The 57,671-nt window shown below is 56.6% G+C and carries 50 protein-coding genes, 1 tRNA gene and 1 other RNA gene (2 of these 52 only partly in view); 21 read left to right on the forward strand and 31 right to left on the reverse strand.

Annotated elements, in window-relative coordinates; translation table 11 throughout:
* A protein-coding gene (locus tag DSCA_RS06840) for a DUF2786 domain-containing protein (RefSeq protein WP_155315714.1) crosses the window boundary here: on the forward strand, window positions 1–637 show its 3' portion. 542 nt of this gene lie to the left of the window's left edge; the window shows 637 of its 1,179 coding nt (coding positions 543–1,179); its start codon lies beyond the left edge, outside the window; the stop codon is at window positions 635–637.
* A 34-nt stretch (window positions 638–671) separates the two neighbouring features.
* Entirely contained in the window at window positions 672–1,670 is a 999-nt protein-coding gene (locus tag DSCA_RS06845) for a gluconeogenesis factor YvcK family protein (protein WP_155315715.1), read from the forward strand.
* Between the two features lie 169 nt (window positions 1,671–1,839).
* Here DSCA_RS06845 and ispD read toward each other — a convergent pair whose 3' ends face one another.
* The 10 genes from ispD to DSCA_RS06895 form a co-directional block, all read right to left on the reverse strand.
* Complete coding sequence (ispD, locus tag DSCA_RS06850) at window positions 1,840–2,538, reverse strand: 2-C-methyl-D-erythritol 4-phosphate cytidylyltransferase (RefSeq protein ID WP_155315716.1); 699 nt, start codon at window positions 2,536–2,538, stop codon at window positions 1,840–1,842.
* Entirely contained in the window at window positions 2,535–3,839 is a 1,305-nt protein-coding gene (locus tag DSCA_RS06855) for an HPr family phosphocarrier protein (RefSeq protein WP_155315717.1), read from the reverse strand. The genes ispD and DSCA_RS06855 overlap by 4 nt, the downstream gene beginning before the upstream one ends.
* A 169-nt stretch (window positions 3,840–4,008) precedes the next feature.
* Window positions 4,009–4,385: RNase P RNA component class A (rnpB, locus tag DSCA_RS06860), an RNA gene on the reverse strand.
* Between the two features lie 5 nt (window positions 4,386–4,390).
* Complete coding sequence (locus DSCA_RS06865) at window positions 4,391–5,116, reverse strand: zinc ribbon domain-containing protein (protein WP_155315718.1); 726 nt, start codon at window positions 5,114–5,116, stop codon at window positions 4,391–4,393.
* 24 nt (window positions 5,117–5,140) lie between these two features.
* Window positions 5,141–6,259: a Nif3-like dinuclear metal center hexameric protein gene (locus tag DSCA_RS06870; RefSeq protein ID WP_155315719.1), complete on the reverse strand. Its 1,119-nt coding sequence runs from the start codon at window positions 6,257–6,259 to the stop codon at window positions 5,141–5,143.
* A 162-nt stretch (window positions 6,260–6,421) separates the two neighbouring features.
* Window positions 6,422–6,494: transfer RNA gene (locus tag DSCA_RS06875), tRNA-Ile, on the reverse strand.
* Window positions 6,495–6,572: 78 nt separating this feature from the next.
* Window positions 6,573–8,447 carry an RNA polymerase sigma factor RpoD gene (rpoD, locus tag DSCA_RS06880; RefSeq protein WP_155315720.1) on the reverse strand — a complete coding sequence of 625 codons (1,875 nt, stop codon included), beginning with the start codon at window positions 8,445–8,447 and terminating at the stop codon, window positions 6,573–6,575.
* Between the two features lie 130 nt (window positions 8,448–8,577).
* Window positions 8,578–10,392, reverse strand: a complete 1,815-nt coding sequence (dnaG, locus tag DSCA_RS06885) for a DNA primase (protein ID WP_167527645.1) — start codon at window positions 10,390–10,392, stop codon at window positions 8,578–8,580.
* Window positions 10,393–10,727: 335 nt separating this feature from the next.
* A complete protein-coding gene (hisB, locus tag DSCA_RS06890; protein ID WP_155315722.1) occupies window positions 10,728–11,315 on the reverse strand; it encodes an imidazoleglycerol-phosphate dehydratase HisB in 588 nt (195 codons plus the stop codon).
* A 105-nt stretch (window positions 11,316–11,420) separates the two neighbouring features.
* Complete coding sequence (locus tag DSCA_RS06895; protein WP_155315723.1) at window positions 11,421–11,711, reverse strand: hypothetical protein; 291 nt, start codon at window positions 11,709–11,711, stop codon at window positions 11,421–11,423.
* Between the two features lie 619 nt (window positions 11,712–12,330).
* Here DSCA_RS06895 and DSCA_RS06900 point away from each other — a divergent pair.
* The 3 genes from DSCA_RS06900 to DSCA_RS06910 all read left to right on the forward strand — a co-directional run bounded on the left by DSCA_RS06900 (window position 12,331) and on the right by DSCA_RS06910 (window position 16,898).
* Window positions 12,331–14,070: a YcaO-like family protein gene (locus tag DSCA_RS06900; RefSeq protein ID WP_155315724.1), complete on the forward strand. Its 1,740-nt coding sequence runs from the start codon at window positions 12,331–12,333 to the stop codon at window positions 14,068–14,070.
* A gap of 171 nt (window positions 14,071–14,241) precedes the next feature.
* Window positions 14,242–14,448 (forward strand): heavy-metal-associated domain-containing protein, encoded by a 207-nt coding sequence (locus DSCA_RS06905; protein WP_155315725.1) that lies wholly within the window; start codon window positions 14,242–14,244, stop codon window positions 14,446–14,448.
* Window positions 14,445–16,898 (forward strand): heavy metal translocating P-type ATPase, encoded by a 2,454-nt coding sequence (locus DSCA_RS06910; protein WP_155315726.1) that lies wholly within the window; start codon window positions 14,445–14,447, stop codon window positions 16,896–16,898. The genes DSCA_RS06905 and DSCA_RS06910 overlap by 4 nt, the downstream gene beginning before the upstream one ends.
* 51 nt (window positions 16,899–16,949) lie before the next feature.
* Here the strand turns inward: DSCA_RS06910 and DSCA_RS06915 are convergent, their stop codons facing one another.
* Window positions 16,950–17,738 (reverse strand): ParA family protein, encoded by a 789-nt coding sequence (locus DSCA_RS06915; protein ID WP_155315727.1) that lies wholly within the window; start codon window positions 17,736–17,738, stop codon window positions 16,950–16,952.
* 218 nt (window positions 17,739–17,956) lie between these two features.
* Window positions 17,957–20,239, reverse strand: coding sequence for a dynamin family protein (locus DSCA_RS06920; protein ID WP_155315728.1), 2,283 nt, complete (start codon window positions 20,237–20,239; stop codon window positions 17,957–17,959).
* Between the two features lie 242 nt (window positions 20,240–20,481).
* Between DSCA_RS06920 and DSCA_RS31940 the strand changes: the two genes are divergently transcribed.
* Window positions 20,482–20,649, forward strand: coding sequence for a hypothetical protein (locus DSCA_RS31940; RefSeq protein ID WP_167527646.1), 168 nt, complete (start codon window positions 20,482–20,484; stop codon window positions 20,647–20,649).
* A gap of 140 nt (window positions 20,650–20,789) precedes the next feature.
* Here the strand turns inward: DSCA_RS31940 and DSCA_RS06925 are convergent, their stop codons facing one another.
* On the reverse strand, window positions 20,790–21,356 hold the full coding sequence (locus DSCA_RS06925) for a YqgE/AlgH family protein (RefSeq protein ID WP_155315729.1): 567 nt from the start codon (window positions 21,354–21,356) through the stop codon (window positions 20,790–20,792).
* A gap of 503 nt (window positions 21,357–21,859) precedes the next feature.
* On the opposite strand from DSCA_RS06925, the gene ilvD reads away from it, so the two are divergent.
* The 6 genes from ilvD to DSCA_RS06955 all read left to right on the forward strand — a co-directional run bounded on the left by ilvD (window position 21,860) and on the right by DSCA_RS06955 (window position 30,493).
* Window positions 21,860–23,527: a dihydroxy-acid dehydratase gene (gene ilvD / locus DSCA_RS06930; RefSeq protein ID WP_155315730.1), complete on the forward strand. Its 1,668-nt coding sequence runs from the start codon at window positions 21,860–21,862 to the stop codon at window positions 23,525–23,527.
* A gap of 86 nt (window positions 23,528–23,613) precedes the next feature.
* On the forward strand, window positions 23,614–25,299 hold the full coding sequence (gene ilvB / locus DSCA_RS06935; RefSeq protein ID WP_155315731.1) for a biosynthetic-type acetolactate synthase large subunit: 1,686 nt from the start codon (window positions 23,614–23,616) through the stop codon (window positions 25,297–25,299).
* Window positions 25,300–25,315: 16 nt separating this feature from the next.
* Window positions 25,316–25,804 (forward strand): acetolactate synthase small subunit, encoded by a 489-nt coding sequence (gene ilvN / locus DSCA_RS06940; RefSeq protein ID WP_155315732.1) that lies wholly within the window; start codon window positions 25,316–25,318, stop codon window positions 25,802–25,804.
* Between the two features lie 108 nt (window positions 25,805–25,912).
* Window positions 25,913–26,965 (forward strand): ketol-acid reductoisomerase, encoded by a 1,053-nt coding sequence (ilvC, locus tag DSCA_RS06945; RefSeq protein WP_155315733.1) that lies wholly within the window; start codon window positions 25,913–25,915, stop codon window positions 26,963–26,965.
* A 66-nt stretch (window positions 26,966–27,031) separates the two neighbouring features.
* Window positions 27,032–28,699 (forward strand): citramalate synthase, encoded by a 1,668-nt coding sequence (cimA, locus tag DSCA_RS06950; RefSeq protein WP_155315734.1) that lies wholly within the window; start codon window positions 27,032–27,034, stop codon window positions 28,697–28,699.
* Window positions 28,700–28,954: 255 nt separating this feature from the next.
* Window positions 28,955–30,493, forward strand: a complete 1,539-nt coding sequence (locus tag DSCA_RS06955; RefSeq protein ID WP_155315735.1) for a 2-isopropylmalate synthase — start codon at window positions 28,955–28,957, stop codon at window positions 30,491–30,493.
* Between the two features lie 473 nt (window positions 30,494–30,966).
* Here DSCA_RS06955 and DSCA_RS06960 read toward each other — a convergent pair whose 3' ends face one another.
* The 4 genes from DSCA_RS06960 to DSCA_RS06975 form a co-directional block, all read right to left on the reverse strand.
* Window positions 30,967–31,578, reverse strand: a complete 612-nt coding sequence (locus DSCA_RS06960) for a PEP-CTERM sorting domain-containing protein (RefSeq protein WP_155315736.1) — start codon at window positions 31,576–31,578, stop codon at window positions 30,967–30,969.
* Between the two features lie 696 nt (window positions 31,579–32,274).
* Complete coding sequence (locus DSCA_RS06965) at window positions 32,275–32,856, reverse strand: chalcone isomerase family protein (RefSeq protein WP_155315737.1); 582 nt, start codon at window positions 32,854–32,856, stop codon at window positions 32,275–32,277.
* 247 nt (window positions 32,857–33,103) lie between these two features.
* The gene (locus DSCA_RS06970) at window positions 33,104–34,027 is read right to left on the reverse strand and encodes a dihydroorotate dehydrogenase (protein ID WP_155315738.1); all 924 of its coding nucleotides are present in this window, start codon (window positions 34,025–34,027) and stop codon (window positions 33,104–33,106) included.
* Entirely contained in the window at window positions 34,024–34,968 is a 945-nt protein-coding gene (locus DSCA_RS06975) for an MBL fold metallo-hydrolase (protein ID WP_167527647.1), read from the reverse strand. Before DSCA_RS06975 ends, DSCA_RS06970 begins: the two co-directional genes overlap by 4 nt.
* Before the next feature lie 368 nt (window positions 34,969–35,336).
* On the opposite strand from DSCA_RS06975, the gene DSCA_RS06980 reads away from it, so the two are divergent.
* From DSCA_RS06980 to DSCA_RS07020, 9 genes are all read left to right on the forward strand, one after another.
* Window positions 35,337–35,789 (forward strand): NfeD family protein, encoded by a 453-nt coding sequence (locus tag DSCA_RS06980; RefSeq protein ID WP_155315740.1) that lies wholly within the window; start codon window positions 35,337–35,339, stop codon window positions 35,787–35,789.
* A 79-nt stretch (window positions 35,790–35,868) separates the two neighbouring features.
* Entirely contained in the window at window positions 35,869–36,720 is an 852-nt protein-coding gene (locus DSCA_RS06985) for an SPFH domain-containing protein (protein WP_155315741.1), read from the forward strand.
* 152 nt (window positions 36,721–36,872) lie between these two features.
* Window positions 36,873–37,967, forward strand: a complete 1,095-nt coding sequence (locus DSCA_RS06990; RefSeq protein ID WP_155315742.1) for a GGDEF domain-containing protein — start codon at window positions 36,873–36,875, stop codon at window positions 37,965–37,967.
* A gap of 363 nt (window positions 37,968–38,330) precedes the next feature.
* Window positions 38,331–38,543, forward strand: a complete 213-nt coding sequence (locus DSCA_RS06995) for a hypothetical protein (protein WP_155315743.1) — start codon at window positions 38,331–38,333, stop codon at window positions 38,541–38,543.
* Window positions 38,544–38,562: 19 nt separating this feature from the next.
* A complete protein-coding gene (locus tag DSCA_RS07000; protein ID WP_155315744.1) occupies window positions 38,563–38,946 on the forward strand; it encodes a hypothetical protein in 384 nt (127 codons plus the stop codon).
* Between the two features lie 156 nt (window positions 38,947–39,102).
* Complete coding sequence (locus DSCA_RS07005) at window positions 39,103–40,572, forward strand: dynamin family protein (protein WP_155315745.1); 1,470 nt, start codon at window positions 39,103–39,105, stop codon at window positions 40,570–40,572.
* Between the two features lie 257 nt (window positions 40,573–40,829).
* Window positions 40,830–42,056, forward strand: a complete 1,227-nt coding sequence (locus tag DSCA_RS07010; protein WP_155315746.1) for an aminotransferase class I/II-fold pyridoxal phosphate-dependent enzyme — start codon at window positions 40,830–40,832, stop codon at window positions 42,054–42,056.
* Window positions 42,057–42,075: 19 nt separating this feature from the next.
* Window positions 42,076–42,606 (forward strand): pyridoxamine 5'-phosphate oxidase family protein, encoded by a 531-nt coding sequence (locus DSCA_RS07015; RefSeq protein WP_155315747.1) that lies wholly within the window; start codon window positions 42,076–42,078, stop codon window positions 42,604–42,606.
* 415 nt (window positions 42,607–43,021) lie between these two features.
* Entirely contained in the window at window positions 43,022–43,372 is a 351-nt protein-coding gene (locus DSCA_RS07020) for a DsrE family protein (RefSeq protein WP_155315748.1), read from the forward strand.
* 124 nt (window positions 43,373–43,496) lie between these two features.
* Here DSCA_RS07020 and DSCA_RS07025 read toward each other — a convergent pair whose 3' ends face one another.
* The 14 genes from DSCA_RS07025 to DSCA_RS07085 form a co-directional block, all read right to left on the reverse strand.
* The gene (locus DSCA_RS07025) at window positions 43,497–44,030 is read right to left on the reverse strand and encodes a DUF4124 domain-containing protein (RefSeq protein WP_155315749.1); all 534 of its coding nucleotides are present in this window, start codon (window positions 44,028–44,030) and stop codon (window positions 43,497–43,499) included.
* 14 nt (window positions 44,031–44,044) lie between these two features.
* Window positions 44,045–44,404 carry a hypothetical protein gene (locus tag DSCA_RS07030; protein WP_155315750.1) on the reverse strand — a complete coding sequence of 120 codons (360 nt, stop codon included), beginning with the start codon at window positions 44,402–44,404 and terminating at the stop codon, window positions 44,045–44,047.
* Between the two features lie 46 nt (window positions 44,405–44,450).
* Window positions 44,451–48,380, reverse strand: coding sequence for a PilC/PilY family type IV pilus protein (locus DSCA_RS07035; RefSeq protein ID WP_167527648.1), 3,930 nt, complete (start codon window positions 48,378–48,380; stop codon window positions 44,451–44,453).
* A gap of 83 nt (window positions 48,381–48,463) precedes the next feature.
* Window positions 48,464–49,072 carry a hypothetical protein gene (locus DSCA_RS07040; protein WP_155315752.1) on the reverse strand — a complete coding sequence of 203 codons (609 nt, stop codon included), beginning with the start codon at window positions 49,070–49,072 and terminating at the stop codon, window positions 48,464–48,466.
* Window positions 49,073–49,177: 105 nt separating this feature from the next.
* Window positions 49,178–49,660, reverse strand: coding sequence for a type IV pilus modification PilV family protein (locus DSCA_RS07045; RefSeq protein WP_155315753.1), 483 nt, complete (start codon window positions 49,658–49,660; stop codon window positions 49,178–49,180).
* Between the two features lie 28 nt (window positions 49,661–49,688).
* Window positions 49,689–50,375 (reverse strand): prepilin-type N-terminal cleavage/methylation domain-containing protein, encoded by a 687-nt coding sequence (locus DSCA_RS07050; protein WP_167527649.1) that lies wholly within the window; start codon window positions 50,373–50,375, stop codon window positions 49,689–49,691.
* A 29-nt stretch (window positions 50,376–50,404) separates the two neighbouring features.
* On the reverse strand, window positions 50,405–50,929 hold the full coding sequence (locus DSCA_RS07055; RefSeq protein WP_155315755.1) for a pilus assembly FimT family protein: 525 nt from the start codon (window positions 50,927–50,929) through the stop codon (window positions 50,405–50,407).
* Window positions 50,930–51,152: 223 nt separating this feature from the next.
* The gene (gene lpxK, locus DSCA_RS07060) at window positions 51,153–52,286 is read right to left on the reverse strand and encodes a tetraacyldisaccharide 4'-kinase (RefSeq protein ID WP_167527651.1); all 1,134 of its coding nucleotides are present in this window, start codon (window positions 52,284–52,286) and stop codon (window positions 51,153–51,155) included.
* Between the two features lie 28 nt (window positions 52,287–52,314).
* The gene (locus DSCA_RS07065; protein ID WP_155315757.1) at window positions 52,315–53,610 is read right to left on the reverse strand and encodes a 3-deoxy-D-manno-octulosonic acid transferase; all 1,296 of its coding nucleotides are present in this window, start codon (window positions 53,608–53,610) and stop codon (window positions 52,315–52,317) included.
* Between the two features lie 47 nt (window positions 53,611–53,657).
* A complete protein-coding gene (gene lptG / locus DSCA_RS07070) occupies window positions 53,658–54,734 on the reverse strand; it encodes an LPS export ABC transporter permease LptG (protein WP_155315758.1) in 1,077 nt (358 codons plus the stop codon).
* Window positions 54,731–55,912 (reverse strand): LPS export ABC transporter permease LptF, encoded by a 1,182-nt coding sequence (lptF, locus tag DSCA_RS07075; protein WP_231716405.1) that lies wholly within the window; start codon window positions 55,910–55,912, stop codon window positions 54,731–54,733. Before lptF ends, lptG begins: the two co-directional genes overlap by 4 nt.
* Window positions 55,913–55,954: 42 nt before the next feature.
* A complete protein-coding gene (locus DSCA_RS32910) occupies window positions 55,955–56,089 on the reverse strand; it encodes a hypothetical protein (protein WP_269434652.1) in 135 nt (44 codons plus the stop codon).
* A 14-nt stretch (window positions 56,090–56,103) separates the two neighbouring features.
* Window positions 56,104–56,241, reverse strand: coding sequence for a hypothetical protein (locus DSCA_RS07080; protein WP_155315759.1), 138 nt, complete (start codon window positions 56,239–56,241; stop codon window positions 56,104–56,106).
* Between the two features lie 26 nt (window positions 56,242–56,267).
* Window positions 56,268–57,671: the 3' portion of a helicase HerA-like domain-containing protein gene (locus tag DSCA_RS07085; RefSeq protein ID WP_155315760.1), read on the reverse strand. Its footprint extends 87 nt past the window's final position; only the last 1,404 of its 1,491 coding nucleotides appear in the window; its start codon lies beyond the right edge, outside the window; it ends in the stop codon at window positions 56,268–56,270.

Here is a 57,671-nt window from a genome sequence, read left to right on the forward strand (position 1 = left end):
CATGCGCAAGGCCCACGAACTGATTTCACGCCACAACGTACGCCTGATCGGTCAAAAGGGCCCTCAGGAATACCACAGCATGTTCCTGGGTGCGCCCCGTCTGCGCCATTTTCGGGAGTCCTATCACCTGGCCCACCTGATCCAGAATTTCTACTTCGTCCAGTGCATGTGGATCCAGGCCTGGGTGGTGGAAAAGGAAAAAATGGGACGGGTGCTGGAAATCAGCGGGACCCGCAAAAACATCACCATCGCCGAATACGTCCACGATGCCCTCTGCCGCTATATCGACTCGGCCTGGGAGGCGTATCGACGGGGCAAAAGCCTGAACCGATACCGCAAAACCGATTTTGCCGTCGGCATCATCGAAGGGTTTTCGACCACGTTGCAGCAGGCATCCCCATCGGCCCCCCGCAGGGACGGCGGCGACCTGCCCGTCTGCATCGAGGACGGCGCCCTGACCCGATACGTCGCCCGGCGGTATCCCCACGTACGGTCCTGCAGAAAAAAAGGAACCGGGCACGACCCCCGGGTGCTGGCGGACGGAACTGAAAAAGGGAAGCAGTTGGTGATCGCCAGGGGCATCACCCAAAACGACGGATTCAAGGACCGCAGACTGGAATACCACCGGCAGGAGTAGGCCTGCCGATTCGCGGCATCGGAGGAAATATGTGATGGAGACGCTGGCCCCGAAGGAGGAAAAACCCGTTCATGTGGTCACCATCGGCGGCGGCAGCGGCCAGTATGCCCTGTTGTCCGGCCTGAGAAACCTGGCGGGAATCCGCATCAGTGCCGTCGTCTCCATGATGGACAGCGGCGGCAGCACCGGTCGGCTCCGCGACGAATTGGGGACCCTGCCTCCCGGCGATATCCTCAAGTGCATCCTGGCCCTGTCCCCCCACCAGGAAACCGCCCGTGCCATCTTCCAGAAACGATTCAAGAAGGACCGGCGCCTCAAGGGACACAATGCCGGGAACATGCTCCTGACCATGCTCTCCCGTTACACCGGCAGTTTTCCGGCCGGCGTGCAGGCACTGGCCGAGATCCTGGATGTCAGGGGAGAAATCCTGCCGGTCACCATCGACCGGGCCACGCTGGTCGCCGAACTGACCGACGGCAGCCGCATTTTCGGTGAAAGCGCCATCGACACCCCCCGCGGCCACCAGCGTGAAACCATACGCGATGTCTACCTGGTCCCTCACCACAGCGACGCCATCACCGTTTTCCCGCCGGTGCTGGATGCCATCGCCGATGCGGACTATATCATCCTGGGACCGGGAGACCTGTTTACCAGCATCATCCCCAACCTCATCGTTCCCGGACTCAAGGAAAAACTGAAAACCGTGTCGGCGCCCATTTATCACGTGGTCAACATCATGACCAAATTCGGTGAGACGAACCATTTCCAGGCCTGCGATTTCATTGCGACGCTGGAGGGGTTTACCGGGCGGAAGATATCCGGCGCCATCGTCAACAACCGCCGGCCCGATGACCGTCTGCTGGCACTGTATCGACGCCAGAAATCCGATTTTGTCGATATCGGCCTGCCAACCCCCGGGTGCCCGCTGATCATGGAAGATCTCCTGGAAACCTCCGGTGACGTCATCCGCCACGACCCCCAGAAACTGGCCGGCCTGATCGCCGGCATCATTTCCGGCGCACACCGCCCATAGCGGTCTTCGGACCTTGCGTCTTGAAGCACGCCCTTCACCACGCGATGGTATATGCGATTCACTGACGGCCCGCTGTCAGACGTGGTGATCCACGACCGGAATCCATGAAGGGCAAGGGCTGCAGGAATCGAAGAAGCCAACGCGGGCAGGGAGGTTGCTCAACGGGCGGTTATTGGAGGGAGGCGGCCCGCCTGTTGAATATTGCCCGGGCGAGGGTCAGATCGTCCGGTGTCGTGATTTTGATATTCTCCCGGTCGCCGGGCACCACGGTCACCGCTTCCCCTGCAAATTCAACCACCGAGGCGTCATCGGTGGCGGCAAAGCCGTTCTGGAGAGCCAATTGGTGGGCCCGCCGGATCAAGCCGATGGAAAAGGTCTGGGGGGTCTGGGCCAGCCAGATCTGCCGACGGTCCAGGGTCTCGCGAATCACGCCGCTTTCATCCACCCGCTTCAGGGTATCCGTGGCCGGTATGGCCGGAATGCAGGCACCGGTAAGCCCGACCCCGGCGAGGCAGGCGTCGATGAGAGATGCACCGACAAACGGCCGCACGCCGTCGTGGATCATGACGATACCGTCGGAATCGCCCAGGGCTGCCAGCCCGTTCAATACCGACGTCTGCCGCCGGGAACCGCCGGCGACGACCTGGACATCGTGCGCCAGGTTCAACGGCGCCACGATATCGGCACGGCAATGATCCAGGTCCCCGGCAGGCACCACGAGAAGAATCCGGTCCACAGTGGAACAGGCGTCAAAGGCCGCCAGCGCGTGGGCGACGATGGGCCGGCCGCCCAGGGCGAGATACTGCTTTTTCACCGAGGATTTCATGCGGGAACCGCTCCCGCCGGCAACGATGACCGCCGATATCATTTCAGGTAGCTCAATTCCCCGGGAAGCGGCACGCCTTTGCCCATGGTGTCTTCCCCGTAATTGACACCGGCCAGGATCTGGATGTCGGCCAGTGCGCGGATGTCGCCTTCAAAGGTCACCTCGGAGATCTTCTCCTTCTGGATTTTTCCGCCGGCCCACTGGATGTCCAGGACACTGCTGGCGTCGAATCGGTCTTCACCGACCACCAGTTCCACCTGCCCGCCGAAATGCTGGACGATCTTGGCGACCAGAAGACTGGGCCGGCTGTGGAATCCCAGCTTGACCGGGATCCCCACGGTAATGGACGACCGTTCGATGTTTTCGTTGAGAATCTCCCGGGCCAGCTTCTTCCCGGAGTTGAGGTAGTGGCAGGCATAGTAAAGCCCGTAGTTGATGGTGCGATCCATCAGTTTCACCGGGTCCACAAGGGAGGCCAGCTTGTCCTGGACCCGCTTGTAGGTGTTCTTATAGCCGGCTTCATGAAGATGGCGTTCGTAAAAATGAAGCAGGCGCCCCATCATCTGGAGCAGGTGAAAGACAATCGAGAAATAACTTCTCAGGGATTTTAACTTTCGGTCGCCAAAACGAAACCCGCCATGAATCACATAGGTGTCAAAAGAGGACTGCAGGTTATGAACCAGCATTTCGAAACGGCGGATCTGAACCTCGTTTACCTTTTCGGGCACCAGGGCGGCCATCTCATCGTCATCGTAAGGCTCGTAAAACCCCATGGGATCGAAACTGGCTGCAATGGAAAGGAACTCGCTGGCAATCTTGACGATATTGCGTTTTTGAACATCTTTGGCGTCATCGTCGATGTCATATTTGAGCATTTCACCGGTTGTGATGCCGGGGAAATCCTCAGGCCCGAAACTGTCTGACGGCATGGCGATATTGAGCCGCGACGCCTCGTCGATAATCACGGGCGCCAGGTTCCGCAGGGCATCATTCAAAAAGTTGAGGGTGGCCTCCCCCTGCTCACGAAATACCTCGATGTCAGGAATATCATAAAAAATAAGCCTGTTCAGGATATGTTTCTGGCAGTATACCCCGAGGCTCAGGTGCCGGATCGTGGCACATAGCTCCCGGTACAGGTACCAGTCCTCACTGTTCTTGGCGCCGTGGAAATCAAGAAAGTCCTCCAGTACCTGGGAGGTGCTGATCAGTTTGGAGTACAATTTTTTGGTGAATACGTGATCGGGAGTCTGCTGGTTGGAGATATAAAGGCAGCATTTGAGGTAGTCCGATGAGAAAATTCTGACCTTTTCAGAATAAGAGATTTCACAGAAAGGGTCGTTCACGATACACTCCGTTCCTTTACCGGGTAAAAGATGGTGTCCGGTCGATCATCGCCAGCGGACAATTTGTTTTTCCTGGATTTTCTGGAATAGCGATTCCCGCCGGCAAATGGCAGAGTCCGGTAGGAGTCAGGGCCGGGAACTGCCATTTTCGGTGGGATGACGAGATAACGGCCGGAGCAGCCCGTAAGCCGAATTCTGTTCCCCCGGCCGGTTACCCGGAGCGGGGGCGACGATCATTCATCTGGGATGCCGATTGCCCGGCACCTCGAGCGACCTACCCGGAAGCTTGGACGGGCCGCCCTCTAACGCTTCCCTATTTGGTCTTGCACCGGGTGGGGTTTACCCAGCTTCTCCGGTCACCCGGAGAACTGGTGCGCTCTTACCGCACCGTTTCACCCTTACCCTGCCTGAGCGGCAGGGCGGTCTGCTTTCTGTTGCACTTGCCTTCGCGTCACCGCGACTCCACGTTATGGAGCACCCTGCCCTGTGGTGTTCGGACTTTCCTCCAGCCCCTGCAAAGGAGCCAGCGATCGCCTGGTCTGCTCCGACCGTTATTCGCCGTCTCTGTCTTTCCAATAAATAATCCGGTGGCAATGGGGGCAGAATCGGAGCTGATCAAATCGCTGGAGTTCATTGAACAGCTGCGCCGGAATGTTCATGTGACACCCCATACAGATGGCTCCCTGAACGGGCACCACCGCCATGCCCCTGACTTTTTTTTTCACATCATCCAGGATGCTGATCATTTTGGGATCCGCCTTGGCACTGATCTCCATCTTCTTGTCGTTCAATGTGTCGACGGCCTGCCGTTCGTCCTGCTCCCGCGCCGTGAGCGACTCCTTCTTTTCCCGGCACGACTGAATGAACCCATCCAGTTGGGCTTCTTTTTCATTTACCGCCTGTTCGGTGGATTCGATTTTTTCCAGTTGTTCGAGCATGCGGTCCTCAACGCCTGAATTCATCTTTCGCAGATCTTCTATTTCTTTCAGGATCGACTGGTACTCTTTATTGGTTTTGACGGCACGCAGCTTCTCGTTGCTTTTAACGATCATTTCCCGATTGGCCTTGGATTCGGATTCCATCTCTCGATAGGATTTTCTCAGGTCGTCAAGAAGCTTTTTTTCATCAGCGATCAGCGTCTCGCGTTCACTCGCTTCCTGATCCAGAGAGGTAACCTGGCCACTCAGTGCGTCGAGTTGCCGCCTGGCTAGAAGAATCTCCCGTTCAACCCCCTGGACTTCGACGAGGATGTTAATCTGTTCTGCAATATTGCTCATGGCAGCCTTTCTCTTTCTTGCGTTTCACAGGTAATGAAATGGGTCCGTTTCCGTGTCGGCGGCTTCCACGGTAGCCGACAGACCCGCGGCCTTCAAGGCGTCCCGGATGTATCCCGCCAGAACATCGACGATCAGGTGTTCGGAGCCGAAATGACCGATGTCGATGAGCCCGATGCCCGCCTGCTGGGCATCTCTGGCCGTGTGGTACCCCAGATCCCCGCTGACATAGGCCTGGGCACCCGAAGCGACGGCCGCAGCCATCAGGCTGGCGCCGCTGCCCGAACACACCGCGACCGTTTCCACCGCCACGTCCGGCTGGCCGACCACCTTGACCGTCGACAGATTCAACGCGGCTTTCAGCCTGGCGGAAAAGGCTTCCAGTGCAACGGGTGACGGCAGCTGCCCCACCCGCCCCAACCCGGTCTGGTGGTCCCGGACGGCAAGGGGATAGACATCATGGGCCATGGTTTCATAGGGGTGGACTTTTTTCAACGCATCCACCACTGTGCCCAGGTTATTTTGCGCAACGATGATTTCGATGCGCGATTCCTTGACTTCCGAAAGGGTGTTGCGTTTTCCAACGGCAGGCGTGGCGTCGCCGTCCGGCCAAAAGGTACCCACGCCTTCGGACCGGAAGGTACAGCACCGGTATTTGCCGATACGGCCTGCATCCAGCGCAAAAAGGGCGTCAAGCATCGGGCGCACATGAGTCAGAGGAACAAAGATCACCAGTTTGACCATGTCGACATCGACAGGGCCGCCAAGTGCACGAAGGTTCCCCAGTCCCATCTTAGCGGCGAGGATATCGTTGACGCCGCCCGGCACGCTGTCCAGGTTGGTATGGGCGCTGATTATGGCCAGCCGCCGGGATAAGGCCGTTTCAACAATCCGGCCCTGGGGCGTCCCGCAATCAATGCGTTGGAGCGGCTTGAAAAACAGCGGGTGATGGGTCACCAATACGTCCACATCGTTCTCACAGGCATCGGCCACCACCTCGGGAAGCGGATCGAGCGCCGTCCATATCTTTTTGACGGGCCAGGCCGGATTTCCCAGTTGGAGCCCGACATTATCCCATGATTCGGCCAGCCGGGAAGGCGCCAAGCGGTCGAGGATCCGGATAATTTGAGCGACGGTACCTGTCATGCCATGTTCCTTTTAATGGGCAACTGCCCGGCAAAGGGCATAAAAAAAGCGCGGTAGCAGGAATCTCACCACGCCGAATCGCCTTATTTCCTCAATCGTGCCGTACCTTGAGGCCTCCGGGCGTTTGGGTTTGACGAACGGCGCCGGAGTTCTTTTTTAAAGTGGGCCCACCTGGGATCGAACCAGGGACCGACCGGTTATGAGCCGGTGGCTCTGCCAACTGAGCTATGGGCCCGTATCAGGGTGACAGCGATCGTTTTCCTACCGCCGTCATGATCGTTTGTCAAGCAGATGGACGTCTGTTCGTCTCCTATTAATTGTCGATAAAACTTTTCAACTTCCGGCTGCGGGTCGGATGGCGAAGTTTTCTCAAGGCTTTGGCCTCGATCTGCCGGATACGCTCACGGGTGACGGTGAAATCCTGCCCGACTTCCTCGAGGGTATGATCCGCCTTCTCGCCGATACCGAACCGCATGCGCAGCACCTTTTCCTCACGGGGCGTCAACGTGGCCAGAACCTTTCGGGTCTGTTCGGCCAGGTTCATGCTCACCGCGGCTTCGGACGGCAGCATGAATTTCTTGTCTTCGATGAAATCACCCAGATGGCTGTCTTCTTCCTCACCGATAGGGGTTTCCAGGGAAATGGGCTCGCGGGCGATTTTGAGCACCTTGCGCACCTTGTCGATGGGAATCTCCATCTTTTCGGCAATCTCTTCCGGGCGGGGTTCGCGGCCGAACTCCTGGACCAGGTAACGGGACGTGCGAATCAGTTTGTTGATGGTCTCGATCATGTGCACCGGTATGCGTATCGTTCGGGCCTGGTCCGCAATGGCCCGGGTGATGGCCTGACGAATCCACCAGGTGGCGTAAGTACTGAACTTGTATCCCCGGCGATACTCGAACTTGTCCACCGCCTTCATCAGCCCGATGTTGCCTTCCTGTATGAGGTCCAGAAACTGGAGACCACGGTTGGTGTACTTCTTGGCAATGCTGACAACCAGCCGGAGGTTGGCCCGGATGAGCTCGCTTTTGGCGAATTTGGCCCGCATGCGGCCTTCATCGACACTGGCCATGACCCGTTTGAGGTTCCGGTTGTTGGCTTTGAAATCGTTTTCTTTCTCCACCAGCTGCTCGTTCAGGGATTTCATATGGCTGAAAATCCGCCCCAATGACGCTTCATCGAGGGTCGACTGCCTGGCAGCCCATTCCATGAACCGGGTTCTGGCACTCATGTGGTCCCGGAATTCCCGGATCGTTGCGCCGAAAGCCTCGGCAGTGATGGCCACCAGTTTGTTCTGGGCATCGAACCAGTCGATGAGCCGGCGTATGTGCGCTTCAATTCGGTCAATGACCCCGCCTTCCAGTCGCCAGCTCTTGAGCAGTTCGAAAATTTTATTGTTGCGCCGCATGATGCATCGCCTTATCCGGCGGGCCTCATCGGGGTCCAGCGCTTCAGAAAAAATGCGTTCGCGGTATTCACGGTTTTCATCATCTATCGTGCGGATCGCCCGGATGGTTTCCAGAAAGTTTCCGATCTGAACCCGTTCATCCACGTATGCATCGCCTTCGTCCACATCGCGCAATACATGCTTTGGCCGAAGGGCCCCTTTTTCAATCAGGTCCCCGAATTCAAGGATGTATTTGACGCCCAAAGAGGTCTCCAAGAGCGCTTTGAGGACATTCTGCTCACCTTCTTCTATTTTCTTGGCAATTTCCACCTCGCCTTCGCGACTGAGCAGCGTGACCATGCCCATTTCCCGAAGGTACATTTTTACAGGGTCGGTCACGGATCCAAAATCCGATACCGACACCGCTTTGTTCAAGGCATCTTTCTTTTCGAGGGCTTTGTCTTTGCCGGTCAGCCCGTCCTGTTTTTCGATAATTTCGATGTCCATGTCATCGAACATCATCAGGGTATCGTCAATCATCTCAGAGGACATCATCTCGCTGGGAAGGGCCTTGTTGATCTCGTCATAGGTCAGGGACCCCTGTTCTTTTCCCTTTTCGATGAGGGCCTTGAGCACCTTTTCATCCTTCTTCCTGGCCGCGTTCGCTTCTGTTTCCGATTTTACCTCCCGTGCATCGGCGCCACCAGCGACCTCACCACCGGCCTCGACTTTCTTCCGGGCCGATTTCTTCCCAGTCTGGGTGGATGTGCCGTTGCGCTTTTTATCGGATTTTTTGGTCATTCCTTTTGCCTCCTGGAACCAATCAGGATGCCAGTCGTCCATGAATGGCTGCCTGTATCCTGAAGATCGTTTTGTATTCCCATGTCCGGCGGCGTCGTTTCGCGGCCGACATATGTCATGGGCAGGGCGGTCAATGGGTCGATCCGCTTTGTTTTTCCACCGTTCGCCTGGCCTCATGCTGTTTTTCACGCAACAATGCGGCCAGGAGGTTAACATCGCCACTTTTTTCAGCGGCTTCGATACGTTTCAACAATGCCTTGTCCCGGCGGCGGATGCTGTCTGCAAACTGGTTGATCAGGCTCGTACAGCCATCCCTGTCCCAGTGTTCATCGGTTAATGACAGACGCGCGACCACCGCTTTCTTTCCAGGGTCTTCCCACCGGGACAACAGGCCGGCAATGTCGCCGCCGGCTCGGGCGAAATGGGCAACGATATCTTTGCCGATTTCCGCCAGCGCCGGATCCGTGAAATGATCCATGAGCCGTCGCCGCTCTATATCGGCGATCATCTCCGGGAACTGAAGCATCATTGCAACCATTTGTCGTTCCAGCCGATAGGTTTCCCCACGAACCGGTGCCGGTGGGGGCGCATTGTCCCTATCCTGCCGGCCCTTCATCCAACCTGCCCGGGCAGCGGCTGGGGCCGCATGCCGGATCTTTTGCAGAATAACCGTTTCATCCACGCCGATTCGCTCTGCCAGGTGCTTGACCCTCAGGGAACGGGCTACCGGATCACCTATGGCATGGATGGCTGGTTTCAATTCATTGACGATGCGAACCTTGCCGTCGATGGTCAGCCCATGATTCTCGATGGCCGTTTCCATCATAAACGGAATCATTCCCATGGACGCTTCCGCAGCCTTCAAGAAATCATCAGGACCAAAGGCCATGAGAAACGAATCGGGGTCATGGCCTTTGGGCAAAACCAGAATCCGCGCCGCCAGCAGTCCTTTTTGAAAAACCGCCACGCTGCGCTGAGCCGCCTTGATGCCCGCCTGGTCCGAATCGTAGACCAAAATGGCCTTGCCCCCCTCCCCCACGAATCCCTTCAGAAGCTGAACGTGCTCGGCCGTCAGGGACGTGCCAAGGGTTGCCACCGTGTTTTCGATGCCGAACTGGTGCATGGCCAGCAGGTCAAAATACCCTTCAACAACGTGTACGGTCCGGGTTTCCCGGCAGCGCCGACGGGCCCGGTTCAATCCGTAAAGGGACCGGCTCTTGTTGTATACCGGTGTCTCCGGGCTGTTCAGGTATTTGGGCAGTGAATCGTCCATCACACGTCCACCGAACCCCACCGGCTGATTCTGCTCATTGAAAATGGGAAAGATGATTCGGTTCCGAAACCGGTCGTAGTGCCCCACGCCTTCTTTGCGGGGAGCGAACAGTCCGGCCTGGAGGGCCATCTGGGGAGGCTTCTTGTGCGACTGGAAATACCGCACCAGATGATCCCAGCCGTCCGGTGCAAACCCCAGCTTGAATTCGTCGATCGTCTTCCTTGTCATCCCCCTTTTTAAAAGGTATGCCTTCGCCTGTTTGCCACGCGCTTCCGAAAGCAGGCAGTCGTGATAAAAAGACATGGCTCTGTCGTTAAGCGTTAGTATCGTTTCCCGTTCCGTCAACTTTTTTTTCTCGAGAGGAGACAGATTCCGCGTGGGAAGATCGATCGCGTAGCGTAGAGCAAGAGCCCTGGCGGCTTCGGGAAAGGTAAGGCCACCTTGTTTCATGAGGAAACTGAACACATTGCCGCCGGCGCCGCATCCAAAGCAGTAAAAAATCTGTTTGTCCGGACTGACGGTGAAGGAGGGGGTCTTTTCGGCATGAAAAGGGCACAGCCCCACATAGTTACGTCCTGCACGACGCAGAGATACGATCTCCGATACAATCTCAACAATATCGGAAGCATTCTTGATCGCTGTAATTTTTTCGTCAGGAATGTACGCCGCCAAGAAAAGCCGCCTCCATTTCAAATGGATTCGGGTTCGATCAAGCTCCGGTGGACCTGGGCCATCCTCTACACGAAGACGGTCACGGGCCGGACTGGCGGTGAAAAAAGCGCCTGAACGCCTGGACTGCGCCTGTAGCTACCTTGTACATAGGGCCAACCTTTTTTAAATTAATCAATCTAATTCCCCGGAGCCATTTTGTCAATATATAGTAGCCACTTTATGGAAAAACACCGGATATCCGGATTTGCATTGCGCATTTCCGGTAAAACCGGGTTATCCGATCCAGGCGCAGGGCCCCGCGCAGCGGATTAAAGCCCCATCCCCCGAACGGCAGACTAAAGGATTCCCTTCGAGGATCGCACGCCGTTACGGTCTGCGTCGACGAGCACCGCCTGCTTGAGTGCACGGCCCACGGATTTGTATACCGCTTCAAGCACATGGTGCTCGTTTGCCCCGTATTTAACGTTGATGTGCAGGTTCATGCCGCCCTTGACGGCAAAGGCCCTGAAAAACTCTTTGGCCAGCCCCGGGTCGAACCGTCCTGGAGATTCCAGTGCAGTGGGCACATGGTACACCAGAAATGGCCGGTTGGACAGGTCAATGGCCACTTCCGCCAGCGCATCGTCCATGGGGGTCACTGCAAATCCGTATCGGCGGATGCCGAACCGATTGTCCAGGGCAGTGGATACGGCCTCTCCCAGAACCAGCGCCACATCTTCAACGGTGTGGTGGTAATCCACGTCCAGGTCGCCGTTGGCCAGAACTTCCAGGTCAAATCCGCCATGGACGCAAAACAGGGTCAGCATGTGATCGAAAAACGCGATGCCGGTGTTGATATCGGCCGCACCCTGCCCGTCCAGATCCAGTTCAACCCGAATCTGGGTCTCCGATGTTTTTCGTTCGATCCGGCACGTCCGGGTCATGGCGGTTCTCCTTGGTAAAGATAGGCATTCGTTGGTTTTTGGCTGACCGTGAGGCACATGCCGGCGACAGCGCACAATTTCTTGACCGTCGCTGCACACGCCGGCTCAGCGGTCATCGCTGGTATCACCCGTGTTGTCAATGAGGATCATCTGCGCTTCCGGGATTTTCTCCTCCTCGGGAATCATTTCTCTGAATCGCTCAAAATCCAGGCGCCGCTCGATCCTGACCTTGAACCGGGCGTTGTTTTTGATGCTTCGCCGGTCGAAGCCGCTTCTGCGTTGCCGACCGGAACGGACATCCGGCACCGTCGGCCGTTCGGGGGACAACCGCCGGTCGAATTGTCGCCGGCGACCGCCATAGTCGATAATTCGGGGTTCTTTTATGGATTCGGGCATGGCTGCAACAGGCGGTCCTGTTGTCGGCGAGGGACCGACAGGACCCGATAGGGTTGAAATATTCCCTGGTCTATCCACGCATGCAACCCAAGAACGCCCCCGAGAGGCAGAAACGTCTTGCCGGGATTCCTGCGGGACGTCTGGTTTTACATCAGAGGTGCCCGTGTCTTGCCCCCCCACATCGCGGGACACCCAATCGACCACTTTCGGAAGCCATATTACCCTGAAATTTAAATGAAAGCAAGCCTTCGACCCATGGTGGCCAGATTGGCGCCATCACTGGAAACGCCCCAGGAAATAAGAGGCCCTGGTCTGTCGTCCACGGCAGGGGTCTCCCGGTCGGAAGAAATCTGCGGATGGGCGTCTTCGCGTCAGGAGGCCTTAAAACGGGGAAGCAGGCCCGCATCACTTCCTCACGTTCAGCCCTTTCAGGTCCGCCCTGAGCCATGATCCGACATTTCCGGATGGACACAAGGGGAAAGGCATGCTTATATTCCGGGTTCAATTTTGATGTTCATCCATCGATCAGACGACATCGCGCGTCAGCCTGTCAGCTGGATGAAAACGCCATTCATGCGCCTCGTGCCAAGCACGATCAGCGCTCAGCCAAGGAGAGGTAATGAAGCGTACAGGCCCCATAAAAATGACGGACGCCTTCAAGCAGGCGACCGACGATCAGGATAAAGTTCTGCGGCCCGAAGAGACCGTGGCCAGGGTCAAACAGCGGATGACGACCATGGATTTGAAAATTCTGGACCGGACCACGCGAATTGACAACGGCCGGCTGGATATCCCTGTCTTCTTCAGCACCTGCGGCCATGATGCCCGGGCCGTCATCGGCACCAAGAAGCAAATGGGAAAGGGCGCGACCCCGGCCCAGGCTGAAGCCAGCGCGGTGATGGAGCTGGCCGAACGGTTTAGTTTTTTCAGCTTCTACCAAAACCACGAGCACACCCGGCTGGGAACCGCCGCGCAGTTTGCCGACAACGCCATCTCCTTTGACCAGATCGCCCGTTCGGTGCACGACGAATCCGGGGATCTGGAGGTCTCCAGACAGATTTTTGACTCCCTCCCGTTGAGATGGACCGGTGCCTGGAGCCTTACCCGGGAGAAAGAGGTGATGGTGCCGCTGGACTGGTTTTATGCCATCAACGCCTTCAACGGCCCTTCGGCCGGCAACTGCGTGGAAGAGGCCTTGAGCCAGGGCATCTGTGAAATCGTCGAACGCCACGTCTCTTCGGTAATCAGCCGCGGGCAGATTTCCACACCGCTGATCGACCCGGCGTCGTCAACGGACCGGCTGGTCCGGCAGATGCTGGCCAAGTATGATCAAGCGGGCATCCGGTTAACCATCACCGATTTTACCCTGGATATGGGAATCCCTTCCGTGGGGGTTCTGGCCTACGATCCGGACTCGTTCCCAGCCAAAAGCGAAATTGTCTGGACGGCCGGCACCACCCCCGGTCCTGAAAAAGCCCTGAGCCGGGCCCTGACCGAAGTCGCCCAGCTGGCCGGCGATTTCAATTCCGGCTCCAACTACGTGGCCTCGGGCCTGCCCAAGTTCACCCGGCTGGAAGATGCAGACTATGTGATCAACGCCCCCGGCCCCATCCGTCTGGCCGACCTGCCCGATATTTCAAACCCGAATATACGCAATGAGGTGGAAGCCTGCGTCCAGGCCCTTTCCCGAAGGGATTTGGAAGTACTGGTGGTCGACACCACGCACCCCCAGCTGGCCGTGCCGGCCTTCTACACCATCGTACCGGGCACCCATTTCCGGGAGCGCGCCGCCGGCACCAGTGTGGCCATGTTTGCCGCCAAACTGACCATGGAACGTTTCGGAACGGATGAGGCCATCGGCAGGTTGTTGGAGATGGAGCGATTGCTGCCCGGCAAATATTTCATCCAGTTCTACCTGGGCAACTGCCACTTGGAGCGTAACGATCCGGAAACGGCGCTGTCCCATTTTTCCAGGGCATTGGACCTTTCACCGGCAGATCAGGATATTCCCAGCATATACTCTTACATGGGCGTCTGCCACAAGGAAAGGGGCGACTATGCCGAAGCCCTTGCCGTGCTGGCCAAAGGAGAGGCCCTGGATCAGGAAAGAACCGACATCTATAACCTCATGGGATTTTGCCACTTCATGCGCAAGGAGCACGAAGCCGCCATCCACAATTTCGAAAAAGTCATCGATCTGGATCCCGGTTCGGCCATCGATTATGCCAACATCGCCTCCAACTACCGGGACATGGGGAAAAAAGACGAGGCGGTCCGGTATTACCGGCTGGCCCTGGAACTGGATCCGTCCATCGATTTTGCACGGGACAATCTGAACCGGCTAACCGGTGAAAACTGACGACGGAGGACCGACGTCCGAAATCTGACCGCCTTCGGCTGATCGCCGGTTTCCGGACGATTATGTTCACTCGGCAACGTGATCTTTTCTCATAGGCGCCTTGCCATATTTAATTTGCCACCTTAACTTAAACCGCAAGTAAAACCCGCATGAACATGAAAGGAGGCAGCTATGACCAAAGCAACACTGACCGTCCCCAATATTTCCTGTGGCCACTGCGTGTCGGCCATCGAAAACGAACTGACCGAAATGGAAGGCGTCAACTCGGTCAAGGCGGACGCGGAGGATAAAACCGTCACCGTCCAATGGGACGCCCCGACAACCCTTGAGCGTATCCGCGCCGCCCTGACCGAAATCAATTACCCGGCCCGGACATGAGCCGCCAGACCGTCATTCTTCCCATTACGGGGATGACCTGCGCCAACTGCGCCATGAACATCTCCCGCGGCCTCAAAAAACTCCCCGGCGTCAGCGAGGCCAATGTCAACGTTGCCACCGAGCAGGCATCGGTGGTCGTCGATCCCGATTCTGCCTCCACGGGTGATTTGATCCGGCAGGTCGAAAAAATGGGTTTCGCGGTCACCTCGGCCCGCATCGATTTTCCAGTCACCGGAATGACCTGCGCCAATTGCGCCATGAACCTGGAGCGCGCTTTAGGGAGAAAAGTGCCCGGAGTGGTTGCCGCCGCCGTCAACTTTGCCGCGGAACGGGCAACGGTCGACTATCTGCCTTCCATGGCAACCCCTGACGATTTGGCAGCCGCAGTCGCAAAGGCTGGATTCGGGGCCCTGATCGATGCCGATGGGGCCCCCGAAGACGCGGAAGCCCGGGCCAGACAGCGGGAAATTCGTGAACAGACACGCAAATTCCGGATCGGCATCGCTTTTGCCCTGCCCTTGTTTGTAATCAGCATGGCCAGGGATTTTGGCCTCACCGGACCGTGGAGCCACCAGCCGTGGATGAACTGGCTTTTCCTGTGCTTGGCCACACCGGTCCAGTTTTATACCGGCTGGGACTTCTATGTGAGCGGCCTAAAAAGCCTGCGCAACAAAAGCGCGAACATGGATGTGCTGGTCGCCATGGGGTCTTCCACCGCCTTTGCCTATTCCCTGGCCGTGCTGCTGCTTCCCGGGTTGGGCGGGCATGTCTACTTCGAGACCTCGGCGGTCATTATCACCCTGATTAAAATGGGCAAACTGCTCGAAGCTCGCACCAAGGGAAAAACCGGCAGCGCAATCCGTAAGCTCATGGGGCTGCGCCCCAAAACCGCCACGGTAATCAGGGATGAAAAGGAATACGAAATCCCCATTGACAAGGTGTGCGTCGGTGATGCCCTGCTGGTCCGACCCGGCGAACGCATCCCCGTAGACGGCCAGGTGACCGATGGCGCCTCGTCCGTGGACGAATCCATGCTCACCGGTGAACCGATCCCGGTTGACAAAAAAGCCGGTGACACGGTGGCTGCCGGAACCATCAACGGCCAGGGGATCATCGGCTTCAGGGCCACCCGGGTGGGTCGGGAAACCGCCCTGGCCCAGATTATCCGCCTGGTGCAGGAGGCCCAGGGCAGCAAGGCCCCCATCCAGGCTCTGGCCGATCGGGTCGCCGCCGTGTTCGTCCCGGCCATCATCCTGATTGCCGTTCTGGTTTTCATCGTCTGGTGGGTCGCCGCCGGCGACTTTGTGACCGCCATGATCCGGATGGTTGCCGTCCTGGTCATCGCCTGCCCCTGCGCCCTCGGTCTGGCCACCCCGACCGCTATCATGGCCGGCACCGGCAAGGGTGCCGAACGGGGCATGCTCTTCAAAAACAGCCGTGCGCTGGAGGAAGCCACCCGGTTGACCACTGTCGTTCTGGACAAAACCGGCACCGTCACCGAAGGCAAACCGGTGGTCACCGACCTGGTCCCCGATACGGACGGCGGCGTAACAAGCGAGGAGCTCATGGTGCTGGCAGCGTCTGTGGAAAAAGGATCGGAGCACCCCCTGGGTCGGGCCATCGTCCAAAAAGCAAAGGAATCCGGTCTGACGCTGGTGGCGCCGAAGGCATTCCAGGCCCATGGCGGTCACGGGGTGACGGGTCAGGTCAAGGGGCGCGCCATCAGGGTCGGCAAGCCCCACTGGTTTGACGGGCCTTCCGGAATGATCTCCAGAGAACTGGCCGGAAGAATCGTGGATTTTCAGTCCCAGGGGAAAACCGTCATGGTGGCCGGTGAAGCGGATCGTCTGCTGGGGTTGATCTGCGTGTCCGATCAAATCAAGGCCGACTCCCCGTCGGCCATAGCCGGGCTGAAACGGATGGGCCTGGAAACCGTGATGCTCACCGGAGACAACCGCCAGGCGGCCGAAACCATTGGCCGCCAGGCCGGTGTGGATCACGTGGAGGCCGAGGTGCGGCCGGAAGACAAAGCGTTGCGGGTCAAAGGACTTCAGGCGACGGGAAAAACCGTGGCCATGGTGGGAGACGGTATCAACGATGCACCCGCACTGGCCCAGGCCGACGTGGGGTTCGCCATCGGCACGGGCACCGACGTGGCCATCGAAACGGCGGAGGTGATCCTGTCGGCGGGGTCGCTCACCGGGGTTCCTCGGGCCATTGCGCTCAGCCGGGCCACCATGGCGACCATCCGCCAGAACCTCTTCTGGGCCTTCTTCTACAACGCCGTCCTGATCCCTGTGGCCGCCGGCGCCCTCTACCCCGTAGAGAGCCTGCCCATGATGCTGCGGCAACTGCACCCCATCCTGGCCGCCCTGGCCATGGCCTTTTCAAGCATATCGGTGGTGTCCAACAGTCTCAGGCTTTATCGGACAAAAATAGCTGATAGCTGATAGCTGCCGACCAGGGCGTTCATGGCGGGGCAAGGCAGAACTTCTTTTTTTCTATGCGCTTCGCGAGAGCAGCTCGTCGGCCAGATCATTGTAGTCGATGGCACCATGGCTGCTGCGGCGGTAGAACACCACCGGCCTTCCCACCTCGGCACTTTCGGCAATCGTGGTGTTGTTGCGAATGGCGGTATCGAACACCAGGTCGCGATACCGTTCGTCGGTTTTCAGCCGGTCCATGACGACATTGGCCACCCGGGTGCGCAGGTCCACCAGGGTGGGAATGATGCCCGATATGAACAGTCCGGGATTGATCTCTTCACGCACCGCATCCACGGTGTCAAACAATTCGGCGAGGGCACCGAATGCATAGGGGTGGGTCTGACAGGGAACCAGCACCTCCGAAGCAAACGAGAAGACATTGACGGTAAGCAGAGAAAGGCTGGGTGGGGTATCCATCAAAATAAAATCGTAACGACCGGCAACCGGAGCCAGGGCATCCTTCAGCCGGTTTTCACGACCTTCGGCGTCGACCAGTTCCACTTCGGCGCCGGAAAGATCCACATGGGAGGGAATCAGGTCCAGCCCCTCCCACCGGCTGGTCACCACCGTCTCCTCAACCGCCTTTCGGCCATTGTTCATGATCAGGTCGTAAACCGAAGGAAGGTCGTCGTCAGGGACAACGCCCAGCCCTCGGGTGGCATTGGCCTGCGGGTCCATGTCCACCACAAGGACGGACTGGTTGGCCAGGGTCAACGCTGCCGCCAGGTTGATCACCGTCACGGTTTTTCCCACGCCACCTTTCTCGTTTGCCACCGCGATTGCTCTGGTTTTCTTTTGGGCCATCCCGTCTCCCCTCCGTTGTATTGTTGGTGTTCGTCCAGAAACAGGCGAATTTGGCCGAGATCAAGGCGGGCGAAAAATTTTACCGCAGGCATATGGTCGATATTCCGAGGATAAAATTTTGAGCGCAACGCAGGTATCGGGCAAATTTGCCATTTATGGATGGGCACCCATTATGGCAGTGACCGGCCACTGGCCGGCATGGTTGCAAGATGATACCGTCAGGCGTCCAGCTGCCGAAGCTCCCTTTTGAGGTGGCCGATCTTCTCCTGGAGAGACCGGGAGGACGCTTTCATATGGTCCAGGGACGCAACGACCTTTTCCCTGTCCAGCCGCCGGGCCTGGATCAACGCCACCAGCCGGGACAGGTCGGCACCGTGGTGTTGGAACCGCTCCAGCAATTGGCGATACAAGGCCTCGGCGGCAGCATCGGCCAGTTTGAGCATGTACTGGAACTTGATGTTTTCCTTGTAGTCTTTCAGATGAAACAAGATGGATCGCTCCGTCTCACGCTTCATCCGCTTGACCCCTGACATGAGCGCCAGAAACTGCTCGTGGTGGGCCTTGTCCCCCGATTTCTTAAATGCTTTTCTGAACAGGTTGACGATCTTGTAAAAACCGAACCGCATGACCGCTTCGGTTTTGATCTGGGTGGAGTAGCGCATGGTGGCCGCCGCCGGCGGCAGCGACAGGCCGGCCATCTTGCGGATCGCTTCCAGCTCCGCTCCGATGCGAATCGGTGATGCCGCCGGTTGCAGGAAGTGGCTTCCATTGTCCACGGCATCGGCGTACCGGGCCAGAGCCTCGTCAATCATGCCGCCGTATGGCCCGGCCATCTCATCCAGATAGCCCATGAGTTTCTTTTCCTGCGCCTTGATAAAACGGATGACCTGGGGATTGACGATTTCGGCCATGTGCGCATCCACCGCCTGCCGGAATTCCTGAAAGACCGTGTACAGGGTGTTGGCAAATCCCGCGCTGACCAGGCTGTCTTCGTAGCGCTGCATCTCCACCTGATAACTGCGGATAAAACGGACAACCCCGTCGACGACACCATCGGCATGCGCATCGAAGAACCGGTCAATGGCGGTTTTCAATTCACCTTTGACCTGGCTGACAGCCCCGCCCATGGTGTTTTTGACGGTCACCTTCAGGCGGTCCAGGCGGTCCCGCTGACCGTAGACGCGATCGCCCAGTTCCCGGGCACCACCGGCGTCGCGGGTCAGCAGGTCCCGATTGAAAGCAATCCAGTTGCCAAGCCCCCCGGCCACAATTTCCAATCGTTCAAGATGGTTTTTAAGCAGTAACGTGCTGCGCTCCCGGCTGATTTTCTTTTCCAGAAACCGGTGAAAGCGGATCCGCTCTGTTTCAATGAATTCAATCATGTCCGTTTCGCGGCGCCAATGGTCGAAACGGTCCCGGTCCCTCCGGGACAGATCGGATTCCATCTGGGACATGAGAAAAAACAGGGCCGAATAGGTAAAGGTCTCAGGATTCGGGTGGATCAGGCGCAATTCCGCTTCTATTTTTTGAATCCCCCCGGAAAGGTCCGAAAGGGAATCATGCTCACTGAGATCGCAGTTCACCACGAACACGACGCTGTCAAGGATTCCCATCTTCCGGATCATGGACAGAAACCGGATATCCGCCTGTCGGAGTCCGGTACGGCTGCTGATGACATAAACCGTAAGATGGGCCATGGTCAGGTAGTCCTGAATCATGGCCAGGTGCAGCGGGTTGGGCGAGTCGCTGCCCTGGCAGTCGGCAACCTCCACCCCTTGGCCAAGCCCCCCCGCATCGATTTCCAGCAACACATCTTTCAAATAGACGGCCATGGCATCATCGCCTACGAAATCCCGGTGCAGGGGGAACCGGCCGTTCTCGAAGACGACGGTGGCGTGGTCGGCCTCGACCAGTTGTTGCACCTGGTCGTACCCCTTGAGATAGGAAGCCATCAGCACGCTGCCGGCACTGCGGGTGTCATTGGCGATCAGCTGATCGGCCGCCAGGTCCGCCAGCGCCTGATCGAGGATCCGTCGGTCTTTTTCCCGGCGGATGTCAAATGACTGCTCATCGCCTGACTGGAGGTGAGCGGGCAGCAGCACCGATGCCCCATCGATGTCCCGGTTCACTTCATCCCAGTTTTTCAAGTAGAGGCTGGCCCGCAGTCGGCTGCCGGCTCTCACCCGGGTGACGATGGATGTGACCACCCCCGCTCCCCGCTTTAGGTAATCACCTCCGAAGAGCGTATTCACAAAAGTACTTTTTCCTGATTTGATGGCACCGACAACGGCCACGCGCATCGTCTCTTCGGAGGTCTGCTCGGCAATGGTCCGGCAGGTGACTTTCCAGCGGGAAAGGCCCTCATCGGTCTGCTCGGTAATCTTCTCGGCGTCATCGAGAAGACGGGCCGTATCGTTGCTGATCCGGGTAAGCTGTTCCTTCAGTGTCTCGTATGATGCCATGTCGATCGTTGTCTCAAGTTTGGCGATTTTTCCGATCACGACGATTGCGGGAAAAGACGACCCGGTCGCCCGTGAAGGATCTTCCGGACGCCGGCCATGGTTTTTTACCTTTAAATGGGGCGATTGTCAAAGCCTTACCCAAGGACGCCCACCGATAACGGCATCCCCCTGAGGAACACAATGGCTTGTAAATCTTATGAGTTAATGATATACAACGATTCGAAATGAGACGAGATGGGCGGTTCAAATGCGCCAAATCAAGAATAAGGAACGCCAGACACATGTCAGAAAAACATCCGGAATGCCCATTATACAACCCGCTGAACTGCAAGGAGTACTACAATCCCAAACTCTGCGCATTCGTCAGAAAAGACAAGGTTTGTCTGAAAAAGAAAAAACCGAAGCAGAAACCCAAAAAGGACACCACCGAACAAAAAGGGGCGCAGTAACGCCCCTTTCCAATTCCTTACCCAGATTTTCCTTCAAATCCCGGCAATCCCTATCCAGCACGGATCGTTCGTACAGGGTCGTGGAGCATAATCCTACGAGATGATGCGTTTTTACGGCCGAATCCCCTCATGCTTGTCCATCAGGCATGGCCGGCCGTATCGGAAAGCAGCGCAGGGTCGATCCCGATTCCCTGCATGGCGGCTTCCCACCGCCTTTCCACTTCCATTTCAAAGGCAATCGATTTTGAATAGGGACCGTTAATCCAGGCATTGCCGCGAATCTCGCTCTCCAGTTGACCGGGCCCCCAGCCGGCGCACCCCAGGGCGATGATATATGCGGAAGGTCCGCGCCCCATGGCAATGGCTTCAAGGATATCCAGCGAGTTGCTCAAGGCAACTTCTCCGTTTACCATCATGCTGCCTTCCCAGGTAAAAGGTGCACCATGGAGAACAAAAATTTCATTCGAATGAACCGGTCCCCCGATGTGAACAGGAATCTTTTCTGCGTCGACAGCGGCAGTGATCCGCAATTCGTTAAAAATCATCCGCCCATTGATTTCCGGGTGGATGCGGGTGATCACGATGCCCATGGCACCTTTCGGATTGTGCTCGGACAGACAGGTGACGCTCTGGTAGAAGTTGGGGTCCCCCAGTCCGGGCATCGCCATGAGGAATTGCCCTTTCAAGGATTGCCATGTCTGGTCCATGGTGGGAATCTCCCCCGTTTGAATGATTGACGGATTCGTCATTGATTGGGCCAGCAACCGTATTGATCGGGAAGGCTGGGTGAAAAGTTCAAGCCCACGGTGGGCAAATCAATGGGAGTACGGCGTTCTGATCGATCGCCACAATGGCGGAGATGGCCGCACGAAAAACCGTTGGATTTTTCACCCGGTGTCATGTTTGCCCCCGTGTCGTCTACTTTAACGGCGTAACGGCGCAAAGGCAACAAAAAGCTTGACTTGCCCGAAACGGGCTGTTAGGGGTGTGACAACAATCAAATCGGTATGATAACAAATGAATAGCTGTTTCGCCCTTATTAACCTTATTGGTCTTATTCTTATCCTCGTAGTGGGTATCCTTATCCGCGACGGGGAAACGGGGGCGATAACGGCCTAAAACAGCCAACACCGGAAAATGCAAAATCCGTTATCCCCAAAGAGGCGATAACGGATTTTTTTTGTTTTTTACAGAAAGGACGCAAAGAGGGATGAAAAGCGACATCGCCAAAAAAGGCATTGAACGGGCACCGCACCGGGCCCTTTTCAAAGCAATCGGCTACACGGATGCCGAGATCAAACGACCGCTGATCGGGATTGCCAATGCCTTCAACACCGCGATTCCCGGGCATGTGCACCTGAACACCATCGCCCGGGCGGTCAAGGCCGGAATCTATATGGCCGGCGGCACACCGGTAGAATTCGGCACCATCGGTGTCTGCGACGGCATCGCCATGAACCATGCCGGCATGAAATACTCACTGGCCAGCCGCGAGCTCATCGCCGACTCCATTGAGGTGATGGCCACCGGCCATGCCCTGGACGCCATGGTAATGATCCCCAACTGCGACAAAATCGTTCCGGGCATGCTCATGGCTGCCGCACGCCTGGACCTGCCCACCATCTTTGTCAGCGGCGGTCCCATGCTGGCCGGTGAACACCCTGAGCAACCCGGCCGTAAAATCGACCTGATTACCGTTTTTGAAGCCGTCGGCGCTGTCAAAGCCGGTAAGATGGAACCCGGACAGCTGGCGGCCATCGAGGACGCAGCCTGCCCCACTTGCGGATCCTGTGCGGGCATGTTCACGGCCAATTCCATGAACTGTCTGACCGAAGCAATCGGCATGGGCCTTCCGGGAAATGGCACCATCCCGGCCGTTTATGCCGCCCGTGTGCGACTGGCCAAGCAGGCCGGCCTTCAGATCCTGGACCTGTGGAAACGCGGGATCACCGCAAGGCGAATCATGACCCCGGATGCATTTCACAACGCGCTGACCGTCGACATGGCGCTGGGATGTTCGACCAACACCGTGCTGCACCTGCCGGCCATTGCCGCAGAGGCCGGCGTGCAGCTGGACCTGAACATGATCAACACGATCAGCGAACGGACGCCTCACATCTGCTCGCTGAGCCCCGGCGGGGCGCACCATATTCAGGACCTGAACCGCGCGGGCGGCATCAGTGCGGTTCTCAAAATCTTGTCGACGGATAGATTGATCCATTCCGACTGCCTGACGGTAACGGGGGCGACCATCGCCGAAAACACCACTGCTGCCCACCCTCTTGACACCGACGTGATACGGCCTACGGATGCCCCCTACCACAAGCAGGGCGGCCTGGCCGTGTTGTACGGCAACCTGGCACCGGATGGATGCGTGGTCAAGCAGTCGGCCGTGCTCCCGGAAATGATGCGCCATGAAGGACCGGCCAGGGTCTTTGACTCGGAAGAGGCGGCGTCCGCCGCCATCATGGAGGGCCGCATCAACAGGGGAGATGTCGTCGTCGTGCGCTACGAAGGTCCTAAAGGCGGACCGGGGATGCGCGAAATGCTCACGCCCACCTCGGCGATTGCCGGGATGGACCTGGATGCGCACGTGGCCCTGATTACCGACGGCCGTTTTTCCGGTGGCTCCCGGGGAGCGGCCATCGGGCACGTCTCACCTGAAGCGGCCCAGGGCGGCACCATTGCCATCGTCAACGAGGGAGACCGCATTGCCATCGACATCCCCTCAAAAAAGGTTTCACTGTTGGTGGCCGATGAGGAGATCAACCAGCGTATGGCCAAGTGGCGGATGCCGGAGCCGAAGATCCGCCACGGGTACCTGGCCCGCTACGCCCGCCAGGTATCATCGGCCTGTCAGGGAGCAGTGGTCAGATGACGGAGGACAGACGACAGAAGCCGGAAAACAGAGGTCGGATTTCCGATCTCCAACCTCGGACTTCAGTAAAAAGGAGTACGAAACCCATGAAACTCACCGGAGCGCAGATTTTGATGGAAGTCCTCAAGGAGGAAGGCGTCGATTCCATATTCGGATTTCCCGGTGGCGCCACCATCGACATTCACGACAGCCTCGAAAAAACCGACATCCGCCACTACCTGGTGCGCCATGAACAGGGCGCGGTGCATGCCGCCGACGGTTACGCCCGGGTCACCGGCAAGGTCGGCGTCTGTCTGGTCACCTCCGGTCCTGGCGCCACCAACGCCGTTACCGGAGTGGCCACCGCATACATGGACTCGATCCCCCTGGTGATCATCAGCGGCCAGGTCCCCACCCATCTGATCGGCAACGATGCGTTCCAGGAAGTGGATATCGTCGGCATCACCCGGCCCTGCACCAAACACAACTACCTGGTTCCCTCGGTGGAAGAGCTGCCGCGGATTCTCAAGGAAGCCTTTCACATCGCCCGATCCGGCCGTCCGGGCCCGGTACTGGTGGACATCCCTAAAAACGTGCAGCAGGCAACCACCGGCTTCAAACCCAGGCAGCGGGTCAACCTCAAGTCCTACAGCCCTACTTACAAACCCAATGCCAAGCAGCTGCGCAAGGTGGTGGACCTGATCAAGTCCGCCCGGCGGCCGGTGATTTTTGCCGGTGGCGGCGTAATTCTCTCCAAGGGCGCCCGGGAACTGACCAGACTGGCCCACACCACCCAAATTCCGGTGACCATGTCCCTCATGGGGTTGGGGGCTTTCCCCGGTTCGGATCCCCTCTCGCTGGGCATGATCGGTATGCATGGCACTTATCGCGCCAACATGAGCACCGCCGAATGCGACCTGCTGATCGGAATCGGTGTACGCTTTGACGACCGGGTGACCGGCAAAACCGATTGCTTTGCCGCCCAGGCTGAAATCGTGCACATCGACATCGACCCCACCTCCATTCGAAAAAACGTGCCGGTAAGTATCCCTGTGGTGGGAGACTGCAAGAGCAGTCTGGAAGTGATCAACGCCTACCTGGCGGAAGAGGATCCGGACGCGCTGGTTGCCAATCGCGGCCCCTGGCTGGATCAGATCGACGAATGGAAGCAGAACTACAAGCTGGCCTACGACCAGCAGGAGGAAATCAAGCCCCAGTTCGTGGTCGAAAAGCTCTATGAACTGACCCGGGGGAAAGCCATCATCACCACGGAAGTGGGGCAAAACCAGATGTGGGCGGCCCAGTATTATCATTTCGACCGGCCGGGCCACTTTGTCACCTCCGGCGGACTGGGCACCATGGGTTTCGGCCTGCCGGCAGCCATCGGCGCCCAGGTGGCCTTTCCCGATGCCCTGGTTGTGGATGTGGCCGGAGACGGCAGCATTCAGATGAATATCCAGGAAATGGCCACGGCCATGCAATACAGCCTGCCGGTCAAGGTGGTGATCCTGAACAACTGCTACCTGGGCATGGTCCGCCAATGGCAGGAATTGTTCTACGACAAACGCTATGCCTGCACCTGTATGGATCACGCACCCGACTTCGTCAAACTGGCGGAGGCCTTCGGGGCGGTTGGACTGCGGGCCACCCGGCCGGACGAAGTGGAAGATGTTCTGCACCGGGGCCTTGAAACCCCCGGCCCGGTGATCATGGATTTCAGGGTGACCAGGGAAGAGTGCGTCTACCCGATGGTTCCGGCCGGTGCCCCCATTACGGAAATGCTGCTGGTTTAGGATTGGGAAGAATACAATGACGGAAGAAAAACACATTTTAACCATGCTGGTGGACAATGAACCCGGGGTGCTGTCCCGCATCGTCGGATTGTTCAGCGGCCGTGGATTCAATATCGAGAGCCTCTGCGTGGCTGAGACCATCGACCCCCGGGTATCACGGATCACCATCGTCACCAAAGCCAATGAACCGCTCGTCGAACAGATCGAAAAGCAGCTTCGAAAACTCATCAATGTGATCAAGCTCAGGGACCTTACCGGGTCCGGATCGGTTCAACGGGAGATGGCACTGATCTGTGTGCGGGCCAAGCCTGAAAACCGTGACGAGATTCTGCGGATGGTGGATATTTTCAGGTGCAAGGTTGTTGACGTGGGCCCCGAGTATTACATTATCGAGGCCACCGGGACCGCGGACAAGATGAAGGCCCTGGTCGACCTGCTCAAACCCATGGGAATCAAGAAAATCGCCCGGACAGGCACCATCGCCCTGTTCAGAGAGCCTCGCTGAACCGTCGACACCTCATGCCGCCGGGGCATGAACCGTCGACCAAACCAACCGATCCGGCAGGCATCCGATGTCAGCCGGGCGTAAAAAAAAACAATCAAGGAGTACCAGATGGCGAATATCGACTTTGGCGGAACGATCGAAGAAGTGGTCACATCAGAGGAATTTACCCTCCAGCAGGCGCGTGAGGTGCTGAAAAAAGAGACGGTCGCCGTGCTCGGCTACGGCGTGCAGGGTCCGGGACAGGCGCTGAACATGCGAGACAACGGTATTGCCGTGATCGTGGGCCAGCGGGAGGGCACCGCGTCGTGGGACAAGGCTGTCGCCGACGGGTTCGTCCCCGGGGAAACCCTTTTGCCCATCGAAGAAGCCGCCAAAAAGGCCACGGTCATCCAATACCTGCTCTCAGACGCCGGCCAGGTCGCCATGTGGCCCACCATCAAAAGCTGCCTGGACGAAGGGGATGCCCTCTACTTTTCCCACGGCTTCGGCATCGTGTACCGGGATCAGACCGGAATCGTTCCCCCGGAAAACGTGGACGTAATCCTGGCGGCGCCCAAGGGGTCCGGCACCACCGTGCGCACCAATTTTTTAGATGGCAGCGGCATCAACTCCAGCTTTGCCGTGCATCAGGACTATACCGGGCGGGCCAGGGAACGCACCCTCGCCCTGGGCATCGCCATCGGCTCCGGCTACCTGTTCCCCACCACCTTTGAAAAAGAGGTCCACAGTGATCTCACCGGCGAGCGCGGTGTACTCATGGGCTGTCTGGCGGGTGTCATGGAAGCCCAGTACAAGGTGTTGCGCAAGAACGGCCACAGCCCCAGCGAAGCCTTCAACGAGACGGTCGAAGAACTGACCCAGAGCCTGATCCGCCTGGTGGCCCAAAACGGCATGGACTGGATGTACGCCAACTGCAGCACCACCGCCCAGCGTGGCGCCCTGGACTGGGCCCCCCGCTTCCGGGATGCCGTGGCACCGGTGTTCGAACAGCTTTACCAAAGCGTGGTCACCGGTGAAGAGACCCGGCGAACCCTGGATTGCAACAGTGCCCCGGACTATCGGGAGCGGCTGGACGCGGAGCTCAAGACCATCCACGATTCTGAAATGTGGCGGGCCGGTGCCGCGGTACGCGCCCTTCGACCTGAAAACAGGCGCAAATAAAGGTTTCGGGGTCCGGACAGCACCTTACCCGGACCCCGGGTCCGCAGCAGTGTCAGGAGCAACATCATGGAACCGATCCTTATCTATGACACCACCTTGAGAGATGGCACCCAGGGAGAGAACGTCACTTTCACGGCCGACGAAAAGCTGAAAATCGCCATGCGGCTGGACGACATCGGCATCCATTACATCGAGGGCGGATGGCCCGGATCCAATCCCAGAGACATCCGTTTTTTCGATCTGGCCAAGCGGGAGCAGTTTAAAACGGCCCGCATCACGGCCTTCGGGTCCACCAGAAAGCCGGGCATCGAAGCCGCCGACGATCCCAACCTGACGGCGATCATTCAAAGCGACACGCCAACGGCGGCGATATTCGGCAAAAGCTGGCCCCTTCACGTGCAGGCGATCATGGACAACACCCTTGAGGAAAACCTGGCCATGATCGCTGACAGCGTGGCCTTTCTCAAAAGCAGGGATCGGGAAGTGATTTACGACGCCGAGCACTTCTTCGACGGATTCAAGGATTCCCCGGACTATGCACTGGACACCCTGGTGGCAGCCTTCGACGCCGGCGCTGATTTTCTGGTTCTGTGCGACACCAACGGCGGCACCCTGCCCCACGAGGTGGAAGGAATCAGCCGGTCAGTCCTGGAGAGACTCAACACCCGGGTGGGAGATGGAAGGCCGGTGAAGCTGGGCATCCATACCCACAACGACTGCGGCATGGCGGCGGCCAACGCCTTATCGGCCATCAATTGCGGGGCCGTCATGGTTCACGGCACCATCAACGGCTACGGAGAACGGTGCGGCAATGCCGACCTGACCACCATCATCCCTGTTCTCAGCGCTAAAATGAACCGTCCCTGCATCCCCGGAGAAAAATTGAGCGGCCTGAAAAGCCTCTCCCGGTATGTGAGCGAAACGGCCAACATTGTGCCGCTGAATGCCCGCCCTTTCGTGGGGCACAGCGCCTTCGCCCACAAAGGCGGCATCCACGTGAGCGCCATCATGAAAGAATCCCGGGCCTACGAACACATGAACCCGGAAACCGTCGGCAATCAGCGCCGGGTGCTCATGTCCGACCTGGCCGGCAAGAGCAACGTGGAGTACAAGGCCAGGGAGATGGGGGTGGACCTCGGCGCCAACGGTTTCGACAGCAAGACCATCGTGGCGGCCATCAAACAGATGGAAGACGAAGGGTACCAGTTCGACGTGGCCGACGGCTCGTTCCAGATCATGCTGGAAAAATTCACCGAACAGTTCAAGCCGTTGTTCGACCTGGAATCCTTCCGGGTGACCATCGAAAAGGACAAGGACCTGCCCTGTTCAGCCCATGCCACCATCAAAATATCGGTGGGCGACAATCACGAGATCACCGCCGCAGAAGGCCTGGGTCCGGTAAGCGCCCTCGACAATGCCCTGAGAAAAGCACTGGGCAATTTCTACCCGGACCTGGACAGCATGCAGTTGGTCGACTTCAAGGTCAGGGTGGTGGATGGCCGGGATGGGACGGAAGCCAAGGTCCGTGTCTTTATTGAATCCCGGGATCAGGACCAGATCTGGAGCACCATCGGCGTCTCCGAAGACATCATCGAAGCCAGCTGGCATGCCCTGGCCGACAGTTTCCAGTTCAAACTGGCCAAAGAAGCCAGACAGGCAGGCAAATTGCCGAAACCCGGCAGCGCCGTTGCCAGGAATTTAAAACTGGGATGGTCCATGTCGTGCATCGCGTGACCGTTGACCAACCCTTATGACGAGGAATGACGGAATAATGAAACCCACCAAGGAAGGTACTGACGCCGCGGGAAAGGCAGACCGCCATCACCCGCGGCGCGCACTCTGCATTGCCTGATTTTCTTTCCTTTTTGTTTTTCGAGACGCAACCCCGTTCGCCCATTCATGGCAGGACCATGGTTACGGCGATACCCGATGGGATGCCCGATGCCTGGCCACCCGGGCCAGGGACATACCACCTGAAGGAGAACAGCAATGACCGAGCACGTTAAAATATTCGACACCACCTTAAGGGACGGCGAACAGAGTCCCGGTGCCAGCATGAATACCAATGAAAAACTGCGTCTGGCCGTCCAATTGGAGAAACTGGGCGTAGATATTATCGAAGCGGGGTTTCCCGCTGCATCCGAAGGAGACTTCGAAGCCGTTTCTGAAATTGCCAAACGGTTGAAGTCGACCGAGGTGGCCGGCCTGGCGCGGGCAAACAAGGGCGACATCGACCAGGCCTGGGGGGCCATCCGGCACGCCGAGAACCCGCGCATTCACACCTTCATCGCCACCTCGGACATCCACCTGGACTACAAGCTGAAAATGTCCCGGGATGAGGTGGTCAACGCAGCCGTGGAGGCCGTCAAGTATGCCAAAACCTTCACCGACAACGTGGAGTTCTCCGCCGAAGACGGGTCCCGCAGCGATCGGGACTACCTGTGCAAGGTGTTCGGTGCCGCCATCGAGGCCGGCGCCACCACGGTCAACCTGCCCGACACGGTGGGCTATGCCGTACCCCAGGAGTTCGAGGAGATGGTCAGGTATGTCATCGCCAACACCCCGAACATGCACAAGGCCACATTGAGTGTCCACTGCCACAACGACCTGGGGCTGGCCACGGCCAATACCATCGCCGCCATCAATGCCGGTGCCCGGCAGGCCGAAGTCACCATCAACGGTATCGGCGAACGGGCGGGAAACACCTCCATGGAAGAGGTCATCATGGCCCTGCACACCCGCCAGAACCTCATGCCCTTTGAAACGGGCATCCGGACCGAGCACATCTACCCTTCCAGCCGTCTGGTCAGCATGATCACCGGCATCATGGTTCAGCCCAACAAAGCCGTGGTGGGCGCCAATGCGTTTGCCCATGAAGCCGGCATTCACCAGGACGGAATGCTCAAGAACCCCATGACCTATGAGATCATGAAACCGGAAACCATCGGCCTGAGCCGCAACAACCTGGTTCTGGGCAAGCATTCCGGCCGCCATGCCCTTTATGCCCACTTGAAGACGCTGGGCTATGACCTCTCCGAAGACGAACTGAAGACGGTTTTCAAACAGTTCAAGGCGCTGGCCGACAAGAAAAAACACGTCATGGACGAAGACCTGGAAGCCCTGGTCACCGAAGGCGTGCTGCGGTCTGCCGAAGTCTTCTCACTGGAATACCTGCACGTCACCTGCGGCACCACGGTCATGCCCATGGCCAGCGTAAAGCTGTCCATCAACGGTCGGTCCGTCAAAGGCGCCAACTACGGAAACGGTCCCATCGACTCGGCATTCAACACCATCGCCCAGTTGACCAATGCCAGCGCCGAACTGCTGCGCTTTACCGTCAGCGCCCTGACCGGCGGCACCGATGCCCAGGGCGAGGTAACCGTTCGCCTGCGCGAAAACGGCCTGGTGGCCCTGGGCCGCGGTTCCGATCCGGACATCATCACCGCCAGCGCCAAGGCCTACATCAACGGGCTGAACCGGCTGGAGTATCTGAAGGCCCACCCGGTCAAGGCGGTGCAGGGGATGTAGGTCGGAGGACCGACGACGGAGGTCCGAAGTCGTAAAACTGGGAACAGAGATTCCGGAATTGAGGGATTGGGGATTGAGTCCAATGGTTCACAGTGAACGGAAACGGTAAACCCTTAACCTGAAAATCCGGTATCATTCCCAAAATAGTGACTGCGTCCCCTCGCCCCTTTAGGGCAGAGGGACAGGGTGAGGGGGATTAAGGGATTGGAGAAATCCGGAATTAACGGAATCCTCTCGCCCTTCCTTTCGCTTTTCATTCTGTGCAAGGGATAGGGGCAATTTGTCTCGGATTTGCTGGCTTGCGCAGGAGCGGCTTCCAGCCGCAATGAATTGCGGATCTGCATTGATCGCGGCGGGAGGCTGCTCCTGCGCCGATTATTGTAACCGTTTTCTTATTATCGTAAAAAAGGCGGACACCGTGAAAACGGGGTCCGCCTTTGTTTTTAGGAAAAACCTTTCAGGAGGGTTTTTTCCTATTTCTTGAATTTCTTGCGACTCACGCCGGCCAGGCCGATGAGGCCGGTACCCAGCAGCATCAGGGTGGCGGGTTCGGGGACGGGGGCGGCAGAGACCAGGACATCTTGACCTTGGTTTTCTGCTATCATCACCAACCCACCGCTATTGGACCAACCTTTTGAAACAGCAGAATTTGCACTGCTTATCAAAGAGTCCGCTTCAGCTCTGTGATCACCGCTATAGCTGGCGAGATCTCCATTTAAGATCCAGAAGGCATATTGCAATGCACTCTCGTTGGCGCCATCTAATCCGTTCAATTCCCAATTGTAATACAACCAGGCAATCTGGTTCCCTGTATTCTCCCATCTCGCAGTAACATCCGTTAATTTTTGTACTACATATGGTGTATTGGTGTAAGTGTTTTCGGTGTATTCAAGACAAAATGTTCCCCATGATTTGCCGCTGCCAACAATATTAAAAACCATCTCGCCTGCCCTGGTAACAGGATTCCATGAATCTAATATGATAGAATCACCTTCTTCTACCTGATAAGGGATTGCGACTGCAGTCTGTGCTAATATCAAGCACCCCAAGATGGTGCACAATAAAAACCCCAATAATTTCTTCATACTCTCATCCTCTTAACTTCGCTTTGTCGATCAATAAGGTATGTGTACAACCTAACACTGTCATAGCAACCAGTATGCCAGAAAATAAGGGCATAAAGGGCCGCATCTCCAAGCCAATAATTTATTTCAATATCTACAGCATGTTAATTGTAAAATTTTTCTGGATAACCACTTAAGCGGCATGGTTTGTGTGAACACGTCGACAACTTTCCAATTAAACTAAGAAAATAAAGTAACAACCTCCAGGCAATTAAGAAATTAATAACACAATTCACTTGGCAGAACCGCTTTGTTAAATAGAGACGAGACAAGCTCAGATGGTAAACAGTTATATTGAGGCGGGAGCGCAGTACTGTGGTATGAAGGATGATCCCCAATTTTTCCATTTCCGAGTAATACTTTCTATTATTTTCTTTTTCGCGAAATGCCTTCGTACGTTATGGATATAGGGCAGTTAAGACTTTGAATGAAGAACAGCACCCAACAGGATTATGGCAAGGGCATTAAAAAAGGGCAGGATAATAAATATCATCCTGCCCTTGTAGTTTTTTGGAGAATGTTATTATATTATGTAAAATTTTTCACAGGGTCGAAAAAGCAACTGAAGATTCAAAGGAACAATTAAGTCAGTTGTCGAAAAGCCACGAGCAATTGTTTTGCCTAAACACCTACAGCCTTCATCCTAACCACCAGCACCTATAGCCCCAACAACCCCTTCCGGATCTTCTTGTCCGCCTTCTCCCCCACATTATAGCGATAGTACATCTGCGCGAAGGTGTTTCCCTCGATGGTGCCTTTGACCTGGCCCTGGTAGGTCAATGTGATGCCTTTGCCCGGAACGTAGACCGACTCGGACGTCAGTCCCGGCTTCATGTCCGCATCCAGCCAGGAGGCGTATTTGTCGATATCCGCACGGTTGGCATCCACCAGGTCCCTGGGGTTGCCCTTCTCCATCAGGTCAACGAACCCCTCGCTGATTTTCTTGGCGGTGGCCTTGCTGGTCAGGTAGTGGGTGAGCATGTATTTGACCTGTTCGGATTCGATGACTTCATTGGGGTCCTTGGTGGGATTTTCCAGGTAAAGGCCGACGGCATAGACTTTCACGAAACCCAGTTTTTTGAGGTAGGACACCCCGTTCAGCTTGAGGGTTTTGCCTTCGATGGTCTTTTCGGTGGGAAATTTGACGCCCAGGATCTCCACTTCACCGGCGAAACCGATGCCGGCAACAACGAATACGAACACAACGGCCATGGCACATGCAATCAGTCTTCTGCTCATCCTCTTCTCCTTTGGTTGTCAGCGACCATCCGATGAGGCGGCCTCCGGATGGCAGGTTCTTGGAAAAATACGGATCAGGGTATTGTTGACACTGCAAACATCATTGGGCAATCTATCGGAATTCAGATCAATTGCAATATTTTATTTCAAGGCCGTAAGGATTCCCGCCTTCAACCTTCAACCTTCAACCTTCAACCTTCAACCTTCAACCTTCAACCTTCAACCTTCAACCTGCCGCCTTCCGCCCTCACCCATCCGTCACCAGTGTCCCGATCAACTGTTTTACATCATCGAGGCCTTCATCCCGAAGCCACTTCTGCATGCCGTCGATGATATCCATGGTGCCGCCGGGGTTGACGAAATTGGCCGTTCCCACCTGGACGGCGGTGGCGCCCACCATCATGAACTCCAATGCATCCGTGGCGTTCATGATGCCGCCAACGCCGACGACGGGAATGCTTACCGCCCGGGACGCCTGCCAGACCATGCGCAGGGCAACGGGCTTGATCGCCGGGCCGGAGAGACCGCCGGTGACGTTGGCCAGCCGGGAGCGCCGCGAGGAGAGGTCCACGGCCATGCCGGTGATGGTGTTGATCAGCGACAGGGCGTCAGCCCCGGCCGCTTCGGCCACCTCAGCCATCAGGGCAATGTCGGTGACGTTGGGAGAAAGCTTGACCATCAGGTGCTTGGTGGTCTTCTCACGAACGGCGCTGACCACCTCCCGGGCAAGCGCCGGATCCGAGCCGAAGGCCACCCCCCCCTCTTTGACATTGGGGCAGGAAATGTTCACCTCCAGGCCCTTGACGGCATCGAGGGGTTCCATGCGCTCGGCCAGCCGCGCGTATTCCGCCACGGTTTTTCCATAAATATTGGCGATGGTGGGCGGGCAAAGGGTCTCTAAAAAAGGCAGTTTTTCCCGGATGAAGGCGTCGATGCCCACATTTTCCAGCCCGATGGCATTGAGCATGCCGCAATCGGTCTCGACGATGCGTGGAGGCGGGTTTCCCTTGGAGGGTTCCAGGGAAAGGCCCTTGACGATGATGCCGCCCAGGCGGTTCAGATCGATATAATGGTCGAACTCCCGGGCATAGCCGAAGGTGCCCGATGCGGTCATTACCGGATTTTGAAGTGTCAGTCCGCCGATATCGACGGTCAGGTCGGGTGAAATCATGTGGCTGTCTTTGCGTATATGGGGGATTGATCGGGCGTCCGCGAGGCCTGCCATTTTCGAAACACCGTATTGACACGGGCTTCCAGGTTGAGAACATACGCCGGTTCGGGTTGCCGAAGCCCGGCCTTGCCGTCCCACTCGTAGGCTTTGACCCGCTTCATCACGGCAGGGATATTCCCGGCCTCCGCCTCCAGCAGCGTTGTCACCATCTTGAAAAACCGGCGGCTCTGGGCGAGAGATTCAGTCATATGGCGACGGGCGTCACTGCCGGTGCAGGCGTATATGTGGCCCAGACACAAGGTCTCCACATCCAGTTCGGCCAGACGCTCCATGGACTGGTAGTGGACATCGTAATCCACAAGGCAATCGGTGACAATATAGCCGCTCTCATCCGGAGTTCCCAAGGCTTCGGAAGGCACCAGCAATTTACGACGGGGAATGCTGTAGGAGAGAAAATCCCAGGTATGACCGGGGGTTTCCATGACCCGGACGAAAACATCGGTTGAAATTTCGAAACGGTCGCCTTCCCCTGCCGTCACGTCTACATGGAAGGGCTCGAAGTCCGTGTTTCCCGGATCGACGCCAAGATCGGCTGCCAGTCCGGCTGCAAACCGGTTGAGATCGGATATCAGGGAAATGGCATTGGGCCGCCCGAACACACGGGCGGCCTTTTGCGAACAGACCACTTTCATCCGCGGGAATCGGGCTTTGAGGTAGGCCACGGCACCGCAATGGTCAAAATGGGAGTGGGTGAGAAAACACCACGCCGGCTGGCGGTTTCCTAAAATCCGCTGAACCTGCCGGACATATTCGGGCCCCAGAAAAGCCAGCCCGGCATCGAACAGGGCCGGACGGTCGCCATCCACGAGGAAAACGGGCATGGCCCGGTGTCCCACCATGTAAACGCCGCGGTCGATTTTGCCGATCCGGTCAACAATCACGTTTCCTCCACGGGCAGCGCATCTTCCATGCTGGTCTTTTCCGGCAGGCAGCCACCAGCGGGCGCTGAATACGGGGTAATATAGACGAGTCGTGATCATTGATCAACCCGGAGTTTCACCATGGTGGAGACGGTGCGCCTTCCACCGATCCATTATTTATGTTAAGATTTTGCCGTTGGCTGCGGGTTAAAAAATGGACCAGAGGCCTTGGGTTCCGATCAAAAAGGCCGATATCAGGTTAAACGAAAACCCAAAACCACCTGACCTGAAACGAGACATCAGGGCGTCATTTCCTGAACAGGGAAATTGGCCGTTTCCGGAATGACGCAACCTGACCACGCAACCTTTACCCCCGACCGGGAAAACCAATGGATATCAGCGTTCAATACTGGCACTGGCTGGTGGTGGGGATGATCCTCATCATGGCAGAAATTTTCGTTCCCAGTTTCACCATCTTCTGGTTCGGGCTGGGAGGCCTGGTGGTGGCCGGCCTGATGCTGGTCTTTTCCGGCATCAGCTTCACCTGGCAGCTTTTCATCTGGGCCATCGCCTCGTGCGGATTCACATTTCTGTGGTTCAAATTTATCCGGCCGAAGATGACCGATCGGACCCGGGCGGGAATCTCCCGTGAAGCCGCCATCGGCGAAACCGGCCAGGTGATCAGAAAACCGGAACCCGGAAGGAGGGGGATGGTGCGTTTTTCGACCCCGCTTCTGGGCTCGGAAGAGTGGCCGTTCATTTGTGACTCGCCTGTGGATGTCGGCGACCGGGTGAGTGTCGTTGATATTTCCGGCAATGCGCTGGTGGTTAAAAACGCATGAGGGTTAAAGCAGAACCCCATTTCCACGGGGTTGCCAATTCAACGTTGAGAGGTTGCCTTCAAGGCACAGGGAGGAAAGCATGGAAGGATTGATCATAGTTGCAGTATTTGTCGTGCTGGTGATCGTAACGCTTGTACTGGGCGTTCGCATTGTGCCCCAGGGCAGCAAGCACGTCGTTCAGCGGCTGGGCAAGTACCAGAAGACATTAGGCCCGGGCCTTAATATCATCATCCCGTACATCGACTCGGTGTCCCATAAAGTAACCACCAAGGACATTGTACTGGACATCCCCTCCCAAGAGGTCATCACCCGGGACAATGCGGTAATCATCGCCAATGCCGTTGCCTACATCAACATCATTTCCCCGGAAAAAGCCGTATACGGCGTTGAGAATTACCAGATCGCCATCCAGAACCTGGTGCAGACCTCCCTGCGCTCCATCGTTGGAGAAATGGACCTGGATGACGCGCTTTCCTCCCGTGACCAGATCAAGGCCAAACTCAAGGCCGCCATTTCAGACGACATTGCCGACTGGGGCATCACCATGAAAACCGTCGAGATCCAGGACATCAACCCATCGCAGACCATGCAGGCCGCCATGGAAGAACAGGCTGCCGCCGAGCGCCAGCGTCGGGCTGCGGTCACCCGGGCCGAAGGTGAGAAGGCCGCTGCCGTTCTGGAAGCCGAAGGCCGCCTGGAAGCCTCCAAGCGCGACGCCAAGGCCAAGGTCGTGCTGGCCGAAGCCAGCCAGCTTGCCATCCAGAAGGTTACCGAGGCCATCGGTGCCAACGAGATCCCCGTGATGTACCTCATCGGCGAGAAGTATGTAGATTCCCTGAAGAAACTGGCCACGTCAGAAAACGCCAAGGTGGTTCTGATGCCGGCTGAAATTCCGACGGCAATCAGGGGCATTCTGGGCGGGGCCAGATAGATCGGGCTCTCGAAATCAACGATCACATTTAATATCCCAAAGGCCTTTTAAACCAAAAGCCCTGAAACCGTTCAGCGCCGCTTTCAGTGAAAACGACATGTGCCCCCACAGCAGCACCGCGCAAGCGCCAATTTGGATAAGGACGACGGACCATGAAACTGTTTGGTAAAGCCAACCCCGCCGATGTTGATCCGGCAACGCTGGAAAAAGAGATCGCCGACACCCGTGAGCGTTTGAACGTATTTTTGGAGAGCATCCGGGCCCTGTTCCTGTTCGTGCGTGAATATACCCTGGACATCACTGAAATCAATGCCGACGGATTCAAAAAACAATTGGAAACCCTGCAGGAAAAATTTCAGGCGGATGAGAAAACCAAAACCATAGCGACCCAGTTCGATCGGCAAAAAGGAAAGATTTTAGACCATATCCAGCGGCAGAAAACCTACATCGGCGAACGCGAAACCGAATTCAGGGAGATCATCGACCTGATGACCGCTGCGATGGGCGGACTGGACAACGATAATCGTGATTTTTACAGCAGCATCCGCACCCAGGGCGAACGCTTCGAAGAGATCACCCTGCTGGATGACATCAAGCGGATCAAGAGTGAACTTGTCCGTGAGGTGGACAACATGCGTACCATGGTCAGGGAAAAGGAAGATCTGGACCAAAAAACCCTTGATGCCCTTTCCAGCCAGGTGGACGTTTTGAAAAAAGAACTGGACAAGGCCAGGCATACGGCAAGCACCGACGGTCTGACCGGCGTCAACAACCGCAAGGCACTGGATGACCATCTGCGGCGACTGGTCGAACGCAACACCGTCACCCGGGCACCCTTCTCCCTGCTGATGATGGACCTGGATGATTTCAAGCAGCTTAACGACACATACGGCCATACTGTAGGCGATCGGATGCTGATGGCCTTTACCGAAAAATGCCGTGCAGCAGTACGAAGCGATGATTTTCTGGCCCGTTACGGTGGGGAGGAGTTCACCCTGATCCTGCCCGGCGCGTCCCTTCGAAATGCCTCAAAAAAAGCCAAACAGCTCTGCCGGTCCATTGCAGCGGCCAAATATGCCGCAGACGATTCCCCGAGGGCAGAGGTGGTGACCGTTACGGTCAGCATCGGCGTCAGCACCTACCGAAAAGGCGACACGGTAAAAAGCCTGGTGGAGCGGGCTGACCAATGTCTCTACAATGCCAAAGCCGCCGGCAAAAACAGGGTGGTGGCCGAAAACGCATTGTAAACGGAACCTCGACGGCGTCCACCGGCATTTACATTGAACGGTCTTCCCTTATCTTAATGAAGTTCAATGAGTTTGGTGATAAAAGGAGAATACGGCGGCATGCTCCCATCTCATCCACATTTGCAGCACCTTTCTGCCATCCTGAGCGGGAAGGCTGCCCCGCATCAGCGGCGCCCCCTGACTGAAAAAAGGCTTCTACCCTTTCTCGATTCCATGGCGTTGGATCGGGTGCACATCAGCAGGACGGATTGGCAGGGCCACAGGGTTCATGCAATGCTATGCCGTTGGACGGATCTCAGGCCGGCGGTCAGAGCGGTGTTGTCCAGCTATGTCGTCGATAAATGGAATGCAGGAACCGGCCCCATGGCAGAAATTCCGTCCAGCAGTGACACCGCCGAACCATTGCCGGCTGGAGGACCCGTCATGCCGGTAAAACAGCCCCAACCGGCACCCCCCGGAAACACCGCCGCGACGCTACCGTCCCGCCCCTTTCATACCACAGAACCGGTGTCCCCCCGTGACTGGTTCGACCGATTCACGGACTGGGTGGCCGCCGTGGTTTCCCTTTTACAATGATTCAAGGAGGATCGACAATATGGCCAACCCGACGCAGACGGTTGACAATCTGATGAAAGTGTCCGTGAAGGTCCGGCCCGGGACGATATCGTCTGATGACCACCGGGATATTCCCTTTGTATTTATTTACGGGGTCGGCCCGGCGGGTATCACCCCGTTCGAAAAAGCCCTGTTCGGCAAGGGTATCGGCGACCGGGTGCAATTCGACATGATGTTTTCCGATTACAGGGAAACCATTGGCCACCTCGAAGCCCCGCTGCGGGAACAAACCGGCATCCGATCCCCTGCATCGCTTGATGTCACCGTTACCGGAATTGTCCGGGCAACGGACCGTGATGTGGTCAAAGCCATGGCGGCCGGCGGCAGTTGCGGGGATTGCGGCTGCGGCTGCGGAGGGCATTAGCGCCTTCATATAATGGCCCGGAGGCCGGTCATTGCCGGATGGTCACTTTCTTTATAAGCTTGATTTGTTTATGGGAAACCCTTATATCTACTGGTGTTTCTGATGCCATGATCGACTATCTTTCCCGACGTGCCAGTCTGTTGACCGGAGACATCCATGTATCGTGACAACTACATTACCGCCCTTCGCACCGAACTGCTGGAGATGGTTTCCGAGCAACTGACGCCAGTGGCCATGCGTTACGGATACAGCGAAGTGCCTCTCGAGACCAATATCAAATGGCGGCCCCAGGTCCTGGTGCTGGGCAACTATTCGTCGGGTAAATCTACCCTGATCAATGAATTGTTGGGAATTGAAATCCAGGGTACCGGACAGGCGCCCACCGATGATTCCTTCACGGTTATCACATACGAAGAAAGTGAAAGTGCCGATGGCCCGATCCGGGTCATCGACCAGCGCGACGGCAAGTTTCTGCTCAACGATCCCGAATATCCTTTCGAGACCCTGAAGAAACACGGCCAGCGATTCGCATCCCATTTCAAGCTGAAAAAAATCAACTCGCCTTTTCTCAAGAACCTGGCCATCATCGATACACCGGGAATGCTGGACAGCATCACCGAACGGGACCGGGGCTATAACTATCAGGATGTTATCGGTGATCTGGCGCAAATTGCCGATCTGGTGCTGGTGCTTTTCGACCCCCACAAGGCCGGCACCGTCCGCGAAGCCCATACCAGCCTGAGGGACACCCTGCCGGCCAAAACATTCGAAGATCGGGTGCTATACGTGCTCAACCGTATCGACGAATGCGCCTCCATGACGGACCTGCTGCGCGTCTACGGCACCCTGTGCTGGAATCTGTCCCAGATTACGGGCCGCAAGGACATCCCCATGATCCATCTGACTTACTCACCCGTTGCCGCAGAAAAAAGCGGCCGGTCGGATGACCCCCAGGCCGCTTATCTCCATTATCTGGAAAACCAGCGGGAAGACCTCAAAAAAGCGGTGCTTCAGGCCCCCTGTCATCGGTTGGACAACCTGGCATCCTTTGTTGAAACCCACGGTGAACGGCTTTGCCACTTCCTGGAGGGCATGATCAGCTTCCGCAAAAAAGCGCGCCTGTTCCTGGTGAAGTCATTTATCACCGGATTGGCCCTGTCCCTGGTCGGTGGGGCTGCCGGTTGGATGGGGCTCATGGGGCTGCCGGCATTTGCCGGTCTTGACCCGGTGTTGCAGATCACCGGTGCCGGTTTGTTGGGCACCGTCTTTCTCATTTTCTGGCTCGCCATGGTGCAAAAATACCTGTATTCGCGGTTTTTGAAAAAATGGCTGCGGCAGTTGGACCGCCTGACCCCGCTTCCCAACCAGACCCGCCGTGACAGTTGGGCGTCAATCCGGGACCTGCTCTACGTCAACCTGAAAAACACCAGCGGCAGGTATTCCCTGTCCCGGGTGCTGGGCGAACACGCCACCGTCAAACAGATCCACGACAGGGGGTCCAGGGAGATTCGTGAAGCCCTGAAGGAACTGGCCGGCATCGGTATGGATGAGGATGCGTGGGAAGAAAATGGCGCCGGACCGGTTCCCTACTGGGCCAATGCGGATGCGGCCCTGGACGGCCGGTAACCTTTGAGCCAGGCCAAAAACCCTGCCCCCTCCAGGCGTTTGTCAGCAAGGGGCTGACACGAACCCTTGACGCGCCGATCATCCATAGTATGATTAATGATCGACATCACCGTGAACACGTCCCCATTTCACCGTCATTGGGGGAGCCCCATGGCTGACCCAAGCTGCTTTCCGGTCATCCCCGGTCCGCCAGGAGAGAATCACCCCCGGGCACGGACGCCTTCCCCATGACGAATGCACCGACAAGGAGACAAGAAATGAACCACTTCAACCCGGAACAGGCCCTGTCTGAAACCCGCAGAGAGTTTGGTGAACACGGCGGGGTAACCCCGTCCATTTCCCGTTCCTCTACCTTTACCGTAATCGATCCGGAGACCATGCCGGAAATTTTCGGTGGCATCCGCGGCCCGCAGCAGGGAGGCTGCTTTCTCTATAGCCGGCATTTCAATCCTACGGTGGACATTCTGGCGCGTTACCTGGCGGCCATGGAAGGAACCGAATTTGCCGTGTGTACTGCCAGCGGAATGTCGGCCATCTCCTGCGCCCTGCTTCAGCTTTGCCGGAACGGTGACCACATCGTTTCCAGCGATACGATCTATGGCGGTACCCATGCACTCCTGGAAGATCTGCTGCCCCAGCTCGGCATCACCACCACCTTTGTGGACCCCACCGATACAGACGCATTTAAAAAGGCTATCACACCGAAAACCCGTGTGCTCTACACAGAAGTCCTCGGCAACCCCACATTGAAAATCGCCGACATCCGGGCCTTGTCCAAACTGGCCAGAGCAGAGGGGCTTTCCCTGGTCGTGGACAATACCTTCGCGCCCATGATGATTTCCCCGGCACACCTGGGTGCGGATGTGGTGGTCTATTCCATGACCAAATATATCAACGGAGCCAGCGACCTGGTGGCCGGCGCCATATGCACCACCAAGGCAATGGTTCACCAGTTGATGGATCTTCATACGGGCAGGGTCATGCTGCTGGGGCCCACCATGGACCCCCGCATGGCCTATGATATCATTCAGCGCCTGCCCCACCTGGCCCTGCGGATGCGCGAACACTCGCGCCGGGCGCTGGCCGTCTGCCGACGGCTTGAGGAACTGGGCGTGGCGGTGGTCTATCCCGGACTGGATTCCTTTGCCCAGCACGACCTGGCAACCGGCCTGATCAACAGGGGCTATGGGTACGGCGGCATGTTCACCGTCGACTGCGGCACCCGGGATCGGGCCGACGACCTGCTCGATGAACTGCAGAACAAAGAGGATTTCGGCTACATTGCCGTATCCCTGGGTTATTTCGACACCCTGATGTCCTGCTCCGGTGCGAGCACCTCGTCGGAAATCAGCCCTGACGACCAGAAGAAAATGGGACTGTCTCCCGGATTGGTCCGTCTGTCCATCGGTTACACGGGCAGCCTGGAAAAACGGATCGAACAAATGGAACGGGCCGTCACAGCGGTTGGCCTGACCAACAAATAAGCAGGGACAGGATCTTGTTTTGACGGCAGGCGGGAAACCGACATCCGAAGCATGGCGGACAGCGGCGCTGACCCTGATCCAAAGCGAGTCGACCCTGACGCTGGCCACGGCCGGGCAATCCGGCCCCTGGTCAGCACCGGTCTATTTTGTCTGCCTCGACGGGCGTTTCTTCTTTTTTTCCTCACCGGAAAGCCGCCATATCCGGCAGGCAACCACTGCAGGAGAAGCATCCGCATCGCTGTTTCACCAGGCGGATACATGGCAGGATCTTCGCGGCATTCAAATGGCCGGAACCATAGAGCGGATTCGGTCCGTTTCCCTGTCAATGAAAGTCCTCGCCACCTATTTGAAACGATTCCCCTTCACCCGGAGTTTTTTTCCTGAAAATACGCCTCCGGACCTGGATACTTTTTTCTCGACGTTCAAGGCGCGGCTTTACGCCTTTACGCCTGCGGATATGTATTACGTCGACAATCGCTTCGGGTTCGGCAGCCGATATCGAGTCTGCTGGAAGGCAGGCACCCCCGCTATAGGCCGTTGCGGCGATTGACCCGAACAGGACAGTTTCACCCGTCTGAGCGGACCGTTGTGATTCATGTCAAGGGTTTCTTCACTGCCAAAATCCAATAGATGTGCCGATGTTACCGTTTCGTCAACCGATCTGTTTTTCAAAAACAAGCCCGCTTCACGTTTTGCGGAGTCCTTTTTCCTCTCTGAAGCAGTCCCTGCCCGATCCCATGGGGAAGTCGGTGAGCAACCGGATGCTGTGAGTTGTAAGGCTGCCATTATATCTTGACCTCCCCACAGCTGGTTTGATAACAAGCAAATGTTCATTTTTACCGGTCCGCCGCAAACCGCACCAATGTTGGAAATAAACGGGTCGATTTTCCGGAAACAGGTTAATATGAACACGACCATGGCGTTTAACCATCCACTCCAACCAACATATGCGAAAGGAGTCAAAAATGCCCAATTTTCTGTTCGTGCTCAGCAAGGATGACAACGAAGCCGCCACCCGCTGTTTCCAATTTGCCAAAATCGCCCATTCCAAAGGCCACCACGTGGATATGTTTTTCATCGATAGCGGTGTCACCTGGGCCGACAAAAACCGGGATCACAGCATAACCACCGCCACCGGAGACTGCCCCGGCGACTACCTGCCCTACCTGGTGGAAAACGAGGTCAAAACCGGTATCTGCACCCCTTGCGCCAAAAACAGGAATATTGATGAAGCCAGCTTTTATCCCAACATGCAATTGGACGGGGGGCCCCACCTGATCGACATGGCGGCTGAAGCCAAGGTGTTCAATTTCTGATCATATCAAGAAGAATAGCTTTGGGACGACTGCCGCCCCTGGCTGACAGGTGAGGCGGCAGTCCTGACTGGAAAAGGCTGGCTGGCGCCGGCAGAAAAAGAGCCTGCGTCAAGGAAAAAGGACGCTATTTTTGATACTGGGCATTAAAGCTTTCTACTTTTTTAGTATATTCGGACAGTTGTTCTTCGTACTGGACAATCTTGACGTTCAAGGCGGCAACCTTTTGGCGATAAGCCTCTGTTTCTTCTGAAGTTGCCCCTTTTTTCGGCGCAGCGGCCTGAAGACGCGTTCGTTCATTCTGAAGCGCCGTATAGTCCTTGTTCAGAACCGTCTGCATTCGATCGAGCTCTTCCTTTTTTAGAGAGATTTCCTCCTGCCAGGTACCGGCGAAAGACCTGGCGGTGTTCTCCGGCGGGGCCACGGACCCGGATGTATCGATTTTTTTCCGGTTTCCTGCGGTTTCCCCTGGAAGCGGATGGCTTTGGGTCGATTCGTAGGTTTCAACACGCGGCCGCTGGTCAGGCGGCACGCCGGACAGATCGTCGGTAAATCGCAATACCCCGTTCTGGTCGGTATACCTGTAATATTCACCAAAAACCGGGGTTGCCAACCAGACAACCACCCCTGCCAGCAGTAAATTCCTGGTCCACTTCCACATTCTCTTCACCTTGATCAATGGGGCTCATCGGTAAGTTTGACCAGCGACACAACTTCTCCGGCCGGGTTGAGTTTGGCCCCCACGTGGTCCCACTTTTGGATTCCGGAAGCCTTTACGCCGCTTGAAAGGGACAACACACGGTCGCCAATGATGATTCGGTCGCTTTCAACCAGGTTCAATGTCCCGACGACATCAAAATAATCCTGGGCGCGGATGTTGGCCTCAGGGGAATTTAATTCCAGGATGGGCGTGATGCTTCTGATCGACACGCCCTTGTCGGCGGCAAGGCAACCGGAAACCATCCAGGTGCCCGCAACCACCACGCCGATTAGGCAGAAAGTGACCGTTTTAAGGGTGTTGTATTTGAACGCCATTTGACTATCTCCTTTGTTGATTATCCATCGGGTCACGGCCGCTGCGTTACTGCCCGATGACCCGCCAGAAAAACATTCCCGGCAGATTCTGCAAGATCTCCACCTGCTCGATGTTGCCCTCCGCATCCTGCCGATAGCCGTCGCCACTGATGATCAGCAGGTCGTACAGGATTTTGGGATCCGGATGCCATTGGGGCGGCACCGGTTCTCCGTCGACGATAATCGTATCGTTTTTATCGATTTTCCCGTCTCCGTTCACGTCATAGACCGGATCCTTGTAATGACCGCCCGTACAGGCGCTTACCGTATAGGTTCCCGAACTGCCCCCGGCGGTACACGGCGAGCTCGACGGGATCGTCGACATCAAAATCGCGGCGCCTTTAGTCAAGGTGGGCTGAAGCAGCATCCGTTCACCGCTCTCCGGAAGGTCAATATGCCACCCCATGTGAAGGCCTTCACCATCCATGCCTTCGAAAGGATTGAACCACTGTGGTTGATGGTCGGTCAGTACGCCCCACTCCGTGTCCTTGTATTCGAACTCCTGTTCCAGCAAGGTGATCCCGGTGTCCATATTGGACAACGACCGGTCCGCGTTAAACGTTCCCAGGTACTTGGATTCGGCCACATCGGCCCCTTCCTCGGCCTCCCATATCAGGCCCCAGTCCCAGATGCCGTAAAATGACTGGGTGGTGGTATCGGTAAAATCGGCGACATTCAGATATTGGCCGGTCCCGAAAATCACCATCAAGCCGCGGCCTTCCTCGAGCAGCACACAATCCAGCATCACTTCCGGTGCGGCGGTGATGGGTTGAATCTGGCCGCTGGGGTTTTTCACTGTTATCAGCGGTTTGGGATCGTCGTCGCCATCCTGGTAGGAAAACTTCCAGTCCGTTACATCTTCGCCACGCAGGTCGAGTTTCCACATATTGCCCTTCAAATCCCCGGCAAATGCATAGTCCAAGTACCCATCCAACTGGACATCAACCAGGGCCGGCGTGGAAAGGCCGTTACACCCCCCCACCCCGGTGTCGAATTTTTTGACCAGGCTTCCCGTGAGCGCATCAAGCACGTATAGGACGGCGTTTCCGGAGCCGTCATTGTCGTACCCGTTGCCGAAAACCACGACGTGGCCGGCCGCTTTCGTCTTTACGATAAACGCCTTGCTGAAAGAGTAGCCCATGTCGGTGTCGGTAAATTCCCACAGGACATCGGCGGCGTCCATTTCATCGGGCTGGGTCACATCCAGGGCAAAATAGCCCTTGCCGCCCTTGCCCAGTCCGCAGACCAGCACATCCTGGGTGTTCACTTTGGCAACGACCGCGGTGTTGTCCACATAATACTTGTGGCTGTACCCCGGGTCGGCCAGATTGCCGAGATGATCGTATACCAGGCCGGGCACATAGGCGAACAATTCCGTGCCGTCGCTGCTGTTGAAGGCGTGCAGCATCCCGTCGTTGGCCCCGATATAAACCACGTTCTTGAAATAGGTGGGTGCGGAATGCACGATATCCCCGATGGGATGGGTTCGATTGCGCAGGGAACCGCCCTCGGAAACGCTGTTGGAGGTGTCGCCCCGGATAAAATCAACGATCTGGGCAGCCGTGGCACCCGTGGGCTCAGCATCTGTCAGGGCAGTCTTCTGGCTGTCGGTCAGGTTGTCAACATGGAAAACAATGCCCGTGCTGCCGTTATGGGAAAGGATCGTGCGATCGCCCCAATCGGGCATCTGGTCGCTGGCGCGCCATACCGGATCTCCGATGGCCCCGGTGGTCACGTTCAGCGGCAGGGCCGACACTTCGCCGTACCAGTTGGCGGTATTATAGGTTCCCTGGTAGATCACCGAGCCCACGCTGAGCTGGATGGAGTTGGTGGCCAGGGCCGCCGACGCCCCCAACCGGCTTTCAATGTTCTTTTTCAGCGCCTGGAGCGCCTCGTTAAGCTCGGCCGTGTTGCCGGCGGAGAGATAAACGCCACGCCCGTTGATGGCGGCATGGAACATGTCGTCGATTTTTTTGGAATCCGAGTCGGGGCTCGGCCAGCTGTCCGGGCAGGTGCCCAGGGGGCAATCCTTGTAAAGGTCGATGTCCAAGGTACCGGTGACCCCGAAGGCCAGGGTGTAGGTCACCATGTGCTGATGACCTGCCGGGTCCTCCGATGTGATGGGCACATCGTCATCAAGGGGGTCGTTGAGGTCGGTCTCAAAGTAGTGCATGGCCACATCCGCCAGGGTATCGCTGGAATCGTCCCCGAAAGGGTCACCGTCAAAATCGGTATTGTTGTTGCCATCCGCATTGCTCACCCCGGGAGAAGTCGTGCCGTTATAATACCCGTCGGAGAAAATAATGGTGAAGGCCTGCTGGCAGGTCCCGCCCTTGTCCTCGTTGAAAAACGGATAGGTCGCACTGCTGGTGTAGCTGGGGAAAGAGGTGGTCGGCTTCATATAATCCCCCTGAAAAAACCGGCCGGCTCGTTTAAGCCCGTCCCTCAACGGTGTTCCACCACTGCTGTAGAGCTCATACAATTCATCCAGCAGCGTGTCGGATTCATCGGTGAAGGTGCCATCCAGATTCACCCGAACCGGTCGGACACGCTGCTGGGTCATATTCCCATTGAGGGAAAAAATGCCGATGAAGACCCCGTCCATGGAGTCGATCACATTGGCGATGGCGTTTTTGGCCGTCAGTTCCCGGCGCCGGTAAAACGAATACCAGTTGGCGAAATTCTGGATTTCTTCATCGTAGGACCGGTCGTTTCTCATTTCGTCCAGGGCGGTAATTTCATCATCATGATCACCGGCCCTTAACCGTGTCAGTTTTTCTGCGGTGACCACTTCCCGGATGGCCGTGGAATCGTCCAAGGCGACCCGGTAGTATTCAATACTGCCATCGATCAGGTTGACCAGATAGGTCCCGGTGTCGTTTTGCACGTAATAGTGGCGCCGCATGATATCGCTAACCGCAGGCCGAGCGGGAACGAATTTCACGGCATCGGCAAAAAGCTGATAATTTGAGTTGTTATTATCGATTCCGTATTGCGAGTCGCCATAGTCGGTTGTTTCCTCAAATCTGACAATTCCGGTACCCGATGAAAAACTCACACTCGAGGCGATCGGTGCCCAGTAATCGGTATACAGATCAGGATCCTGATGCTGGTCGAGGCTGGCGTCATCTAATTTGCCCGAACCGACGGAACCATCGACGGAGCCATCATAGGTTGAATAGGTGACAGTTTGGCGCAGGTAGTAGGTGCGATCGTAAGTCCCATTCCACGGCAATCTGGCATATACGTCGTATTCAGTTTCCGAATCCAGGCTATCAGCTGTCCAAGTGGCCGAATAGGTTGCGTTGCCACCGATATTCAACAAAAAATTTGATCCATAGTCAGATGTCGAAAACGTATAGTCATTCCAGACGCCGGTTGAGTCAAAGCCGGGATCCGTGTTGTCCACCACCACGCCGGAGTTCTCCATCGGATGCCAAACCGCGTTCATGTTCAACGTGTTCCCGCTGACCACGGGGTTGGACCGGGGATTGTCGACATCGGCATCATCGAGATTCGGCCAGGGGGTGTATTCGGTGGCCGGGTCGTAGTACATCCCGTTGTAGCCCGACCACTGGGACATCCACATCATTCTTTTGGTGGTGTTGTTTTCCAGAACCGAACTGTACCAGAAGCCGGTATAGGCATGATCGCCCGGGTTGGGGAAAATGTAATATTCCTCGTCAAACACCCCATGGGTTTCGGACGGCGGGCACATCATGCTCCAGTCCATGCTGCCGGAATCATCGATGACAAACATGATCATGCCCGGGGCCGGCTGCTCCATGGATTCCAGGGGAACATCCGCAAGGTCCATGCATGACGCCGCATCGGCTGCCCGGTATCCGCCTGACAGTGCAACCAGGCAGGCCCCCGCCAGGGCCGCCATGATCAGTTTGAATGCATATGTCTTCCTGCAAGTCATAGATGTTTTCATACCTGTCCTGCCTTTCGATATTCGGTTGGTCGGGCGGCCCATTGTACCTGCCTGCAATCAACGGGTGCCGCCGAACGAAAATGCTACCACATTCTTTTCACGCCGATTTCCATGCGCATCAAACCGTTTCCGTTTCCATCGCCCCCCGCATCCAGGGAGACATATTCTCCTAAAATCCGGCCTTGGTGCCACACAGGCTTTCCCATTGACATGCTTTCGCTGCCGCTGGTGCCCAGATCCACAACCTCCCACCCCACGACGGCATACCGCAGGTTGTCATTCAGGTCTTCGCCCCGGTCGGCGAGGATCGGCAGAGAGTCCGCGACGTTTGAATTGGCTGCATTCAGACACCGTTGGGTGAACGTACTTTCGTACCAGATGGTATTGATGAACTCTTCGGGGTCACCGACGCTCGGAGGGTCATTGTTTACGTCGTTGATCCAAACCGACAGCGCCGGGGTGAAATTGTCCGGATCGTTATCGGGGATCTGCAGAAATTCCTGCAGCCCCCTCATGAGGGACGAGTCCAAAAGGCTGGCATTCTGCTTGTAGATGCCCACATTGCGGATGATAGAATTTTCTGTGATCACCGTGTTGGAAGCCACGATTCCAATCACCGTCATGATGGCCAGCACCATCAGGACCAGGACCATCACGGAACCGTTCTCGTTGCTCAACAGGCGATTTGTCACACCGTTTCCGGGCCGGCCAATTTTCAGTTTTCTTCTCGGTATTCGCATTCACAAACCTCTGGAAAAAAAATTCAAAGCGGATGGCAGTCTCATTCCGGTTGTTATTTACTGGATTCCGGTGGCGGCCCATGTTTTGATAAATTGCACCTCGGCGATGGTATCGTCAGGTGGATTGCCGCCCAATGGGGTCACTGCAAGGGTAATTCGTTTGCATACCGTGTATGTGCCTGCCGGAACCCCCGCAAGCACCGTTGCGTTCTGCTGGTTGATGGGATCATCGTCCCAGACCCGCCAGTGCACGGTGTAACGACCACTAAGGTCAACTGCCGTGTGAGTGCCGGCGACCAGATCGGCGGGATGATTCACCGGCGGGTCATCCGCATAAAAGGGCATGGCCTTGAGCAGGGCCACCTGCTCATCAGCGATGGTCCAGGCTTCGGTTTTACGGGCGACATCGCCGGTTGCCATCAGGGATCGGGCCTGGAGCGCGCCCACGGCCAGCAGGCCGATCGAAAAAATGGCGATGGCGATGAGCACTTCAATCAGCGTGAACCCGGAGTCTTTTTTGGAAAAATGCGTGGGAGCCATGTCTGAACCACTCCTTCTCGTCGGGCGGTTAGTTGTTCAGGTTGTAACAATTGATCGTGGTGGTCAGCAGAAGCCGTCTGAACGAATCGTTCTGGGCTGCAAGAATTTCATCCCCCTGCTGGTTCTGGTAAGCCGTGGCATCGGTAAAGGAATGCAGTAATCCACCTGACTCACGGCCGGAACGGGCCACCACGGTCAACTGGATGCTGCGGATCTCGTCAACTGCGGCCGTTATATTTCCGTCTTCATCGAGGTAGACAAAATCCAGGGCATCCACGTTGCGGGCCAGGGGCTGCAATGTCCCGCCGGAACCGTCGGCGGCCGTCCCGGTGGCCCGGCCCAGGTTCTGGCTGCCGGTGCCGTCGGTGTACAACGCGTAGCGAACGCGTTCATTGGGGTCATCCGCCGCGCCGTCCGGTTGGAAACTGGCGCCGTCTCCGATGTCCATGACGAAACTGAACTCGCCGGCGTCGGCGATCAGGACCCCCGCATCAGCCGTTCTTAAGGGGTCGCAACCGGCCGTCTGGATCTCGTGGATCATGATTTCCAGTGCCGCCCGGGCCGTCTGGTTCATATCCGTCAGGACCTCCTGGGTATTCTTACCGCGCACCTGAAGTTGATAGGCGGAAACCACCGCGGCCATGACAATCGATGCGATGACCATGGCCACGAGCAGTTCTATAAGCGTAAACCCTTGATTTCCTTTATGTTTCATAGCCTTTGGGACCTCTTGAATGATGGACATTACTGAATCCTTGAACTGCCGACGATAGAGACGATAATATCCCGGGACAATCCGTTGAAGTGCTGGACGGTCACGGTCAGGTTGTTGGCCATGCCACGGTTGTTAAACGTCAATTGCCCGCCACCATTGGCAGTGACCGTAACCCCCCGCGCAAGTCGATGCGTATTCAACGGTCCCAGCACCGGTGATCCGGCCACTATACGCCGGGTCTGGGTATCGAAGGTGTTGGTTCCGTTAAAAATGACATTCGCCGGCAGATTGGTTTTGATCGCGGCCATGCGCGTACCCTCTATGGCCCCTTTGACTTCACGGACGGCGGCATTGAAATGCGCGTTATTTCGCCAGGCAATGGCATTGGGTGTCGCGATGGCGACCAAAAGACCGATAATGGCAATGGTCACCATTAATTCCATCAAGGTAAACCCGGACCGGCGATTCCTCATCCCCCCCACTTTTTCCCGAAGGATGGAATGCCGCCTGGCTGTTTGGCAGTCATCAAATTTGAAAACGGAATCAGGCTGCATCAAAGTTCCCCCATGCTTGGTTTATTCACTATGAAAACAATTTTTATGCCACATTTAAAAGTCCAACGTCACCGGGAGGTACAATTAAGGCTATGCGCTTTATTTGCAGTATGTTAAAGATTATTTAACTCACGATGGTGATAAGATGTATTGGACTGCAGCCATATCAATTGTTAAATTTTTTTAAGGCATCACCGGGCAGCTATTAAATTTTTTAAGACTTTTATCCATCTGCCTCCGAGAGTCCCTCGGAGATAAAATTGAGAAAGTGTGTTCTATCACCAAACAATCGAATCTCAACATCGATCGCTACCAACGCCACAGGCCAGCGCGTCTCGCCTTCAATTTTTACAAAATCCTTGTAAGTGGTGGCCACCACATCCGCATCTGTTTTTCTGGCCGTTTCGGCGATCCGTTTTAAATCGCCGGAACCATATCGGTGGTGATCTGGAAAGGAAAACGCATGAACGAGCTCGCAGCCAGCCTGTTTCAATGAGTGAAAAAACTGCCGGTTGTCCGCCAGGCCTGAAAAGGCAACTGTTTTTCTGCCCTTCAAGGCGGACAGATCCATCGGTTCACGGAAAAGGGCCCCATCGCCCGGCTCGGCCCTTCTGATCACCGGGATATGGTCCGTATAGAAAACGGGCCGAGAGACAGGCAAGGCCCCCCGACCGGAAGGCAGTCCGTCGTCCTGGCAACGCGTATAAACAATCGCATGCGCCCGCTTCAACGCCGACAGCGGTTCTCTCAACAGTCCCCGTGGAAGCAGACGACCGTTTGCAAACGGAGAGCGGCTGTCCAGGAGCACCAGGTTGAGATCTCTTTTCAATCGCAGATGCTGAAAGGCATCATCGAGCACGATGACATCCGGTTGAAAACGCTTCACGGCCATCATGCCGGAATCGAACCGGCGTCTTCCAACGACAACGGGGATTCCCTTCAACAGACCTGCCATCAGGAAAGGTTCATCCCCGGCATTTTCAGGGCCTTGTAAAACGGTCTCGGCATCACTGACAATGCCACCAGCGTCTTCCATTCGGCCCCGATATCCCCTGCTGATCACAACCACACGAAATCCAAGATCCCTGATGCATTGTGCGACCATAATCGTCATGGGCGTCTTTCCCGTTCCGCCGGCGATCAGATTGCCGATAGACACAACCCGGCAGGGCAGGGTTTCGGATGGAAGCACACCTTTTCGATACAGGAGGGCACGGATGCCCATCACCCCGCCATACAGGATGGAAAGAACCGACAGCGCCGTTTCAAGGGAAAAAAACGGCGCCGGGAGGTTTCCCTTTGCCGCGGATTCGATGCGGCATCTGAGCCGTTCGAGGTCGTCTTTGAGTCTGTTCATGGATCCGGGTCTATTTTGCCATACGGGGTCAGGGGTGGATGTCACTTCCGATAACCGCCAAGGTTCGCTCCACGGCGCCCCTGTTTTTGATAAACACGTCTCTGGCCCGCTGCCCGACACGACGATTGGCATCCCGGTTGACCATCAGATGCCCTGCCTGTCCGGCAAGTTGATGCGCATCGTCCACACGGATGGCACCGCCTTCGTTTTCGAGGGTTTGACAAATCCAGCGAAAATCGCTGGTGTGAGGACCGAATAAGATCGGCTTGGCCACCGAGGCGGGCTCCAGGGGATTATGGCCTCCCGCGTCAACCAGGCTTCCCCCGACAAAGGCGACGTCGGCCAGGGCATAGAGCTGGCGAAGGACTCCAATCCTGTCGATCACCACGACCGCAGAAGGCGAGGGCTGCCTTTCGATCTGCCCCATGGTCCTGGCATCCACACCGGAACGCCTGAAGATGCTGCACACGGCAATCGCCCGCCCCGGATCTCTCGGAACGACAATCAGCACCGCATCGATGCCTGTTGCCCGAAGGCTGCGATAGGCATCGGACAATACCGCTTCCTCCCCTTGATGGGTGCTGCCGGCCACCCATACCGGCGCACTTTCCGAGAGACACAATCCTTCAGAAAGCCGATTCAGGTCTTCGGCGGAAACACTGACGGGTGCCTGGTCGAATTTGATATTGCCCACCGTGGCCAGTTTTTTTTCAGAAACGCCGAGTTCAAGAAAACGGAACCGGTCCGAATCCGTCTGGACACAGATACGCTCGAATAGGGACAGCAGGGGGGACATGAGAAAACCGATGCGTTTATATCCGCGAAACGACCCGTCCGAGAGCCGGGCGTTTACCAGGTGAACGGGTATTTTGCATCGATTCAGGCTATAGAGGAAATTCGGCCAGATGTCTGTTTCCACGATCACCACCAGCCTTGGGCCAACAACCGTCAGCGCCCGTCTCACGGAAAATGGGGTATCATAAGGGAAATGCCTGATCGCGGCCACGTGGGGGGCCATCACACGGGTGGCCATCTCGTAACCGGTCTGGGTGGACGCCGTAAAGACCAGCCGATGGCCACCAATTTTTTGGGCCAACGCTTTCACCAGCGGTTCTGCCGAGAGTACTTCTCCTACGGAAAGGGCATGGATCCAGACCGGCCCCCCAGCGTCCCCGGAAGCCGTATCGTTTCGGGGGAGCGCCTCCATGAACAGCCGTTTTAAAAAGGTGCGACGATGCTTTTTTCTAAACCCCACCACCGGGACCCAGATCGGCCACAACAGTAGAATCGCTACCACCATGACAACGTTGTAGCCGATAATCATCAAACGTCCTCTATCGCTATAAAAACAGTGTGCCGCGCCCTGGCCGGTCAATGGGCATTGAGTATTAAAAAACCGGCAACACTGAAAAAAACAATGTTGGCAACCCACGCTGCCACTACAGGAGGCATCATTTCAGCATAACCCAGGGAAAGGCAGAAGCTGTTGAAAATCCAGTAAAGAAAGGCGATCCCCAATCCATAGGTGATGCTCACCGGCATCCCCTCGCGCAACTTGCCGCGAAGGGCGATCCCTGTTCCCAGCACACTGAGAAACAGGCACACAAAGGGCGCGGCAATCTTGCCGTGATAATCCACCCGAAAGCGAACGGCACCGTACCCTTCCCGCTCCACCTTTTCGATATACCGGCCCAATTCGGCCAACCCCATTTCATCGGATCGTTTGGCGGCCCGGGCCAGATCATCGGGATTCAGATCGATCTCGACAGTCAGCGTATCCAGGGACCTCAGTTGGTGACCGCCGTCATTTTCATCAAAGGCCTGTTCGACGACATCCTTAAGGCGCCACTGCCCGTTTATAAATTCACCGGATTGGGCATCAATCCGATTGATCAGCCTGAATTGGTCATCAAAGGTATGCATTGCAATGCGCGAAATACGTTTTTTATCGGGCTGATAACTTTTAATGTGGATAATCTGCCGGGAGGCGCGCATCCAGATGTCATTGGTTTTGGAAGCGAAGATATTTTTTTTCTTCACCTCCTGAAGCCAGATCTGGTTGGCCTTGACCATAAAAACCGGCGCAAGCATTTCGGCAACCACGAACAGCAGACACCCAAAAACAAGGCCGAGTACCAGGGCCGGTTTCAGCAGCCGGGTTTTACCGATGCCGCAGCTTTTCAAAGCGATGACTTCGTTGTTTTTGCTCATCAGTCCCAGTGCGACAAGGATGGACAATAAAAATCCAACGGGCGCAATCTGAACCAAAATAAACGGCAGCTTGTACAGCAGATAGACGACACACCGGCTGGCGGAAACGCCCGCCTCCATGAAATTATCTATTTTTTCGATAAAATCGACCGCCAGATAGATACTCAGCACGGCAACCAATACAATGGAGAAGCAGATGAGAATTTCCCGGGTGACGTAGCGGTAGAGAATCGTCATTTTTTACCCGCCCATTTTATCGCCCTTGCCACTATCGGGTCCAGCCATCTGAATAACGATGGCTTCTCCCTTGCCGACCGAACCAGGAGATAGGTGCCGAATCCGCCAAGCGTCAAGTTCGGCACCCACATACCAAGCGCCGGCGGATATTTTCCGTTTTCTCCGAAGGCCGTGCCGATGGACATGAGCAGGTAGTACAGCAAGAAAAAGAAAAGCCCCAGTCCGATGCCGAACGCCTTCTGGGAATTTTTGGTCTGAACACCAAGCGGCAGGGCCAGCAGCCCCATGGCAATGCAGGCCACGGGAATGGCAAATTTTTTCTGCAGCTGCAGGGAGGCGCCGAAAAACCGTTCTTTATCCGTTCTTTTGACCTGATGCATATAGGCTTTAAGCTCGGCGGCGGTCATTTCCTTGGGACCTTTCTCCCCTGTTCCCGGGCTGGTCATGGCGGCTTTTATATCCAATCGGATATCATAGGTCTCAAAATGGATGACATGGGAAGAACGATCTTTCATGTCCATCTGGTTGATGGTTCCTTCAAAGAGTCTCAGATGGTAAATCATGTTCTTCGGGTCGCCGACGATCCGCCCTGTTTTGGCGACCACGGTATTGTTCACTTCCTTGTTCCGGTGGTCTTCGATGAACACGCTGTGCAATTCGCCGTTGTGGGGGTCTATCTTATTGACATAAAGCATGATCTTGTCAAAACTGTCGTTGAAGGTACGCGCCTTCAAACCGACATTCAGGTTGGCTGTAGCGACATTGAAAAGCAGTGTTTTGAAGCGGGACGAACCATGGGGAACGCCGAAGAGGGTCATGTACCCGGTCAGCAGGGTTCCTATCAGGCTGAATGCCAAAACCGGCGCCAACAGCCGGTATACGCTCACGCCTCCGGCCTTGAGCGCCATGATTTCGTTATCGCCGGACAACCTCAAAAGGGTCATCAGCACGGCCATCATCACGGACATGGGAATCACATACTGAAGAAAATAGGGCATCGTATAAACCAGCAGCAGGCAGACCGGTCCGACACCGACTTTATGATTGACGATCATATCGGTGATATCGAGGATTTGTTTCATTAAAAAAATGAAGGAGAAGAAGGCCAGGTTGATAAAAAATGGCGGCAGCATCTCCAGAAACAGGTATCGGTTGATTATAGAAAATGGATTGTACAATTCACGGCCCTATTCACGAAAAAAAATTTACCGGAATGGATTTCAGATATTGTCGTGTGGGGATGAGGGTTTATCTTTTTCATGCAGGATGGCGTCACTTTCATCGTCCCCATCCGGTTCAACAGTCTCTTCTTCAGTCTGCCCGTCACCCTCAAGATCGTTGTCGTTTTCTTCCATGGAAGCTCACCTTTTCATTTGATGAAGGCGCGTTCACGCCCCCTGCTCATGGCCAGGGGACGAACCTGAAAATGACCCTCGGCGATTACATGTCCTGCCGGATCCATGCCGATGCCTGCGCCATAAGACAACCCGGAAAAGTCAATTGCCATTGACTGTCCAAACGGTTAGACGCCCATCATCGCCGGCCGAAAATGGACCCCAGCACACCTCGGATAATCTGTCGGCCGATACTGCTGCCGATGGAACGCGCCGCACTTTTCATCATGGCTTCTCCGGCGGTCTGCCGGCGGCGACCGCCGGATGAGGACCGTCGCTGTGCCTGCCGTTGTTGTTTCTCCGCTTCTATTTCTTTAAGACGCCGGCTCTCTGCTGCCCGGGCAGCCTCGGCCCGCTGTTTGAGCATTTCGTAGGCGGACTGCCGATCCAATGAATCGTCATAACGGCCTCTTATGGGGGACCGCTGCACGACCGCCGACCGCTCGTCGGCCGAGAGCGGTCCGATGCGGCCTTGCGGCGGTGCGATGAGGGTTTGCCGGACCGGTTGGGGCCGGCCGTCATCACCCATTACCGATACCAGAGCTTCTCCGATGCCCAGGGTGGTTACCCTGTCGGCCGTCTTAAACTGTGGGTTGGGAACAAACGACGCGGCCACGGCCCGGATGGTTTTCTGGTCTTTGGGCGTGAAGGCCCGCAGGGCATGCTGGACTTTCAGTCCCAGTTGGCCCAGCACGTTATCCGGCAAGTCCATGGGGTTTTGGGTAATAAAATAGACGCCCACCCCTTTGGACCGGATCAAACGAACCACCTGTTCAATTTTGGCCAGCAGTGTTTTCGGCGCTCCGGAAAAAAGCAGATGCGCTTCGTCGAAAAAAAGCGCCAGTCTCGGCACGGGCGGATCCCCCGCCTCGGGAAGCTGCTCGAACAATTCGGCCAGCAGCCATAATAAAAAGGCCGCGTACAGGCGTGGCGCCTGATGGATCAATCGGCTGGCATCGAAGAGACTCACGACGCCGCGGCCGGAAAAATCCGTGTGCATTAAATCGGCCAGCTGCAGTGCCGGCTCGCCGAAAAAACGCTCGGCCCCCTGCTCTTCCAGCACCAGCAGGCGCCGCTGGATGGCGCCAAGGCTGGCAGCGCTGATATTGCCGTAATCCGACCGCAGGGACCCGGCATGTTCTCCCATCCAGGCCAGCAGCGCCCGAAGGTCTTTCAGGTCCAGCAATAGCAGCCCCTGATCGTCGGCCAGATCGAATCCGGCGTAAAGCACCCCGGTCTGAGTGTCGTTAAGTTCAAGCAGATTGGCCAGGAGCAACGGTCCCATTTCCGATATGGTGGTGCGCACCGGATGGCCGTTTTTCCCATCCATGTCCCAGAACAGGGTGGGACAGGGTTGCTGACGGTAGCCGGGCAGGGGAATGCTTGCCAGCCGTGCCTCTATTTTGGGATGGGGTGATCCTGCTGCGGCAATTCCCGACAGGTCGCCCTTTACGTCCACGGCAAATACCGGTGTGCCCATCAGGGAAAAGCCCTCGGCCAGGGTTTGCAGGGTTACCGTTTTACCGGTACCGGTGGCACCGGC

The organism is Desulfosarcina alkanivorans, from assembly GCF_009688945.1.
Classification (GTDB): Bacteria; Desulfobacterota; Desulfobacteria; order Desulfobacterales; family Desulfosarcinaceae; genus Desulfosarcina; species Desulfosarcina alkanivorans.

Coding starts and splice junctions, on each gene's coding strand:
- DSCA_RS06845 (WP_155315715.1), top strand. CDS start 672: ATGGAGACGCTGGCCCCGAAGGAGGAAAAACCCGTTCATGTGGTCACC.
- ispD (WP_155315716.1), bottom strand. CDS start 2,538: ATGATATCGGCGGTCATCGTTGCCGGCGGGAGCGGTTCCCGCATGAAA.
- DSCA_RS06865 (WP_155315718.1), bottom strand. CDS start 5,116: ATGAGCAATATTGCAGAACAGATTAACATCCTCGTCGAAGTCCAGGGG.
- DSCA_RS06870 (WP_155315719.1), bottom strand. CDS start 6,259: ATGACAGGTACCGTCGCTCAAATTATCCGGATCCTCGACCGCTTGGCG.
- rpoD (WP_155315720.1), bottom strand. CDS start 8,447: ATGACCAAAAAATCCGATAAAAAGCGCAACGGCACATCCACCCAGACT.
- hisB (WP_155315722.1), bottom strand. CDS start 11,315: ATGACCCGGACGTGCCGGATCGAACGAAAAACATCGGAGACCCAGATT.
- DSCA_RS06895 (WP_155315723.1), bottom strand. CDS start 11,711: ATGCCCGAATCCATAAAAGAACCCCGAATTATCGACTATGGCGGTCGC.
- DSCA_RS06900 (WP_155315724.1), top strand. CDS start 12,331: ATGAAGCGTACAGGCCCCATAAAAATGACGGACGCCTTCAAGCAGGCG.
- DSCA_RS06905 (WP_155315725.1), top strand. CDS start 14,242: ATGACCAAAGCAACACTGACCGTCCCCAATATTTCCTGTGGCCACTGC.
- DSCA_RS06910 (WP_155315726.1), top strand. CDS start 14,445: ATGAGCCGCCAGACCGTCATTCTTCCCATTACGGGGATGACCTGCGCC.
- DSCA_RS06915 (WP_155315727.1), bottom strand. CDS start 17,738: ATGGCCCAAAAGAAAACCAGAGCAATCGCGGTGGCAAACGAGAAAGGT.
- DSCA_RS31940 (WP_167527646.1), top strand. CDS start 20,482: ATGTCAGAAAAACATCCGGAATGCCCATTATACAACCCGCTGAACTGC.
- DSCA_RS06925 (WP_155315729.1), bottom strand. CDS start 21,356: ATGGACCAGACATGGCAATCCTTGAAAGGGCAATTCCTCATGGCGATG.
- ilvD (WP_155315730.1), top strand. CDS start 21,860: ATGAAAAGCGACATCGCCAAAAAAGGCATTGAACGGGCACCGCACCGG.
- ilvB (WP_155315731.1), top strand. CDS start 23,614: ATGAAACTCACCGGAGCGCAGATTTTGATGGAAGTCCTCAAGGAGGAA.
- ilvN (WP_155315732.1), top strand. CDS start 25,316: ATGACGGAAGAAAAACACATTTTAACCATGCTGGTGGACAATGAACCC.
- ilvC (WP_155315733.1), top strand. CDS start 25,913: ATGGCGAATATCGACTTTGGCGGAACGATCGAAGAAGTGGTCACATCA.
- cimA (WP_155315734.1), top strand. CDS start 27,032: ATGGAACCGATCCTTATCTATGACACCACCTTGAGAGATGGCACCCAG.
- DSCA_RS06955 (WP_155315735.1), top strand. CDS start 28,955: ATGACCGAGCACGTTAAAATATTCGACACCACCTTAAGGGACGGCGAA.
- DSCA_RS06960 (WP_155315736.1), bottom strand. CDS start 31,578: ATGAAGAAATTATTGGGGTTTTTATTGTGCACCATCTTGGGGTGCTTG.
- DSCA_RS06965 (WP_155315737.1), bottom strand. CDS start 32,856: ATGAGCAGAAGACTGATTGCATGTGCCATGGCCGTTGTGTTCGTATTC.
- DSCA_RS06970 (WP_155315738.1), bottom strand. CDS start 34,027: ATGATTTCACCCGACCTGACCGTCGATATCGGCGGACTGACACTTCAA.
- DSCA_RS06980 (WP_155315740.1), top strand. CDS start 35,337: ATGGATATCAGCGTTCAATACTGGCACTGGCTGGTGGTGGGGATGATC.
- DSCA_RS06985 (WP_155315741.1), top strand. CDS start 35,869: ATGGAAGGATTGATCATAGTTGCAGTATTTGTCGTGCTGGTGATCGTA.
- DSCA_RS06990 (WP_155315742.1), top strand. CDS start 36,873: ATGAAACTGTTTGGTAAAGCCAACCCCGCCGATGTTGATCCGGCAACG.
- DSCA_RS06995 (WP_155315743.1), top strand. CDS start 38,331: ATGGCAGAAATTCCGTCCAGCAGTGACACCGCCGAACCATTGCCGGCT.
- DSCA_RS07000 (WP_155315744.1), top strand. CDS start 38,563: ATGGCCAACCCGACGCAGACGGTTGACAATCTGATGAAAGTGTCCGTG.
- DSCA_RS07005 (WP_155315745.1), top strand. CDS start 39,103: ATGTATCGTGACAACTACATTACCGCCCTTCGCACCGAACTGCTGGAG.
- DSCA_RS07010 (WP_155315746.1), top strand. CDS start 40,830: ATGAACCACTTCAACCCGGAACAGGCCCTGTCTGAAACCCGCAGAGAG.
- DSCA_RS07020 (WP_155315748.1), top strand. CDS start 43,022: ATGCCCAATTTTCTGTTCGTGCTCAGCAAGGATGACAACGAAGCCGCC.
- DSCA_RS07025 (WP_155315749.1), bottom strand. CDS start 44,030: ATGTGGAAGTGGACCAGGAATTTACTGCTGGCAGGGGTGGTTGTCTGG.
- DSCA_RS07030 (WP_155315750.1), bottom strand. CDS start 44,404: ATGGCGTTCAAATACAACACCCTTAAAACGGTCACTTTCTGCCTAATC.
- DSCA_RS07035 (WP_167527648.1), bottom strand. CDS start 48,380: ATGAAAACATCTATGACTTGCAGGAAGACATATGCATTCAAACTGATC.
- DSCA_RS07045 (WP_155315753.1), bottom strand. CDS start 49,660: ATGGCTCCCACGCATTTTTCCAAAAAAGACTCCGGGTTCACGCTGATT.
- DSCA_RS07050 (WP_167527649.1), bottom strand. CDS start 50,375: ATGAAACATAAAGGAAATCAAGGGTTTACGCTTATAGAACTGCTCGTG.
- DSCA_RS07055 (WP_155315755.1), bottom strand. CDS start 50,929: ATGCAGCCTGATTCCGTTTTCAAATTTGATGACTGCCAAACAGCCAGG.
- lpxK (WP_167527651.1), bottom strand. CDS start 52,286: ATGAACAGACTCAAAGACGACCTCGAACGGCTCAGATGCCGCATCGAA.
- DSCA_RS07065 (WP_155315757.1), bottom strand. CDS start 53,610: ATGATTATCGGCTACAACGTTGTCATGGTGGTAGCGATTCTACTGTTG.
- lptG (WP_155315758.1), bottom strand. CDS start 54,734: ATGACGATTCTCTACCGCTACGTCACCCGGGAAATTCTCATCTGCTTC.
- DSCA_RS32910 (WP_269434652.1), bottom strand. CDS start 56,089: ATGGAAGAAAACGACAACGATCTTGAGGGTGACGGGCAGACTGAAGAA.
- DSCA_RS07080 (WP_155315759.1), bottom strand. CDS start 56,241: ATGGCAATTGACTTTTCCGGGTTGTCTTATGGCGCAGGCATCGGCATG.